The following is a 50083-nucleotide window of genomic DNA, read 5'->3' on the forward strand; positions in this document are numbered from 1 at the left end:
GTTATAGCGCCCCCGGGGGGCGCGCCCGGCGCGGGGGGGGGCGGGGGGGGCCCCCCCGGCGGGGGGGGGCGGGCCCACCCGGGCCGCGCGCCGCCACCGACGCGGTGCCGGCCGGCACGCGACCGGCCGCGTGCCCCGAGAGGTGCCCGGCGCAACCCGGATCACGCACCGCCACCCGATGCGTACCATTTCGATACCGAAGCCTGGGTGAGCTGCGAAGATGCTCGCTCCCCGGGGCCGGGCACGGGTAGCATCCGGCACATGCCATCCGGCCCGGTGCAGGCGGCTCAGCGCTGCCCTGCCGGCCTGCCGGGCGGCGGACTCGCGCGGGCCGGTCGGTGGTGCCCGCGTACTCGGTACGCGCGCCAGGGCAGTCGCGCGAACGGCGAAGGGCAGCGTCTTGGCGGATCGACTCACCGGTGGCGACTCCTCACTACTGCGGCGGATCAACGCCGCGGTGACCCTCCGGGCGCTACGCGCCGGCCACGCTGTGACCCTCACTCAGCTGGTCGGCGACACCGGACTCTCCCGGCCGACGGTCGAGGGCGTGATCGAGGGACTGGTGGAGACCGGCCTGGTCGCCGAGGTCGAGCAGCCGCAGAACGGCAGCCAGCCCGGCGGCGGCAGGCGCGGGCGGCCCGCCCGCTGGTTCAGGTTCCGCGCCGAGGCCGGGCACATCCTCGGCATCGAGATCGGCGTCCACGACATCCGGATCATCCTCGCCGACCTCACCGGCGAGGTGGTCGGCAGCCACTTCCGGCCGGTCGAGGAGACCCTCGACGCGGAGGAGCGGCTCACCGCCGTGCGGTCGGTGGTCGCCGAGGTGCTGCGCAAGGCCGGTGTCTCCCGGGACAACCTGTGGGCGGTCGGTGTCGGCACCCCCGGCATCGTCGACCGCGACGGCACCGTACAGCTCGGCACCGCCATGCCCGGCTGGACCGGCCTCGACCTCGGCGCCCGCCTCCGGCGCTCGTTCCGCTGCCCGGTCCTCATCGAGAACGACGCCAACCTCGCCGCCATCGCCGAGCACTGGCAGGGCGCCGCGGTCGGCGCCGACGACATGGTCTTCGTGATGGCCGGCCTCAGCCCCGGCGCCGGCTCCCTCATCAACGGCCGGCTGCACCGCGGCTTCGGAGGCGCGGCCGGCGAGATCGGCGCCCTGCACCTGCTGGGCCAGGAGGTCACTCCCGAGCGCCTCCTCTCCACCACCGGCAAGCCGCTCAACCCGCTCGACGAGGCGGCCGTCGCCCGGGTCCTCAAGCTCGCCCGCGAGGGCGACGAGGTCGCGCAGGTCGCCATGGACCGGTTCCTCACCCGGCTCGTCCAGAGCGTCGCCGCCCTCGTCCTCGCCATCGACCCCCAGCTGGTGGTGGTCGGGGGCTGGGCGGCCGGCCTCGACGGCGTCCTCGACCCGCTGCGCCAGCGCCTCGCCCAGTTCACGCTGCGCGCGCCCGAGGTCGCCCTCGCCGCCCTCGGCTCCGAGGTCGTCGCCATGGGCGCCCTCCGGGTGGCCCTCGACCAGGTCGAGGAACAGCTCTTCGCCGTCAACCCGCCGGCCACGGACCCGGCGGCCCCCGCCCGCGTGTGAACGGCGACGGCGTCGGCGGGGTGAGTCCCGCCGACGCCGATCCGTTCGCACCTCGGGGGTTCCCGGATTCAGACCTCCAGCCGCCGCTGCGCCTCGTCGAGCGCCCGGCGGACGAACGCCACGGGTAGCGGGCCCGCCTCGGGCGGAACACTCACGACGGTCTCCGCCCAGGTGCCGTGCTCCGGGCTGATCATCGCGAGCTCCGAACCCCGCTCGTCGAGCCGCCGGTCACGGAACTCAGTTCTCGGGCACCTGGGACAGGGCGACCGAGACGGTCCGCGCCACCACCTGGATGTACATCGGCCCCACGAGGGACAGCCACGCCGTCTCCCCGGGACCCGCCGGGGAGCGGGGGCCGAGCGGTGGCAGCCCCTCGGGCCACTCCGGCTGGTCCGAGGGGATGTGGGTCAGGGTGATCTCGTCGACGAAGGCGCCGGCGAGGTCGAGGAAGTTCCCGGCCGAGACGTACACGATGCCCGTCATCGACACGATGGCGTCGGGGCGTTCGGGGCCGTACCGGAGGAAGACGTCCACGCCGCCTCCCTCCCGTGAGCTGTCGACGAGGAACCTTTCGATGAAGTGCCCGTCCAGGGAACGGAGGATCTCCGAGACCCTCCCGCAATAGACCGCAAAGTCACTACTCGCAGGCAATGTTCTCTCCGTGATCGTGCAGCTGGGTCTTGTCCCCGTTCTGATCCCAGCGCTGCGGACGGTTCTTCATGCGGGGCCCGCGGTCGACGACCGTTGTCCGCGTCACCCGCCCGTCGCTCAGCCGAATGGTCAGCTTACTTCCGTTGCTGCCGTCGTAGGTGACGTATCCGCCAGGCGAGGTCGAGCGGTAGGTGAACCCGCCGGCGACCGCGAGGACGTCGGCCTCGGCCAGGGTCTTCCCGGAGAGATCGGGGAGGCGGGCGACATCGGGCAGATCGTCCTTGTCACCCGGTTCCCCCTCCGGGTACCCGTCGCAGGACGGGGCGTCGACCGTCGGCGGCTTCTTGCCGCCCCTGCCCGCGTCGTCGGTGCGCGGCGTCCCGTCGAGGGCGCCGAGCGGGAGACGGCCGGCGGCCTGGGAGTCGGCGCAGGCGTCGAGGGTCCCTCCGGTGCCGCAGCCCGCGCCGGGATCGGCGGGGTTGTCGATGTGCGGGTCGGGGCTGCCGCTGTCGAGCGGGGTGGGGAGCTGGACGGGGTCGGAGAAGTCGATCAGCAGCCGGCTGAGCGTCTCCCAGAGGTGCCGGATGCTGACCTGCGGCCCGCTCTTGGTCCAGGAGCCGTCGGAGTAGTGGGAGGTGATGAAGGTGGTGTCGGTGATCCAGGTGTCGGTGCGGGTGTAGAGGTAGGTGTCGTCCCACCAGTGGCTGACCTCGGTGCGGACGTCCTGGGTGACGGCCCGGGTGGTGCCGGTGAGGTACGGGGGCGGGGGCGGTGTGGGCCGGGGCTTGGGCGGCTGCGTTCCGGTGCCTGTGCCGGTGCCCTTGGCCGTGCCGGTGCCCTTACCCGTTCCGGTGCCCTTGCCGGTACCGGTGCCGGTGACCCCGACCGCCTTCGGCACGCCGCTGGTGCCCGGGTCGGTCGCGGCCTGCGGGCTCGCGCCGGTGCCGTTGGAGACCGGGGTCAGGCTGCCGTCGGCGTTGACCAGCTCGTAGATGAGGTAGCCGGCGACGGCCACCACGACGATGGTGCCGACGACGAGCGCGACAACGCAGCCGACGCTGCAGAGGGCGGCAGCGCCGGCCGCCTCGGCGACCGTGGCCCCGGCGGCGATGATCTCGCCGCCCGCGACGGCGACCGTCTCGGCGGCGACGGCGCCCGCGCTGAGCGCCGTCTCCACGACGGCCGCTCCCGCGCCGGCGAGGGCCCGGAGGCCGGACGTGATCGCGCCCGCACTGATGTTGAACCCGCCGATGCTGAAGTGGCCGCTCGGGTCCCAGTTGCCGACCGGGTCGGCGTTGCCGTACGCGTAGCGGTTGGTGGCGGCGGCGGAGCCGAGACCGGGCACGCGGTCGTCGGCGGAGGTGAAGGTACCGGTGCCCGGGTCGTACCAGCGGGCCTGGGCGTGGACCCGGCCGGTGGCGGGATCCGTCCAACCGCCCTGGTACCCGAGGTCGGGTGCGCTGCCGGTCGTGGCGGTGCGCTTGCCGAAGGCGCTGTAGGAGCGGCCGGCCGCGAGCGCGCCGCTGCCGGTGTCGGTGGTGCCGAGGACGTCGTGGTGGGCGTTGGTGAGCAGGGTGCGGGCGGCGCCGCCGCCCGCGGGGGCGGCCGCGAGCGGGGTGCCGTCGAGGGTCCGGGCATAGGCGTAACTGCCGTCGGAGTCGGGCTCCTTGGCGAGGCCGGGGTAGGTGAACGCGGCGGCAGCGGCGCCACCGGCGGTCGCGGCCGTGAGCCGGTCGAGGGCGTCGTAGGCGTAGGAGCGGCCGTCGACGCCGGTCAGCCGGCCGAGCGCGTCGTAGCGGTTGGTGGAGGAGCCGGTGACGGCGCCGGACGCGTTCTTCGTCGTGGCGGTGGCGAGGGTGCCGCGCGGGGTGAACGTGTAGGCGGTGGTGGAGCCGTCGGGCGCGGTGGTGCCGGTCAGGCGGTTGCGCGGGTCGTAGGCGGCCGTGGTGGTCCCGGTGGTGGTGTGCTGCGCGGGCGTGCCGGTCCAGTCGACGACGGAGGTGCGGTTGCCGACGGCGTCCCAGGTGTAGTCGGTGCCGGTGGCGGCGGTGGTGTTGTGCGTCCGGGTGAGGCGGCCCGCCGGGTCGTAGCCGTACTGCTCGCCGTGCGGGTCGGCGGTGCCGGTGGAACCGCTGGTGAGCATGCGGCCCGACGGGTCCCAGCTGTAGGTGAGCTGGGTGGAGACGTGGCCGGTCGGGTCGGTGACGGTGTCGGTGGTGATCCGGCCGAGCCCGTCGTGGCCGAGGGTGCGGGTGGGGCCGGGGGTCTGGCCCGAGCGGCGCTGTTCGGTGGTGACCTGGCCGGCCAGGTCGTGGGTCAGGGTGCGGGTGAGGCCGGAGAGGCTGTCGGTGACGGTGCCGAGGTCGTCGTTGCCGCTCCACGTGTAGGTGACGCGGGCGCCGCCGGGGGCGGTCTCGGTGAGCGGACGGGCCGCGGTGTCGTAGGTGTAGGCGCTGGTGCCGAGCGGGCCCTGGCTGCCCTTCAGCAGCCCGCGGTCGTCCCAGGCGAACGTCTGGGTGCCGCCGGGCGCGGAGGCGGAGGTGATGCGGCCGGCGAGGTCGTAGCCGAACGCGCGGGAGGCGTCGGCGTCGCCGCCGGTGCCGTTCTCGGCGACCGTCCGGCCGAGTCCGTCGTACGTGAACGCCCTGCGGACGCCGCCGGGTTCGGTGACGGTGACGGGCTGTCCGGCCGCGTCGTAGGCGCTGGTCGTGGTCCGGTCCGCGGCGGACTGGTCGGCGGGCACGGCCGGCAGGGACTGCGCCTCGGCCAGGCCGAGGGTGTTGTACCGCTGGTGGGTCGCGTTGCCGTTGGCGTCGGTGATCCGGGTGAGCCGGCCGAGCAGGTCGTGGCCGAGGCCGGTGACCGGGGCGGACGCGGCGTCGCCGGGGCGGACCTGCGGGTCCGTGAAGGAGGTGGCCTGGTTGCGGGCGTCGTACGCGGTGCGCCAGACCTGGCCGCCGGGGTCGGTGAGGGTGACGACGTTCCCGGCCGCGTCGTAGCCGTAGCCGGTCCGGGTGAGCACGGTGCCCGCCTGGTCGGCGGACGACGTGGCGGTGGCCCGGCCGGCCAGGTCGTACGTGGTGGTGGAGGTGCGGCCGAGCGGGTCGGTGACGGTCGAGACGCGGCCCGCCAGGTCGTAGGCGTAGCGGGTGGTGCCGCGGCCCGCCGGGGTGCTGGAGGTCAGCTCGCCGAGCTTGTCGTAGGTGTAGCCGGTGGAGGTGTCGCCGAGGGTCTCGGAGAGCACGTCGCCGAAGTCGTCGTAGGTGTAGGTGGTGGTGTACCGGTCCGGGGTGGCGGTGCCGTTGCGGACCACCGAGGTGGCGGAGAGCCGTCGGTCCATGCCGTCGTAGACGGCGAGGGACTGGGCGCCGGACGGGTCGATGACCGACAGGACGTTGCCGTTGTCGTCACGGGCGACGACGGTGACGCCCGGAGTGGCTCCCGGGGCGGCCGGCGGGAGGGTGGTGCGGACGAGCCGGTCCCGCAGGTCGTAGGTGAAGGTGGTGGTGCGGCCGAGCGCGTCGGTGGCCGAGGTGGTGTTGCCGTCCGCGTCGTACGTCCACTTCCGCACCGGGTTCAGCGCGGTGCCGGCGCCCGGCGGGGTGTAGGCCGGCAGCCTGGCCTCGGTCCGGTGGCCCTGCTTGTCGTAGAGGTAGCGGGTGACCAGGCCGATGGCGTCCCGGACGTCGGTCAGTTCGCCGAAGGTGTTGTAGCCGCGGGTGCCGGTGGCCTGCTGGGCGGCGGGGGCGGCGCCGGGGGTGCCGTCCTCGACCGGGGTCGCGGGGGTGCTCGTGGCGGAGAGCCGGCCGAGCAGGTCGTAGCCGTGCGTGGTGGTGTACGCCGGGTCGGCCTGGCCGGGGGCGCCGGGCTGCGGCATGCCGCGCGGGTCGGTGGTGGCGAGGACCCGGCCCTGGGTGTCCCGGCGGAAGCCGGTCACCAGGGCGGTGCCGGCGTCGGGCCGGACGAGCGTGCGGACGAGCTGGCCGGTGGTCTGGTCCCAGACGTTCTCGCGGGTCTCGGTGCGGGTGCCGTCGCTGATCGTGGTCGCGGTGACCAGCCCGGCCGTGTCGTAGGCGCTGGTGGCTGTCCGGCCGAGGCCGCCCGGGTCGGCGGTGGTGGTGGTGAGGCGGTTGGCGGCGTCGTAGGCGTAGGTCGTGGTGCGGGCGGTCGGACCGCTGCCTCGGACGTCCTTGACGACGTTGCCGGCCTTGTCGTACGTGAAGGTGTGGAGGGTGATCTCGCGGGTGCTCGTGCCCGCCTGGTTCACCAGGGAGTAGGTCTCGGTGAGCACCAGGTCGTCGGCCGTGTAGGTGTACGTGACCAGGTGCTGCATGGCGTCGGTGGCTGCGGCGAGACGGCCGCCGGCGTCGTAGGCGAAGGTCTGCAGCCGGACGCTGCGGGGCGGCGAGTTGGCGGCGGGGTCGTCGACGAAGTTCTTCAGGTCGACGGCGGTGAGTCGGCCGTTGGTGTCGTAGCCGTAGACGTAGTGCGCGCCGTTCGGGCTCCAGGTGTCGGTGACGTTGCCGAGCTGGTCGTACGTCACGCGCTTGGTGGTGACGCCGTCCTGGGTGACGGTGGTGAGCCGGTCCTGCGCGTCGTAGCCGTAGGTGGTGGTGCGCGGCGCGTCGCCGCCCTGGGCCTGCGCGGTGAGGTCGGTGACGGTGCGGCTCGCCAGGTTGTTGTCCGGGTCGTAGGCGTAGGTCGTGCGGGCCTGGTGGGTGACGCCGGTGACCGGGTTCGTCACGGCGGCGCCGGTCTCGGTGGCCAGGCGGCCGGCCTTGTCGTAGGTGTAGGCGGTGGCCACGCCGTCGGGGTGGGCGGCGTCGGCGACGGTGCGCCGGACCACCCGGCCGAGGTCGTCGAAGAAGGTGTTGAGGATCTGCCCGGCGGGGGTGGTGACCTGGGACTGGTCGCCGCGGTGGGTGTAGCCGTAGGTGGTGGCCCGGCCCGCCGGGTCGGTCACCGAGACGGGGACGTTGCAGGTCGAACCGTTGTACTGCGGGGTGGAGTTGACGTTGGGCGGGCTGAGCACCTCCTGGCAGGCCCAGGTGGTGGTGGTCACCCCGCCGGCCGGTCCGGTCTCGGTGCGCCGGCTGCCGGCCGTGTTGTAGGTCAGGGTGGTGGTGTGGCCGTTGGCGTCGGTGACCTCCAGCGGCACGCCGTTGCGCGGGTCACCGGCCCAGTCGCCGTTGCCGTAGTAGGTGGTCCGCTCGGTCAGCGGCTCCAGCGCGGTCCGGTACCGGGTGGTGGTGGTCAGCTGGTTGGTGCCGAAGTTCCAGCCGTACCGGACGACGTTGCCGTTCTCGTCGACGGCGGACGTGAGGTGCCCGAAGGCGTCGTACCCGAACATCCGGGTCCGGCCGGGTGGCGGCGTCGGCGTGCCGTACCAGCGGTAGGCCAACTGGCCTTCCTGGTTGTACTGGTAGTAGGTGTGGATGCCACGCGGGTCGGTGCGGTGGACGACCAGGTTGGGGGTCGGACCGCTGGTGTCGGTGGTGCGGTCGTACGTCCAGCCGTTGTCCACGCCGGTGGCGGCGTTGTCGGCCCTGCCCACGTGCTGGACCAGGTTGCCGTCGTAGGCGACCGTGGTGACGTTCTCCGCGCGGGCCTTCTGGACCTTGACCAGCCGGTTGGGGCCGCCGGACCGGGACGTCTCGTAGGTGTACGCGGTGCAGTTGCCGCCCGGGTCGCAGACCTTGGTCAGGTAGTCGCCGGTGTAGGTGTAGTACCAGGTGACGGCGCCGGTCTCGAAGTGCCGGGAGCTGGTGGAGACCGAGGTGACGTGGCCCCGGTTGTCCCAGTTGAGGAAGAGCCGGCGGTCGGACGACGCCAGGTTGAGCTGCGAGGTAGAGAGCTGCGAGCCCACGTAGTCGCGGTCCAGCCGCAGGTTTCCGGCCCCCTGCTGGCGGGTGATCTGGCGGACCCTGTCCCCCAGGTAGTAGTCCATGCCGCTCATCCGCAGGTGGCCGGCGTCCACCCACTCGCCGAACCCGCTGCCGCCGAACTCCGGGACGAGGGCGCCCCCGGGGTTCCGGCCGAAGTTGACCTTCCGGCCGTCCTCCAGGGCGAGGGTGGAGATGCCGTTCCCCGCGTCGGTGAGGCCCATGTCCCAGATCGACGTCCAGCCGATCCCGAACGAGCCGTTGGTGGAGCCGGCGCTGTTGTACGTCCGCTTGACCTGGAGTCCGATGCCCGGCTGCGGGAGGTCGAAGTCGGTTTCCTGGCGGGTGTAGTTGCCGAGGTAGAGGTTGACGCCGGTGTCGTCCAGGGCGCCCGGGTCGAGGCCCAGGTGGGCGGCGTCGTTCGGCGGCGGGACGACCACCGCGAACATGCTCATCTCGCTGAACGGCGAGGTGTAGCCGGCGTCCTGGACGCGGACCCGCCAGTAGTAGGCGGTGTTCCAGCGCAGCGCGTCGGCCGGCGGCGTGAAGCTCGCGATCGTCCCGAAGGCGCCGGGGTGTGCGGCGACGTTGACCATGCCGGAGCCCCAGCAGCCGCCCACCGCCGGGTCGCCGGTCGGGCAGATCTGGAACTCGGCCGAGGTCTGCGTCGTGCCGTCGTCACCGACGAAGGCGGAGACCGTCGGGGTGCGGGTGGAGACGGTCGCACCGACCGCGGGCCAGCCGTCGCTCGCGGTGGGCGCGTAGTGCGGCACGGTCAGCGCGGCGGCCTGGGAGGCCGGCACTCCGTGGGACGAGAAGAAGCCGGCGCCGTTGGTCCGGTCCGCCATGTCGTAGACCAGTAGGAAGTTCCCGGCCCCGAGGAAGGGGATGACGGCGCTGAGCGTGACGGACTGGCCCGGGGCGACGTCGAACGGCAGGGCGGTGAACGAGGCGGTGTAGTTCACCAGGGTCTGGTCGGACCGGTACAGGTGCAGGCCGAGGTGCTGGCCGGCGGGGGTCCAGGTGAAGTTCGAGGTGTTGGCGACGGTGAGCTGCAGGTACCCGATGGCGTCGTAGCGGGGGGCCAGTTGGAGCTGACCGACCTGGTAGGTGGCTCCGTAGGACTGGGCGGTGGTCTGCGCCGGCGCCTGCGGGGCCGCCTCCGCCTTCGGCGCGGCCAGTTGCTCCAGGGTCAGCGGGGCCGGGCCGGCGGGCGAGCGGCGCCGCTTGCCGGTGTCGTCCACCTCGGGCTGCGGGATGCGGTACTCGGGCAGCGCCTGCCGGGCCGCCAGCTCGTCGAGCTTCCTGCGGTGCTCCTCGGCGTCCGGCGCCGCGGCCGGCCCGGGGGCGGGCTTGCGGGGCGCGTCGGCCGCCTTGATCTCGGCGGCGATCCGGGCGCGCTCCTGCCCGAGCGGGCTGTCGTCGGCGGCCGGCACCTGCGTCGGCGGCGGCTCGGGGGTGCGCGGATCCGCGCTCACCCGGCCGGGCGGCAGCGGTGCGGAGACCACCGCGCGGTCCTTGGGCGCGGCCCAGGCGGCGGCCGGCGGGATGCCGAGACCGACGGCGACCAGCGCCAGGATGAGCAGTTGTGCGACACGACGCGCGGCCGGGCCGTCGCCGATCTTTCCGTACCAGTGCGAGTTCACGGCCCCACCCCAGGATCGCCGGACGCTTGGGTTGCCCGGAACGCTCGGGTCTCACGGAGCGCTCGGGTTGCACAGAGATCGTTCGGAACCTACCGATCCTTGTGCCACAAGCCCAGGGGCGCCCCCGAACGGTTCCCTCCCGTTCAGGAACCCGTGACAACTCCGCGACCGGCGGGGCGGGGGTCGGCGCGGCGGCCGGGCCGGGGCGGACCGCGGTGGTCGCCGCGGCACAAAACCGGCCCGGGCCAGGACGCCTGTGGGAGCGTCCGGGCCCGGGCCTGAGGGTTTTCCGGGAATGGTTCAGGAAGCGGCGGCACCGACCGGGGTCGCGCCGACCGGGGTGACCTCGACGAGTCCGGTCTCGCCGAAGGTGAGCTTGCAGGTGTCGGCCCGGTAGGTGGAGACCGCGAGGGCGACCAGGCGGCCGGCCGCCGCGTACTGGGTGGTCATCACCAGGACCGGGGAGCCGGGCGGGCGCTCCAGCAGCGCGGCCTCGCCGGCCTCGGCGACACCCAGCTCGACCGAGCGGGACTCGCCGTCGACCTCCAGCCGCTCCAGCTGGCGCAGCACCGAGCGGGCACGGTCGCTCTCGGCCCGGAAGCCGGGCAGGTGCGGCAGCGCGGCGGCGGGCACGTGCAGCGACTCGCTCGCCACGGTCTGCCCCTGGACGAGGCGGACCCGGCGGACGGTGTGGACGGTGGCGCCCTCCGGGACACCGAGCGCCACGGCCAGCCGGCCGGCGGCCGGGGCGGTGGTGCAGTCGACGGTGCGCCACGCCTGGCTGCGGGGGGCGCCGGGCCAGCCCTCCTCCTGCCGGTTGACAGGCACGCCGACCCGGGGGGCGGCTATCAGGGTGCCGATGCCGCGCCGGCGGACCAGGCGGCCCTCCAGCTCCAGCTGGTCGAGCGCCTGCCGCAGGGTGGCCCGGGCGACGCCGAAGCGGGCGGCGAGCTCGCGCTCGTTGGGGAGGATCTGACCGGTGGAGAACTCCGTGTCGATGGCGCGGAGCAGCACCGTGCGCAGGTGCCAGTACTTCGGTTCCGGTACGGCCGTGAGCTGCCCTGTCGTCCCCACCGCGTCCTCCACCCTGTTCTCTTCAGTCTGCGGAAAGAGGGCGGATCCGGCCCGCTGTCCGCTGTTGCGGCAGGTGGGAGAGCGGGCTTTTTCCGTCCTTCTTTATTAAAGGTCCTTGCAGTAAGTGACACTAGGGGCTGTGCCGGGAGATGGTCAAGACCAATGGCGGCGCTCGACGTGGTTGCCGCACAGTTTCATGGTGCGTTCACGACAGCTCCGCAAGCGGACGCGTCGGATGACACCCCCCGCCGGGCCTCTCGGTAGGCTGCTCGGGTGATCGTGGTGACGAGTGTGAACGTGAACGGAATCCGGGCTGCGGCCAAGAAGGGCTTCATCGAGTGGCTGGCCGCCACCGAGGCGGACGTGATCTGCCTGCAGGAGGTGCGCTCCGAGCCCGGGCAGCTGCCGGTCGAGCTGCGCGACCTGGACGGGTGGCACGCGGCCTGGGCCCCGGCCGCCACCAAGGGCCGGGCGGGCGTCGCGGTGCTCTCCCGCCGGGAGCCGAGCCGCACGGTGGTCGGCTTCGGCTCCGAGGAATTCGACAATTCGGGCAGATATCTCGAAATCGACCTCCCCGGCCTGACCGTGGCCAGCCTCTACCTCCCCTCCGGCGAAGTGGGTACCGAACGCCAGGAGGAGAAGGAACGCTTCATGGCGGAATTCCTCACCCACCTCGGCGCCCTCCGCACCCGGGCCGCCGCGGACGGCCGGGAGGTCGTGGTCTGCGGCGACTGGAACATCGCCCACCGCCCCGAGGACCTCAAGAACTGGAAGGCCAACCAGAAGTCCGCCGGATTCCTCCCCGAGGAGCGCGCCTGGCTCTCCCGCGTCTTCGACGAGGCCGGCTACGTGGACGTCGTCCGCCGCCTCCACCCCGACGGCACCGGCCCGTACACCTGGTGGTCCTACCGCGGCCGCGCCTTCGACAACGACACCGGCTGGAGGATCGACCTCCAGGTCGCCACCCCCGGTCTGGTCGCCAAGGCCACCGACGCCCGCGTCGAACGCGCCGACACCCACGCCGAACGCTGGTCCGACCACGCCCCGGTCACCGTGGCCTACGACCTCGAGTCCTGACCACCCGTTGACGGCCGCGACAGCGGTGTTCACCCACGGTGCACGCACGGCGACCCGGGAATCGGAGCACGGCATGAGCGGCCGTTCCCTGAATACTCCTCACCGGAGCCGATAGCCCTCAGCGCCGACGGGGAGTCGGTGGCCGAGGTCGTCCACCGCAGACCGGCCGACGCCCTCGGCCCCCGGCCGAGGATGCCGGTGAAGGCCGTGCCGTCCCGGCCGAAGTCGTCGCACGCGACGGCCCCGGGAGCCCGGCGTGGCGGGCGGTGCCGCCCGGGGCGGCCTCGGCGAGAGCCGGCGCCCGCACGGGCAGCGCCCTCGCCTGCGGGGCACGGAGCCCGACGGAAGGCAGGCTGCCCGGTCGGACCGCCGCATCACGGAGCGCGCGTGCGGCGGCAGGTTCCCGGTGCAGGGCCGCGGGCGGCCGGGCGGTCAGCCCCAGATCATGTTGTCCGCCGGGGTGGCGGTGGGCTGCGGGGTGGCGGTGGCGGTGACAGCGATCGGCGTGGCACCGTCGGTGCCGGAGGCCAGTGCCGGCGAGCAAGCCACCGCGGCGGCGGCGAGGGCGAGGGCGGAGACCGCGGCGGCCTTGGCGAGGGCGGTACGAAGCATGGCGGTGTCCTTCGGAAGAAAAGGGGCGGCGGCGGCGTGGATCCGGCTCACGTCCCGCGGTGACGCTTCGTCCGGCCCGCCGCCCGGAAGCGGTGCTCCCTGGCGGCAGTCACTAGCTTCGCCGCAGCTCAGGGCAGGTGGAAGGGCATTCAGGTGGACGGAATCGTCCCTGGACCGTTCCGGCCAGCGGGGCCGGGATCGGCCGGCAGCCGCTCGTGGAAGGCGGCGACCAGGGGCACCTGCCCACACTGCACCCGCCAGCCGGTGAGCCCCGGCGACACCGCCACCGCCCGCCGGCAGAACGCCTGGGCACGCTGCTCGGCGTCCTCCAGACGGTCGGCGAGCACGAACACCCCCAGCACGGGGTGCGGCACGGCACCGGCGTGGACGCTGACGTGCTCGATCCCCTCCTCGGCGGCGGCCAGCAGCAGCTCACGGGCGTCGTCGGGCAGCTCGGCGGGGCCTGCGGGGGCCTGCAGGGAGACATGAACCAGGTACATGGAACGAGGGTGCCGAATCGGGCAATTCCCATACAGGGGAAAAACCTGGACGGTTCGGGCCCCGGCCGGAACCGTCCAGCCTTCCCCCTGACCCGTCCATTCCAGGAGCACGCTGTGACATGATTCGCTGAACGCGTGTACGAAGAATCCCTGGGGGGACACGTGCTGACCGCACTGGGTTTGGACACCGCCGCCGAGGCCGTCTACCGCGTGATGCTCGCCCACCCCGACGACGGCGTCACCGCCATCGCGCACCGCCTCGGCCAGGACGAACACCACGTCAGGACCGCCCTCGACCGGCTCAGCGAACTCGCCCTGCTGCGCCCCTCCGCCGAACGCCACGGCCGACTGCGCGCCGTGTCCCCCGACATCGGCATGGAAATCCTGATGGCCCGCCAGCAGGCCGAACTCGCCGCCCAGCAGATGCGCGTCGAAGCCTCCCGCGCCGCCGCCGCCGAACTCATCGCCGAGTACGCGCAACTGCGCCCCGCCGCCGGCAACCCCGGGGTCGAGCAACTGGTGGGGCTCGACCAGATCCGCGACCGCCTCGCCACCCTGACCCGTGAGGTGCGCGAGGAGGTGATGACCTTCGCCCCGGACGGGGGCCAGCAGCCGGAGAACATCGAGGCTGCCAAGCCCCTGGACGCGGCTCTGCTGGACCGTGGGATCCGGATGCGCACCGTCTACCTGGACAGCGTGCGCAACAGCCCGCACACGGTGGAGTACGTGAACTGGCTCGCCGAACGCGGCGGCCGGGTACGCACCGCGCCCTCGCTGCCGACCCGGATGATCCTGGTCGACCGCGCCACCGCCGTCATCCCCGTGCGTGGTGACGACACCGCCGCCGGCGCCGTGGTCCTGACCGGCCACGGCACCCTCGTCGCCCTGTGTGCGCTGTTCGAGAACGTCTGGGCCGGCGCCCAGCCGCTCGGCGAGCAGGCCAGCCGCGACGAGCGCGGGCTCAACGCCCAGGAAGCGGCCTGCGTCCGCCTCCTCGCCGAAGGACACACCGACGACGCCATCGCCAAGCGTCTGGGCGTCTCCCCCCGCACCGCACGCCGCGTCGCCACCGACCTCATGGAACGCCTCGGCGCCCGCAGCCGTTTCGAAGCCGGCGTCCGCGCCGTCCAGAGCGGCTGGCTCCCCACCCGCCGCACCTGACCGATCACCCGCCACCGCCCGCCCCTCACCCGACGTACAACCGAGGGCGGCTGGACCTTCCTCGTGCTCCTCCCCTGCGGGCCGAAGCGGCGCGTCCCCGACGCGGGAACCCGCCGGGACCGGGGCCCGGCGGGTTCGCGCAGTTTCGGCGGGTGCCTCATCAGGATCTACCAGTCGGTGCCGATGGTGCTGCGGTTGCCGAAGGTGTTCTGGCCGGTGCCCGGGTAGAGGTACATGTCGCCGGTGGACCCCTGAGGCGCCTGGACGGCGGCGACGTCCGACCTGCCGTCGGCGTTGAAGTCACCGCCGACCAGGTCACGCATGATGTTCCAGCCCGTGCCGGCGCTGACCGGGGCGGCGAACCAACCGGTTCCGGTGCCCGGGAAGACGTACAGCCTCCCGTCGCCCTTGCCGACCGCCGCGATGTCCGCCCTCCCGTCGGCGTTGAAGTCACCACCGGTGAAGCGGTCCAGGTCGTTCCAGCCGTTGCCGGCGTTGATCGGAGCCGCGAAGTACCCGGTGCCGGTACCCGGATAGACGTACAGGTTCCCGTCAGCCTTGCCGACCGCCGCGATGTCCGCCCTCCCGTCGGCGTTGAAGTCACCGCCGACAAAGTGGTCCAGACTGTTCCAGCCCGTGCCCGCCGACCAGGACGCGCCGAACGCGCCGCTGCCGGTGCCCGGGTAGACGTACAGCTTCCCGTCGCCCTTGCCGACGGCGGCGATGTCCGCCTTCCCGTCACCGTTGAAGTCACCCGGCGTCATATTGGCCAGCGAGTCCCAGCTGGTACCGATCAGGCTCCGCTCACCGAAGGTACCGACACCGGTGCCCGGGTACAGGAACATCTTCCCCGTCGCCGCGTCCACCGCGGCCAGGTCGGTCCGCCCGTCACCGTTGTAGTCGGCCGGCGCGAAGCCCGTCATCCCCACCGGAGTGGCCGGCGGAGGGGTGCTGTTGTCCTCGACGACCTTGTTGTACCGCAGGGCCACGTAGCTGCTCGCCGGGTAGCTCGATATGTTTCCGCTGTAGACGTTCCCACTCCCATAGGTCATGTCGGTCCGCGAGTTCGACTGGTGGAGGTAGGTGAAGTCCCCGGTCGCCTGGTTGTTCCACCGCACGAAGAGCACGACATGGTCGCTGATGTTGTCCAGCGCGTCGCCGGGGCGCAGGTCGCTCTTGTTGATGCGCGCGGTCAGCGACCGGCTGTCGAGGGTCTGGGTGGTCGCCGAGCCGAGGCCGGTGGCCGACAGGTGCCAGGCCATCGCGATGAACCCCGAGCAGTCGGTGCGGTACGAGTGTCCGTCGCCGTCCCCGTACGTCGCACCCTGGTTGTACTGGACGTCCTGGGCGTCCCAGTACTGGGCGCGCGACAGGATTTCGGACCGGTTGACGGGGCCTCCGAGGGAGGAGCCGGCCTGGGCGGGCGGTGCGCTCAGGCCGGCGGCGGCCATGGCGGCGAGCAACGGGGCGAGCACTGACGGGCGGCGGAAGACGCTGGTCCTGGGCATGGCTGACTACCTCGATCTGCTGAAGGGTGGGTGTCGGAGACTGGTGCGGGGAGCCGGCTACCAGTCGGTGCCGATGGTGCTGCGATTGCCGAAGGTGTTCTGGCCGGTGCCCGGGTAGAGGTACATGTCGCCGGTGGACCCCTGAGGCGCCTGGACGGCGGCGACGTCCGACCTGCCGTCGGCGTTGAAGTCACCGCCGACCAGGTCACGCATGATGTTCCAGCCCGTGCCGGCGCTGACCGGGGCCGCGAACCAACCGGTTCCGGTACCCGGGAAGACGTACAGCCTCCCGTCGCCCTTGCCGACCGCCGCGATGTCCGCCCTCCCGTCGGCGTTGAAGTCACCACCGGTGAAGCGGTCCAGGTCGTTCCAACCGTTGCCGGCGTTGATCGGAGCCGCGAAGTACCCGGTCCCGGTACCCGGATACACGTACAGGTTCCCGTCAGCCTTGCCGACCGCCGCGATGTCCGCCCTCCCGTCGGCGTTGAAGTCACCGCCGACGAAGTGGTCCAGACTGTTCCAGCCGTTGCCGGCCGACCACGGGGTACCGAACGCTCCGGTGCCGGTGCCCGGGTAGACGTACAGCTTCCCGTCCCCCGCGCCGACCGCAGCCAGGTCGGACTTCCCGTCACCGTTGAAGTCACCCGGCGTCACGTTGCCGACCGAGTCCCACCCGGTGCCGATCAGACCCGGCCGACCGAAGGTGCCGACGCCCGTGCCCGGGTACAGGAGCATCGTCCCCGTGGCGGCCTCCATCGCGGCCAGGTCCGTCCGCCCGTCACCGTTGAAGTCGGCCGAGGCGAAGCTCGTCATGCCGACGTCCTCGGCGGGGGGCTGCGGTGTGGTCGGGCAGTTACGGCTCCTGAGCGTCGTGCCGTCGACGAACGCGGATCCGTTGAGCACGGACTGGGTCACCGTGCCGTTGAGCCTCTGCTCGTAGTGCAGATGCGGCCCCGTCGAGTTTCCGGTGCTGCCGACCGAACCGATCTTGTCACCGGCCTCCACCTGTGCGCCCTGGCCGACGTTGAAGCCGGCCAGGTGCGCGTACAGGGTCTGCCAACCGCCGCCGTGGTCGATGACGATGCGGTTGCCGTAGTTGCCGGCGCTGGAGACCAGGCTGACCGTGCCGCTCGCGCTCGCCACCACGGCCTGGTTGACCGTGGTGCCGGGGCCGCCACGCGTCCAGTCGATGGACAGCGGCGGATTGTGGTTGCTGCGTACGCTTCCGGTCCAGCTCTGGTCGCAGACGAAGGGAAGCTGAAAGCCTGGCGTGGCGGCGTGGGCCGGCTGCGGGGAGACACCGACGGCGGCGGCACTCGCCACGGCGATCGCGGAGACGGCGCGGCGCAGGCGGATGGCGGCGGGCATGAGGAAACTCCAGGTCCGAGGTCTTGGAAGCGGGGAGCTGTGCTGGGCGCGGGCCGGGCCCGGAACGGATCACGGGCCGGGCCGACGCCGTTGTCGGGACCGGGTCGGGCCGGCTACCAGCCGGTGCCGATGGTGCTGCGAGTGCCGAAGGTGTTCTGGCCGCTGCCGGGGTAGAGGTACATGGTGCCGGCGGCGCCTCGGGGGGCCTGGACGGCGGCGATGTCGGTCCTTCCGTCGGCGTTGAAGTCGCCGCCGACCAGGTCGCGGATGATGTTCCAACCGGTACCGGCGCTGACCGGGGCGGCGAACCAACCGGTTCCGGTGCCCGGGAAGACGTACAGGCTCCCGTCACCGATGCCGACCGCCGCGATGTCCGCCTTCCCGTCGGCGTTGAAGTCACCGCCGGTGAAACGGTCCAGGTTGTTCCAGCCGTTGCCGGCGTTGATCGGAGCCGCGAAGTACCCGGTCCCGGTACCCGGATACACGTACAGGTTCCCGTCACCCGTGCCGACCGCCGCGATGTCCGCCCTCCCGTCGGCGTTGAAGTCACCGGCGGAGAAGTTGTCCAGACTGTTCCAGCCGGTGCCGGCCGACCACGGGGTACCGAACGCGCCGGTACCGGTGCCCGGGTAGACGTACAGCTTCCCGTCCCCCGCGCCGACCGCAGCGATGTCCGCCTTCCCGTCACCGTTGAAGTCACCCGGCGTCACGTTGCCGACCGAGTCCCACCCGGTGCCGATCAGGCTCGGCTGAGCGAAGGTGCCGACCCCGGTGCCCGGGTACAGGAACATCTTCCCCGTGGCCGCCTCCACCGCGGCCAGGTCCGCCTTCCCGTCACCGTTGAAGTCGGCCGACGCAAAGCCCGTCATCCCCACCGGAGTTGCGGGGGCCTGGCCGATGGCGTCGACGATCCGCTGCGCGTCGGCCACCTGGTACTGGTAGCGGTCGGGATAGGCCGAGCGCTGGACGCCCTGGCAGACCTCGCCGATCGGCTTGGTCGTCCAGGAGTTGTTCGGATACGTCGAGAGCAGCGCGTTGATGAACTTGCGGGTGGTCGTCGCCGGATCGAGCCTCTGCGCGGTGCTGCCCCACGACGCCCGCTGCTGGAACAGACCGACGCTGTCGTGGTCCTCCATGTTCGGGTTGTTCCGCAGGGTGGATTCCACGATCGCCGTGGTGATCGCGATGACCTCGGCCTGCTGCGGCACGCCGATGGCCCGCACGGTGTTGACGATGGCCCGGGCACAGGACATCCGGTACGCGGTCATCGCGTTCCGCAGGGTGCCGGTGAGCTGCTGGTTCAGCTGGGCGGCGGCGGCGGTATCGGCGGAGGAGATCGTGCCGCAGGACACGTCGGGCAGGGCCGCGTACGCGGGGCTCGTCGCGGCGACGGTCCCGCCTGCCAGGACCGCGCTCACCGCGAGGAGTTGCAGGGCCTTGCGCAGAGTCTTCTTCATGGGAAAACGCTTCCTTCGTTCGCAAGCTTCGTTCGCTCGGTCGGATGTGCCGTCGCCGGGGAGTTGGGCCACGACAGGTTTCGAAGGTGCTGAGGGAATCGCCGTCGACCGTGCGCCGGGCAGGGCAAGGGCAGGCCCGACCGGACACGCGTGCGGTGCGGAGCGGAGAGTGGGAACGCCCCGGTTCGGTGACGTCCGGGTGGGGCCCGAAGCGGGCCGCTACTGCCGACCCGTGGCGTCGGTGCTCACCCGGGGCGGAAGCGGGGCGGTGACCGCGACGGCCTTCGTGCTGCGGGAGCGGATCACGGCGGGGCTCCTTCGGGACACACGCACGACACGGGTGTGGTCCGGATCCGGCGCGTCCCGCAGTGACGCTGTCCCGGCTCCTCTCGGCTGCTCGTCGCCGCCGTCGAGTAAGAGCCTGCCCGCCGGCCGGTGGCCGGACCAGGGGCCGGCGCTGGCCCGAACCGGCCTTGGCCGAGTCCGTCCACCGTGGTCGGCCGCGGACGCCGGCCGACGCCTCTCGCCGGGCGCATCCGGCTACCGGGCGGCCTCCGACCGATCGTCAGCGCTGGTCACCGCGAGGCAGATGTGGACGACGGCGCCGTACCCGTCGATCCGCCCCTCGCCAGCGAGGGCGCCGGGCAGTCGGGCGGCCCGGGATCGCCCGGGTCGGGCAGGGGGTGTGGCCCCGGGGGTGCACTTTCGGGGATGGGAGCGGCGGGTGCCGGCGGTGTAGGGAGAAGAGGCAAGGCAGCGGTAGGCGACCGGGAGGGCCAGTGCGCGCGAGGGCGGACGATCGCAGGGGGAGCGGCGGCGAGCGGGCCGGCGGAGGTGACCGCAAGGCCCGGGAGACGCGGGTGAGCGGGCCCGTGGCGGAGGCGATGTCCCCGGAGCAGGCTCGTGAGCTGCAGCGGAGCGTCGGCAACGCGGTCGTGGCCCGGATCGCGCGGGGCGGGCGGGGGGAACACGATTCGGACCCTGTCCAGCGGTCCGGTGTGCACGAGGTGCTGCGGGGGGCCGGGCGGCCGCTCCAAGGGCCGGTGCGCGAGGAGATGGAGGGGCGGCTAGGGGCGGACTTCTCCGATGTGCGGCTGCACACCGGCGCGGCCGCCCAGCGGTCCGCCGCCGAGATCGGTGCGCGGGCCTACACGTCCGGCAGGGACGTCGTCATCGGGCACGGGGGCGGCGACCGGCACACCCTCGCGCACGAGCTGACGCATGTGATCCAGCAGCGGAAGGGGGCCGTCGCCGGTACCGACCGGGGGGACGGGCTGCGGGTCAGCGATCCCGGTGACTCCTTCGAACGCGACGCCGAGGCCAACGCGCGACGCGTGATGGCGCGGCCGGCCGGTCGGCCGGATGCGGTCCGGCGGGCGGAGCCGGGCGGCGGCGGCGCAGGGGACGGCGGGCCCGCCGTGCAACGGAAGCTGGGGTTCGAGACGGAGATCGACATGCCCGTCGAGACGTCCGGCGGCGCGGCGTACGAGGGCGACACCGACCTGGCCCAGAGCACCGCGGGGGACTTCAAGCTGGTCTCCGACAAGCGGTCGTTGCGCAACGGGGCCGACTACTCGAACGTGGAGTTCGTGACCGGGGCCGTCCCGGTGGTCGGCACGGGGAGCGAGTCCGGGCCGGCGGCCCTCGATCGGCTGGTCGACGAGATCAGGACGGTGCGCGAGGCGTTCTACCGGGAGACCGAGAAGACCCCCTTGGCGGACCTGGGCCTGGAGCTGGAGATCCTGCCCGCAGGGCAGGACGCCCGGATCGCCCCGGATCTCGACTTCCCGAACTACGCCGGCGCCCAGGGCATGGGCGACGGGCTGTTCGTCCACTACTCGGTCGGTGTGCCACTGGCCGGGATGCCGATGTTCTTCGACCACCTCCGGGGTGCCGCTCCCCACGTCCAGGGGGCGCCGCTCCCCCGCGCCCGGTTCCGGCTCTCGCAGGCGAGGACGTTCGCCGGCCAGGTCGTGGCCCGGTACGAACAGGGCCGGGAGTCGGCGCGCAAGCGCAAGCGGCTGGAGACGGACGCCCTGGACGGCTACAGCCAGCTGTTCTTCACCCAGGTCGCGGCCATGGCCGACTACCTCGCGCAGGATCAGGACCAGGGCCAGATCAAGAACCTGACGGTCGTGCTGTCCCGGTCCCGGCTCACGGACGTCCGCGCGCTCCTCGACCCCGGGTTCCAGGACTTCCTGCGGGACGACAGCGAGGTGATCGTCGACCTGCTCGCACAGTTCCAGGAGGATCCCGGCGACGGCAGCGCGAACCTGGAGTTCCGCGACGAAGCCACCCGGGAGATCGACGGCCTCCCGGTGACCCTCCTCGAATTCGCCGAGTCGACGCTGAAGGGCGTCCCCCAGGTGCCCCAGCAGAGCGTGTTCGGCGGGATGAACCAGATCGACCCGCACGAGGAGGAGGGCGCCATGATGGTCCCCTTCGAGATCCGGACCATGGGCTCCCTGATGAAGACCTGGGACGAGCTCAAGGCCGAGCTGCGCGACCTGGCGGGCTGGGCGGAGGAGGCGTACCGGCACGACCGGACGCTGGCCGGCGACACGGCCCGCAGGCGCACCGGTTCGTGACGCGCACCGGCATCCGGCGAGGGCCGGCCCGTGACACGGGCCGGCCCTCGGTACTCCCCGACACGCCGGGGACGGCCGCTGCCCCTCCCGGCGCCCGAACGGTCGGACGGGCGCCGGGAGGGATCGGATTCAGCCGTATTTGAGTGACCGTCAGATTCACGTTCGAACGCCGGGCCGGAGCTTCCCAGGGCCGCCGAAATGAGAATGTACAGTCACGAGCAGGGTGCCTTCCCAGCCTCCGAACCGTCGGTTTTCGGCCGGAACGAGTGAGGCTCACCTTTTCTCACGGGACAACCTGACAGACCATGCGTGTGGCATCTGTTCACCTGAGGTCGCTCAACACGCCGCTCACGTTGAGGACCTCGTGGCACTCCTGGGCCTGCACGCCGGTGGCCGGAGTGCCCGGCTTCGCGCAGGTCACCTGGACCGTCACGGTCTGGTTCTCAGTGATCCTGATGGGGGTGACCCAGTGGTAGTCCTGGTTACGGAACGTCTCCAGCGCGATCGTCGTGATCTTGCGGTCGCCGAAACCGATCGTCACGACGCCCTCGTCGCCCTGGAAGTTGGCGACGACGATGTCCGTGATCCCGAACGTCTTGCCCACGGGCACGACGTAGGTGCCGACCTTGGTCTCCCCGGCGGCCGTCGTCAGGTCGATGGTGGCCGAACCCTGCTGTCCGCCGCCCGGTCCGGTCCCGGTGTCGCCGCCCGTTCCCGTTCCCGTTCCCGCTCCGGTACCGGTACCGCCCGCGCCCGCGCCGGGCAGGGCGCTCCCGGCCCCGGAGCCCGGCTGCCCGGGGCTCGCCACCGGGGTCCGGCCGCCGGCCGGCGCCTCGGTGGGGGTCGACTGCTGCTGGACCGCCTGGTCGGCGGCCTCCCTCGCGGTGCTGCGCACGGCGGGACGCACCAGCAGGAACCAGGCCAGCAGCAGCGCGAGGAGCGCCGTCAGGGCCGCCAGCAGCCAGGTCGGGAAGATCGGTATCTGGACGAACTCGGCCTCCGGCCGCGGTCGCTCCCGGTCGTCCTCGCCGGCGTCGTCGGCCCGGGCCCCGGCCTTCGCCTCGGTCTCCGCCACGGTGACGGTGAACGGCCAGGTGGCCGGCTTCCCGAACCACACGGGCTTCCCGGCGCGGACCCGCAGCGCCACCTCCACCGACTCACCCGGCTCCAGCTTCGGAGCCGCGGGGCGGACGTCGAACTTCAGGTCCTCGCCGGGCTGGGCCGGGGTGAATCCCACCTGGACGGGGCGGTTGCCCTCGTTGTGGACGGCGAGGCGGTAGCGTCCGCGCAGCCAGCCGCGGCGGCGCTTGGGAGCGCTCTCGGCCCGAAGCTGCCGGAATCCATCGACCCGCACGGTGGTCTCGGGGACCTTGACCGCCTCGGGGTGCTCGGTGGGCAGGACCCGCACGGCCAGGGGCACCTCGCCCGCCCGCACCCGCGGCGAACGCGGGGGCGCCAGGCGGATGGTCACCGTCTCCGAGGTGCCGGGGTAGAGGGAGACGCGGTCGGGCTCGACCGTCGTCCAGGCAGCGCAGTCACCGACGACTTCCAGGCGGTACGCCTCGACGATGTCGCCGTCGTTGCGAACGGTCAGGCTGGTGGTCGCGGTACCGCCCGGTGTCACCGTCACCGACGGGATGTCGAGGCCGGGCGCGCCGGGGCTGGGAGTGGCTGCTGGGGTCGTCACGCCGCGACGCTACGCCGCCGCCCCGCCCACCTCCACGGACGCGGGGGCAAGGCCCCGGGCAGCCGCGATGCCCCCGCGAACTCCGCCCAACTCCTGTGTCCAGGAGCTTTGTTGCCTTTGGACCCCGCAGTACTCCCCTCATACGCATCATGGAACAGGTACGCCTCATGCTCCACACCGACCTCATCGGCACCGTCCACCCGTCCGGCACCGGCACCACGCGGCCGACCGTCCCGCCCCAGGGCCGCGCCCCGGCCCACAGCCCGGCCCACAGCCCGGCCCACGCCCGGGCCGCGCACGACGCCGCGGCCGGCGAGCCCGGCGGACGGGTCACCGTGGCCGTGTACGCCTCGGACCCGGTCCTGTACGTCGGGATCGTCCAACAGCTGCGCCAGCGGCCCGAGGTAGAACTGGTCGACGACGCCGACGCGCACGAGGCGCGGGTCTCACTCGTCGCCGTGGACAGCGTGGACGACGAGACGGCCGCCCTGCTGTACCGGCTGCGCCACAACTCCGCCACCCGCACCGGACTCGTGGTCGGCACCTTCGAATCGGGTGACGCCTTGCAGCGCGCCATCGAGTGCGGAGTCACCGCGGTGCTGCGGCGCGCGGAGGCCGACCAGGACCGGCTGCTGCGGCTGGTCCTGGCGATGGCGAACGGTGAGGGCGTCCTACCCGGCGACCTGCTCGCGAAGCTCCTCGACCACGTCGGCAGCCTGCAGCGGTCGGCCCTCGACCCGCACGCCGCGTCCCTGTCCACGCTGACCCCGCGCGAGGCGGACATGCTGCGCCTGGTGTCGGAGGGCCTGGACACCGCGGAGATCGCGCGCAACACCTCGTACTCCGAACGGACCGTCAAGAACGTCCTGCACGAGGTCATCACCCGGCTCCAGTTGCGCAACCGCTCCCACGCCGTCGGCTACGCGCTGCGCAACGGGCTGATCTGACCGGATCGGCACCGGCTGCCCGAAAGCGCAGCCGGTGCTTCCCCCGAGCGCGGCCCCGGGGCCCTGCCGGTCCGCGGCCGCGGACCGGCAGGGTGGCACCGTCGGACATGGATGCTGGACCGGACTGTGAGGTGGAGCGTGATGGGCACGGGTGGCTCCGGCCGTCGGCGAGACCGCTGGGGCAGGGCCGGTGCGGCGCTGCTGCTGGTGCCTCTGCTCGCGGTGACGACGGCCGCCGGCCCGGGCGGCGCCGGGGACCGGCCCCCCGCGGACGGCACCGGGGCCCGGGCCGCGGCGGCCGATGCCGGGGAGAGCCGGATCGCGTACGCCGGTACCCGCCACCGGAGCCTCGGCCGGGTGGCGACGGACACGACGAGCCCCCCGCTGTTCGGCGAGGGCCCGGCGCACTTCGACGTCCAGCCCGCCGCCCTGGGCGACCGGCTGGTCTTCGCGAGCCGCCGCGACGAGCAGGCCCCGCAGGTCTACCTGCGCTCCGCCGACGGCTCGGTGCACCGCCTGACCAGCGGTCTGGACGCGGCGAACCCGCGGCTGACGCCGGACGGCCGGTCGGTCGTCTTCGACGCGGCCCGGCCCGCCGGGGCCGGTGGCACCCAGCGCGACCTGTGGCTGGTGCGCACCGACGGCAGCGGCCTCACCCGGCTGACCGACACCCCCGCGAACGAGGAGCACCCCACGGTCTCGCCCGACGGCGCGCGGCTGGCGTACTCCTCCGACGCCGATCGGGCCGCCGGCCGCCAGGTCTACGTCCGGCCGCTTCGGGGCGGGCCCGCCACCCGGGTCTCCGACCCCGCCGACGGCGCGGGCACCGAGCCGGTGTGGAACCCGGTGGACGGGCCGGCGACCCGGGACCGGATCGCCTACACCGCCACCGGACCGGACGGGCCCCGGCTGCGGTGGACCGACGGGCGCACCGGCGGGCCGCTGCTGGCGGGCCCGCGGGCCCAGTGGCGCACGCACGGGGCAGCCTGGCTGCCCGACGGGAACGACCTGCTCTTCCTCAGCCCGGACCGGACCTGTAGCTGTGAGGGCGACTGGGACCACGTCTTCCGGGTGGGAGCGCTCTCGGAGGACGAACCGAAGGTGGTGCTCAGCGAGGACCGCGAGGTCGGACCGGCCACCTGGCTCGGCCCGCTCCAGGGCGGTGGCGCGGTGGTCGAACGCGTCTCGGCGGACGGCCCGCACGTGGTGACCCTGCAGGACGTCCGGCCGGACGGCTCCGACCCCCGTGACCTCAACCGGACCGTCCTCAAGGAGGACCCGGCGGCCGACACCGAGACGGATCCGGCGAAGGACCCGCTGTTCCGGCCCGCCGCCGGGTACGACCCGTGGACCGAGCGGCAGAACTACACGCCCGACGGCCGCCGGATCGTGGTGACCCGCTTCGAGGACGCGCCGGCCGGACCGAACCTGCCGGCCGGGCGGATCGAACGGATCTGGATCGCGGACGCCGACGGCTCCGGCCCGACGGCGCTCCCGCTGGCGGGCCGCGGCCCCAGGGACTGGGACACCGATCCGACGTTCTCCCCGGACGGCCGGTACCTGGCCTTCACCCGGACCTCCCCCGGCGGGGTCGGCGGCGCCTCCGGTCCCGGACGGATCCTGATCGCGGACGCCGCCACCGGCGCGGTCCGGGGCGTGATCGTCCCGCCCGAGGGGCAGCTCCAGGGCGGCGACGCCCAGCCCACCTGGTCCTCCGACGGCTCGACCCTGGCGTTCACCCGCAACCAGGTGATCAACGGTGGCGGGGGCAACAAGCACGTGTGGACCGTGCCCGTGGACCGTCTGGACCGCCTGGACCGGCAGCGCGACCTGAGCGCCGCCCACTGCCCCGGCGCCTGCGAGGTCATCGACGACAGCCCGGCGTTCTCACCGGACGGCGCCACCATCGCCTTCAACCGCAAGAACGGCGCCGGCCGGGTCGACGAGCGCAACGGGATCCTGCTGGTCGCCGCGGCGGGCGGCGCCTGCCGGGTACTGCTGCCCGACGCGGCCCGCGACCGGCCGGGGGCCTGCGGCCGGGAGCTGCCCGACACCACCTCCACCGGGCCCTTCCAGCCCCGCGACGCCGCCTGGAGCTCCGACGGCAGGACGCTGGTGATCAGCTCCCGGGCCGCCCTCGCCGCCAACAGCCCGGAGAAGCTGTCCCTGGTGGACGCGGTCTCCGGGGCCCGCACCCCGCTCACCGCCGGGCTGCCGGGCCGCCAGAAGGAACCGGGCGTCCAGCAGTCCGTGGACCTCGCGGTCCAGGCACCCGGCACGGCCGCGCCGCTCACCGCGGGCGACTCCGGGACCGTCCGGGTGGACGTCGTCAACCACGGCCCGGCCGCCTCGCCCGGGACGAGGCTGACCGTCGCGCCCCCGGCCGGGGTGATCGTCACGGGCCTCGCCGCGCCCGGCGCCGTCTGCGACGCGGCGGCGCTGGTCTGCGCCCTGGGCGTGGTGCGCCCGGGCGACACCGTGCCGGTCACGGTCACCGTCACGGGGGTCGAGCCCGGCGACCAGCCCCTGGACTGGTCGGTCACCGGTGCCGTCCTCGACCCCCGTCCCAGCGACAACACCGGCCGGACCGTGGTGCCGGTGCGCCCGGCGCCGGCCCCGCCGACGCCCGGTCCGACCCCGACCCCGACCCCGACAGCGGCCCCGACAGCGGCCCCGACGCCGACCCCGGTCCCGACGCCGCCGGCGGATCCGACGCCGAACCCGGTGCCGCCGCCCCCGGTGCTGCCGCCGCCTCCGACACCCGCCCCCGCTCCGCCGGCCCCGCCGCCGATCCGCACGCCCCCGCCACTGCCGCCCGAGCCGCCGGCCGGCCCCGGGCTGAGCCTCACGGCGCAGCCGAACCCCGGGTACGTGGGTGGTCGCGTGGTCCTCACGTACACCGTTCGCAACGGCCGCGAAGGGCTGGCCACCGGTCTGCGGCTCCGCGTGGGCCTGCCCGGGGGCGTGCCCCACGACGGGCCGCCGCCGGGCTGCGACCGGGCCTGGGTGTGCGCGCTGCCCGACCTCGCCCCGGGCGCCCGGACCGTCGTCCAGGTCGTCCTCAGCCCCGATCAGGCCCTCACCGGCCTGGTGACCGGCTCCCTGACCACCACCGGCACGGACGCCGACCCCGGGGACAACGAAGCCCGTCAGCAGCTGCGGATCCTCCAGCCGCGCATCGTCGCGGTCCCGCCGATCGGCAAGCCCGGTTTCGTCACCTCGGTACGCGGTGAGGACTTCCCGCCCGGCGCGCCGGTGCGGTTCACCTGGCAGCCGGGCATCACGGCCGCGGCGGCGCCGACCGTCCCCGGCCCGGACGGCCGGTTCATCGGCCAGTTGCTGATCCTCGCCAAGGATCAGACCGGCCCCCGGGTCATCACCGCGAACGGCCCCGGCTTCTCCCCGGTGCGGACCGGCTTCCTGGTGGTCAGCGGCACGGTCCAGCCGCCCAACGAGATGATCCGCCGATGATCCACGAGGTCGACGAGGCGTTGCGCCGGCTGCTCGCGGAGTCCGGCCTGGACGCGTCGGGCGTCGACGTGGTGTTCGACGCGCCGACCCGCGACTGGGCGGCCCGCCGCAGCGCCCCGACGGTGTGCGTGTTCCTGTACGACGTCCGCGAGGACCACACCCGGCGCGCCAGCGGCGCGGGTGAGGTGTACGACGCGGACGGCTTCCTCGCCGCGCGCCGCGCCCCGGCCCGCTGGTTCGAGCTGACGTACCTCGTCACCGCGTGGGCGAGCCGGCCGCAGGACGAACACCGGCTGCTCTCCCAGGTGCTGACGTGTCTGGTGTCCACCGACGCGCTGCCACCGCGCCTGCTCACCGGCTCGCTCGCCGAACTCGGCCTCATCGTGGGCCTGGACGGCGGCGGCGCCGGGCTCGACGCGCCCGCCGCCTCCGACGTGTGGTCGGCGCTGGGCGGCGAGCTCAAGCCGTCGCTGGGGCTGCGGGTGAGGGCGCCGCTGGCCGGGGCCACCACTGCCGTCGCCCCACCGGTCACCGAGGGGCTCGTGGTCCGCGCCGCGGCCCGGACCGCGCCGGAGGAGGCGGGGGCCGCGCGGCGCCTGCGCTACACGGAGGTGGCCGAGCCCGGTCCGGAGGGCTTCGGCGGCTCCCGGGAGCGGGGGCCGGCCCCCGCCCGCCGCCGACGCGGGGAGCGGCAGCCGTGACGCGGACCCTGGAACCCGAGGCCGCGACGCCGACCCCGGTCCCGTATCTGTGGGCGCGGCTGCGGGTCGTCGAGGAGCGGGTGCGCGAGGCCGTCGCGATCCGGCGCGCGCTCGATCCCGATCCGGACGATCCGTACCGCGGCCAGTTCCTCACCCCCGAGGCGGTCGCCCGCGTCCTGGACGAGGGACACCGGCCCGCTCCGCCCGCCCTGCCCGGTCCGGACGCGCCGCCGCCCGGCTCGCCGCTGGCCGTGCTCGCCGCCCGCTTCGCCCTGGCGCCCCTGGACCTGGACCTGCTGCTGGTGGCCTTGGCCCCGGACCTCGACACCCGCTTCGAGCGGCTCTACGGCTACCTCAACGACGACCTGACGCGCCGCCGGCCCACCGTCGGACTCGCCCTCGAACTGTGCGGGCACCGCGGGGTGGCGGCGGCCCGGTTCCGGCTGGCTCCCTCCGCGCCGCTCGTCGCGGGCGGTCTGCTGGAGGTCACCGAACCCGAACGGCCGCCCCTGTCCCGGGTGCTGACCGTCCCGGACCGCGTCACCTCGCACCTGCTGGGCGACACCGCGCCCGACCCGCTGCTGACCGGAGTGCTCGGCCGTCCGGCCGGTGATCCGGCCGTCGACCCGGCCGAGCTGCGCCGGGCCGCCGCCGCGGCCGGGACCGGCAGCGGCCATGTCCACCTGCGCAGCCGGGGCGGCGATGCCGAGGGGCTGGCCGTCGCCGCGCTGCAGGCGGGCGGGCTGCCGCCGCTGGCCCTGGACCCGGCGGCGCTGTCCCATGACCCCCGGGGCGTGCCGGACGTCGCCCGGGCCGTCGCACGCGAGGCCCGGCTGCTGGGCGCGGGCGTCCTGCTGGGGCCGCTGGAGGAGCTCCCCGACCGGCCCGACGAGCGGGCCAGGGTCCTGCGCACGCTGTGCGACGCCCTGCGCGGCCTCCCCTTCCTCACCCACGGGACCGGAGGCTGGGAACCCGCCTGGGCCGCCGACACCCCCGTCACCCTGACGGTGGCGGCCCCCGCCCCCGACCGGCAGGTCGCACGCTGGCGGCACGCACTGGAGCGGGCCGGCGAGCAGCACGGCGCGGGGGGCGACGAGGGCGTCGGCGAGGACGGGGCCGAGGCGCTCGCCCGGTCCGTCGCCGCGCACCGCCTGGACGCCGGGCAGCTGCGGAGGGCCGCCGGCACCGCGGTGCGCACGGCCGCGCTCGACGGCCGCCCGGTCTCCCCCGACGACCTGCGCACGGCCGTCCGGGCCCAGAACGGCGCGGGGCTCGCCCGCCTCGCCCGCCGGGTCGAACCCGCGGTGGGCTGGGACGACCTGGTGCTCCCCGCCCCCACCCACCGCAGCCTGCGGGAGCTCGCGGTGCGCGCCCGCCACCGCGAACAGGTGCTCGGGCAGTGGGGCATGCGGCCCGGCGGCGGGCGGGGGCGCGGGGTGATCGCGCTGTTCGCGGGTTCGTCCGGTACCGGCAAGACGATGTCGGCCGAGGTGGTGGCGGCCGACCTGGGCATGGACCTGTACGTGGTGGACCTCTCCACGGTGGTCGACAAGTACGTCGGTGAGACCGAGAAGAACCTGGAGCGGATCTTCACCGAGGCCTCCGCCGTCAACGCGGTGCTGCTGTTCGACGAGGCGGACGCGATCTTCGGCAAGCGTTCGGAGGTCAAGGACGCCCACGACCGGCACGCCAACATGGAGTCGGCGTACCTGCTCCAGCGGATGGAGTCCTTCGACGGCATCGCCGTCCTGACCACCAACCTGCGCGCCAACCTGGACGAGGCCTTCACCCGCCGCCTGGACGTGGTCGCGGACTTCCCGGTGCCCGACGCCGACCAGCGCCTCGCCCTGTGGGACCGCTGCCTGGGCGACCGGGTGCCCCGGGGCGACGACCTCGACCTCCCCTTCTGCGCGGACCGGTTCGACCTGGCCGGAGGCTCCATCCGGGCCTGCGCGGTGAGCGCCGCGTACCTCGCCGCCGAGTCGGGTGGACCGCTGACGATGGCCCAGACGGTGGCGGCGGTCGCGCAGGAGTACCGCAAGCTCGGCCGGCTGGTGCTGGAGGGCGAGTTCGGACCGTACGTGGCCCAGGTCACGCGGGTCTGAACCGGGGCGGCCGGCGGGCCGTCGCGGCGGGCCGGGGAGGGCCGGGGAGGGCAGCGCCCTTGCCCCCGGGCAGGTCCCCCGGTCCCTCCCGCCGGCCGCGGCCCGCCGGAAAGGCTGGGGGCGGGGCGCGACGGCGCGCGACCGGGTCCGTCGACGGCGTTCAGCCGTCCGCCGTCCGCCGTCCGCCGTCCGCCGTCCGTAGAACCTGGCCGGAGATCCACCGAAGACCGTCCACCGAAGCTGTCCACCGAAGACCGGTGACACGAAGGAGCGAGCATGCCGACGTACCTCACCCCGGGGGTCTACGTGGAGGAGGTGCAGTCCGGTGCCCGCCCGATCGAAGGGGTCGGCACCGCCGTCGCCGCGTTCGTCGGGTTCGCCCGGACCGGCCCGTTCCACGAGCCGACGCTCGTCACCAGCTGGGACCAGTACTCCCAGCGCTTCGGCGGGTTCACCGAGGGCGCCTACCTGCCCCACGCGGTCTACGGGTACTTCGCCAACGGCGGCGGCGCCGCGTACGTCGTCCGGGTCGGCGGCTCCGACCGGGACAGCTCCGCGCCCGCCGCCGCGGGCCCCGAGCAGCCCGCGGCGGAGCCCGTCGCGCTCGGCGGGTTCCTGGTCGCGGCCCGGCCGGGCGTCACCGGCCTCTCGGTGGAGATCGCCGACGCGGACGGCGAGAACCCGCCCGAGGACCGGTTCAGGCTGCTGGTCCACCGCGACGGGGCGGTGGCCGAGACCTTCGAGGTGTCGGCCCGCCGGAACGTCAAGGGCTACCTCGTCACCCAGGCCCGCGGCTCGGCGCTGATCGAGGTCACCGAGCAGCGCGGCACCGCCCAGGGCCGGCCCGCGAACCAGACCGCGGCCCTGCCCGACGCCCCCACAGCCGTACCCGCCCCGGCCGCCGGCCAGGGCGCGGCGGCCCGGCTCGACCCGGCCGAGTACGTCGGCGACGCGGCGGCCCGCACCGGGCTCGGCGGCCTGGAGACCATCGACGAGATCACCATGGTCGCGGTGCCCGACCTGATGGGCTCCCACCAGCGCGGTGACATCGATGCCGAGGGCGTGCGCACCGTCCAGCTCGCCGTGATCTCGCACTGCGAGCAGATGGGCGACCGGGTCGCCGTCCTGGACGCCCCGCCCGGTCTCTCCGCACAGCAGGTCCGGATCTGGCGCAACGACGAGGCGGGCTACGACTCCCGCTACGCCACCCTCTACTACCCGTGGATCCGGGTCTTCGACCCGGCCGCCGGGCGCAACGCCACCGTCCCGCCGAGCGGCCACATCGCCGGCGTGTGGGCGCGCAGCGACGCCGAGCGCGGGGTGCACAAGGCCCCCGCCAACGAGGTGATCCGCGGCGCGGTCGACCTGGAACTGCGTCTGAGCAAGGGCGAGCAGGACCTCCTCAACCCGATCGGGGTGAACTGCGTCCGGGCCTTCCCCGGCCGGGGCATCCGGATCTGGGGCGCCCGCACCCTCTCCTCCGATCCGGCCTGGCGCTACCTGAACGTGCGCCGGCTCTTCAACTACCTGGAGGAGTCCATCCTCCTGGGCACCCAGTGGGTGGTGTTCGAGCCGAACGACGACCGGCTCTGGTCGAGCATCCGGCGCAACGCCACCGCGTTCCTCACCGAGGAGTGGCGGCGCGGCGCGCTGTTCGGGCGGACGGCCGCGGAGGCGTTCTACGTCAAGTGCGACCGGGACAACAACCCGCAGGAATCGATCGACCAGGGCCGCGTGATCTGCGAGATCGGCGTGGCACCGGTCAAGCCGGCCGAGTTCGTGGTGTTCCGGCTGGCGCAGTTCTCCGACAGCACCAGCCTCATCGACGAGTGACCCGCAGGTCCGGCGCTCCCGGGACCGCCGGGACGAGCAGCAAGGAAAGGTGACAGACAGTCATGGCAGAGGGCGATGCTCTTTCCACCCATATCTTCGGCGTTCAGCTCGGTGGCTACCTGGTCGAGTCGATCCAGGAGATCAGCGGCCTGACCGTCGAGGAGGAGGTCGTCGAGGTCCGGCAGGTCAGCAAGGACGGCAAGCAGATCATCCGCAAGCAGCCCGGCGCCCGTCAGGCCGGCGAGGTCACGATCACCCGGGGACTCGACAAGAGCAGCGAGTTCACCACGTGGATCAAGGAGACCCTGAACAACGGGGCCGTCGACACCGCTCGGCAGAACCTCACCATCGAGATCAAGGACTCCACGGGCGAGACCGTCCGGCGCATCCAGCTGATGAACGGCTGGGCCTCCAAATGGGAGGGCCCCTCCCTCAAAGCCGGCGAGTCCGCCGCGGCCACCGAGTCCGTGACCATCGTGTTCGAGGAGATCATCGTCGAATGAGGCGACGTACGGTGACGGCGGGCAGCCTGGAGGAGATCCTCCAGGCCACGGCGCCCGCCCCGGCCCCGGCACCGCCGACGGCACCCTCCGCCGGCGCTCCGGCGCGGCGCGAGGAGCACGCGCTGCGCACCGAGTTCGAGTTCGAACTGCCGCGCGGGTACGTGGACGAGGCGGGCACCCTGCACCGCCACGGCTCGATGCGCCTGGCCACCGCCCGCGACGAGCTACGGCCCCAGATCGACCTGCGGGTCAAGGAGAACCCGGCGTACCTGAGCGTGGTACTGCTCAGCCAGGTCATCACCCGGCTCGGCACCGTCACCGACGTGCACGCCGGGGTCGTGGAGCGGATGTACGCGACCGACGTCGCGTTCCTCCAGGACTTCTACCGGCGCGTCAACAGCGAGGGCCACACCCGCGCGGCGGTCACCTGCCCGCACTGCGACGGCGGCTTCGAGGTCGACCTCTCCGGTGGGCGCCTGGGGGAATCGTGACGTACGCGCTCCCCCGGCTCAGGGAGGAGATCGCGTACGTCGCCTACCACTTCCACTGGCAACGCGACGAGATCCTCGACCTGACCCATGCCGAACGCCGGCAGTGGGTCACCGAGATCGCTCAGATCAACTCCCGAATGAACGAAGGAGGTTGAGCAAATGGCGTGGCGGGACAGGGTGCGCCGGCGCGGCGCCGTGCCGGGCGGCGCGCCCTCGGACGGCGTGCGCACGGGTGCGGCGGGCGCGGCGGGTGCGGTCCGGGAGACTGCCGCCGGCCGGGGCCCCGGCGTGCCCGCGGACTGGGACGGCGGCTGGCGCCGCACCACGCCACCCCTCCTGACCGTGTCCCGGGCGCCGATGAGCGTCAGTGACGGACTCGCCTTCCGGGACGGGCTGGCCGCCTGGCGCGATCCGTCCTTCGACACCGGCCTCGCCCACGCCCTGCTGCCGACCGCCCCGACCGGCCTCGTCCGCGGCATCGCCCGCCCCGCCGTCGCGCACCCCACCCACAGCGGAGGCGGCCCGCTGCTGCTCAGAGCGCTGCGCCCGTCCGACGCGGGCGCCGCGCCGGACGCCGCGCCGGGGACGGGGACGGGGACGGGGACACCACAGCCGGAGGCACCTCCCGCACCGCGTGCGCAGGCCACCGGGCGGGCGCAGCCAGGTGGGTCGGGTGCGCGCGGGTCGGGTGCGCGCGGGTCGGCGAAGGGCGCTCCGCTGTCCGCACAGGCCGCGCCCGCGGTCAGCGCCGGCACCGGCCGCTCGCGGGCCGACGAGCGCCCGGGTCGGTCCGGGGGCGGGCGGGAGGCCCCCTCGGCGGCCGGTGGGGCGGCCGGTGCACCCGGCACCCGTGGCCGCCCGCCCGCGCAGTCCGCGGCGGTGCTCGGTCCGGACGCGCTCGGCGCGGACGCCGCTCCCGTCGTCCAGCGAGCCGAAGCGACCGCCGCAGCCCCGGGGGCCGGCCGTACGCCGGTGCCCGCGCGGCTCCCGCTGGTCCGCCGCATCGCGGTGGTTCGCGGCGTCTCCGGCGAGGGCACCCCGGGGGCCGCCCCCGCCGGCCGGCCCGTGCAACGGACCGCCACCGGAGCCGGGTCCCTCCCCGCCGCCGGCGGCACCCGTCCCGGCCCCCCTGGCGGAGAGGCTCCGGCGGACCGCGCCGAAGCGACGCGCGCCGTGGTGCGGACGCGCCCTGTCGGCCGGTCGCTGACCGTCGCCCGGGTGCCCGCCATACCCCGGCGCCGGGTGCCCGCCGTGCTCCCCGCCGTCCCCCCGGCACACACCGGCGGACCTTCCCCCGACGCACCCGTACAGCGGGCGGCCGACCACGCGCCCCCTCTCGGCACCCCGCCGACCGAAGTCCCGGCGCCCGGCGCGCCCTCGGACGTGGCCGGTCCCACCCCCGCCCCCGCCCCCACTCCGGCACCGGCACCGGCACCGGCACCGGCACCGGCCATGCCTGTCGTCCAGCGGCAGGCGGAGACCGTCCCCGACCGGCCCGGCGCACCCGCGCGGGGCGCGGACGCGGCTCCCGTGCAACGCGCCGCCGACCGTCCTGCCCCGGGCGCTTCGGCGTCCGAACTCCCACCTCCCAGCCGACCCTTGGCAACGGAAGCCGCCATCACCGCACCAGCCGCGCCCATGCTCCAGCACCAGGCGGAAGCCGGCTCCGACGCACCCCTGCAACGCGCGACCGACCACCCCACCCTCGGCACACCGACACCAGAACTCCCCGCCACCGCAACACCCTTGGGAGCAGATCCCGCCACCCCCACACCAACCATGCCGATCGTCCAGTACCAGGCGGAAACCGGCTCCGACGCACCCCTGCAACGCGCAGCCGACCACCCCACCCTCGGCACACCGACACCCGAACCCTCCACTCCCGCAACACCCTTGGGACCAGATCCCGCCACCCCCACACCAACCATGCCGATCGTCCAGCACCAGGCGGAAACCGGCTCCGACGCACCCGTGCAACGCGCGACCGGCCGGCCGACCCTCGGTCCGCCGCTGGCCGAACTCCCCGCCACCGCAGCACCCTTGGGTGCCGGCGCGACCTTCCGGCCGCAGGCCGGTGAAGCCCCCTCCGCGGCCGCGCCCCCTGGGCCGGCCCTACCGGTCGTGCAGCGGCAGCCGGAGGCTCCGGCTGCCGAGGGCGGCCCTGGGCGGACCGCGCGGCGTCCGCGCGCCGGGTTGGGGGCCCCGCTGCCCGTGATGCCACCGACCGCCAACCACCCCGCGGCCCCGTCCACCGTCCGGCGCGCGGCCGTGCCCGTGCCCGTGCCCGGGCCGGGAGCGGGACAGCACCCCGCGTCCCCGGCCACGTCACCGGCTCCCACGCCCCCGACCACCGCGTCCCGGCACGGCGGTCGCGCCGGAGTTCCCGCGCCACCCGCAGGGGCCCGGACGAGTGGGTCCGTCCCGCTCGTCCTCGCCGGTCGGCCCGGGGCCCCGGGCCGGGCACCGGCCGCTCCGCACCGCAGCGTCCAGCTGCTCGCGGCGCGGCCCCTGGCCCTCGGCAGCGGCCGGGACATGGGGAGCGCGACGGCCCCCGTCACTACCGCCCGCGCGGTGAGCCGCCCCGTGGTCGCGGCACGCTGGGCCGCCCCGCCCTCCGCCGCCGCGCCGCAGCACGTCCAGCGAGCGCCCGGCTCCCCCGGCCCGCACCCGGCGTCCGCGTCCGGCCCCCTTCGCCCGTCCGAACCCCTTCGTGGACCCGAAGCCCTCTACACCTCCGGCTCCGGGCACCCCCCCGGCCCGCTGCCCGTGACCGCCCCGGACGCGCCACCGCTGGTGGTCCAGCCTTCCCGGGCCACGTCCTCGGCGCGGCCCGTACCCGTGGTGCCGCTGGTGCGGTCCAGGACGCCGGACCCCGGCGGCACGCCGGGAGTACCCCCGGCCGCGCCCCCGCCCCCGCTCCCCGTGCAACGCGACACCGGCAGCATCCGGGGAACCGTCCCGGCCGCCACCGACCCCGCCCCGCGCGCCACCGCCCCCGGCACCACCACCCCGGCCACCACCACGGCCGCGGACCAGCGGGTCACCGCCTCCGACCGAACCGGCGGAAGTCCGCGTGACGCCGGACCACCGGGCGGCGATCTCGACCTGGACGACCTGGCGCGCCGCCTGCTCGACCCGGTCGCCCGCCTGCTGCGCGCCGAGCTGCGGCGCGGCCGGGACCGCGCGGGCAGGACCTTCGACGGCCGCCGCTGAGCACCCGCACGTACGAGAAACGGACGACGGACCGATGACGGACAACATCTTCGCGACCAGTGTGTTCTTCCGGCTGGCGATCGGCGGCAACGACCTGGGCGCCTTCCACACCTGCTCCGGCATGGGCGCCGAGGTCGAGATGGAGAGCTACGCCGAGGGCGGCAACAACGGCTTCACCTGGCAGCTCCCGGGTCGCGTGACCTGGTCGAACATCACCCTCACCCGGCCGGTCACCGCCGACACGGCGAAGATCGGCCGCTGGCTGGACGAGACGCTGCGGCGGGTCGAACCGAAGGACGGCGAGATCGTGGCCCTGCGGCCCGATCTGAGCCGGATCATCAGCTGGCAGGTCTTCGGGATCGTCCCGGTCCGCTGGCAGGGTCCGTCCTTCGACCCCGCCAACTCCGCGGCCGCGGTGGAGACCCTGGAGATCGCCCACGCGGGACTGCTCCCCGTCTGACCGTCCCACCACCGCCCCGTCCCACGACCGCCGTACTCCCGCTCCGGAAGGAAGCCACACCATGGCCTTCTCGGCACGCGCCAGCCGCGCCAGGGCCCAGCTCACCCTGAAAGAGCCCCCGGCCTCGGTCGGGGCCAAGCCCGGCGGGACGATCGCCCGGCTCGACCTCCAGTTCAACCCCTCGACCCTGCAACTGGGCAAGACCACCGAGTGGCGACGGTCCCCGTCCCGGATGGCGGGGCAGTCGGCGCTGCCCGAGTTCGTGGGCAGCGGCCCGCGCACCCTGAGCCTGGAGGTCTTCCTGGACGCCACCGCCACCCACGACGACTCGGTGGAGCGGGCCGTCGAGAAGCTGATGAAGGCGTGCGTGCCGACCCCGGCCAGTCTCGGCCGCAAGAAGCCGGCGAGCCCCTGGGTGCGCTTCGAGTGGGGCAGCGCGCGAACCACCTCGTTCGACGGGGTGCTGTCGAACCTGTCGGTCTCGTACACGCTCTTCGACGTGGACGGCACGCCGCTGCGGGCGACCTGCTCGCTGTCCATCGAGGAGGCGAGCGTCGAACCGCCCGGCCAGAACCCGACGTCGGGCGCGCGCACCGCGCGCAGCACGCACACCCTGGTGGCGGGCGACAGCCTGGCGATGCTGGCCTGGCGCGAGTACGGCGACGCGACGGCCTGGCGGGTCATCGCGGAGGCGAACGGCATCGACGACCCGATGGTGCTCGCCCCGGGCGCCGAGTTGGTGGTGCCGGCCCTGCGGGACGACGACCACGCCCTTGCGACCGGCGGCAGGCACGCCTTCGACAACGGACTCCACAACGGACTCGACAACGGACGAAGCAGCGGCAACGGGTTGGGCGACGGCAGCGGCGAGGGGGAACGGTGAGCGGGTTCGATTCCGGGGGCAGGTCCTTCGCGGCCGACCCGATCGTGGAGGCCCCCGGCGAGCTGCCGCAGATCTGGGCGGCGCAGCTGGTCAGCTGCGTGGTCGACGAGAACGTGGGCCTGCCGGACGCCGCCGTGCTCACCTACCGCGACCCCGACCACGAGTTCCTGCGCTCCACCGGCGTCACCGTCGGTTCCCCGCTGCGCGTGTCGGTGACGACGGCGAAGGGGCAGGCGCGGGAGCGGCTGTTCAACGGGGAGGTCACGGCCCTGGAGATCGACCGGGACGGCACCGGGTCGTTCACCGTCCTCCGCGCCTACTCCAGGGCCCACCGGCTCCAGCGCGGCCGCAAGGTCGTCGCGTACCGGAACATGACGGCCGCGGACATCGTCCGCAAGGTGGCTGCGGGCGCCGGCCTGGCCGTCGGGACGGTGGAGGCCGCGCCGGTGATGTACCGGCAGCTGTCCCAGGCGAACGTCTCCGACTGGGAGTTCCTGCAGTTCCTCGCGGGCGAGAGCGGTGCGCGGGTGCGCGTCGACGACAAGGGGCTGCTCCAGTTCACCAGGCCCGCGAAGGCGTCCGGGGCGCCCTCCCCCTCGACGTCGGCCGCGCTCGACCCGATGGTCCTGGAGTACGGGCGCAACCTGCTGGCGCTGCGGGCCGCGCTGTCGGCCGCCGACGGCGCCTCGAAGGTGCAGGTGCGCGGCTGGGACGTCGCCACGAAGCGGCCGTTGGTCGCCGAGCAGCCGTCCGTGGTCAGCGACACCGTGGTGCCGGGGCTCGCTCCCGGGACGGCCGCCCGGTTCGGGAAGTCGGCCGTGGCCGTCACCGACACCCCCTACCGGACGCAGGCGGAGACGGCGGCGGTCGCCCGCGCGGCGGCGGCCCGGGTGAGCGCCGGCTTCGGCGACCTGGAGGCGGTGGCCGAGGGCAATCCGCTGCTGCGGGCGGGCAAACCGGTGGCGCTGGGCAACGTGGGGCCGGCGTTCTCCGGCCGGTACACGGCCACGGCCGTGCAGCACGTGCTGGAGCCGCACGGCGGCTACCGCACCACCGTGTGGGTCGGCGCCGGCCCGGACCGCTCCCTGCCCGGTCTGATGACCGGCGCCGACGCTCCGGGGCGCGGCCCGCGCATCCCCGGTGTGGCGATCGGCGTGGTGACGGACGTGCGCGAGCCGAACGGCTCCGAACGCGGCGCGGTGCGTCTGACGTTCCCCTGGCTGGACGACACGTACGTCACCGACTGGGTGCGCACCGTCCAGTGGGGCGGCAAGGGCGGTGGCGGGGTGGTGAGTCCCGAGGTCAACGACGAGGTGCTGGTCGGGTTCGAGCAGGGCCTGTTGGACAGCCCGTACGTGATCGGCGGACTCTACAACGGGGTGGACCAGCCCTCGCCGCACGAGGTGCCGCTGGTCGACGCGACCAGCGGCAAGGTCAACCGCCTTTCGGTGGCCTCGCGTTCGGGTCACCGCGTGGAGCTGCTGGACGCGCCGGCGCCGGGCCCCTCCGGGCTGCGGCTGGTGACCGGGGACGAACGGCTGGAGGTCCGCCTGGACGACCGCCGGGACCGGATCGAGCTCACCGTGTACGCGGGACGGAACCGTCCGCTGACCACCGTCCTGCTGGACCGGGACGGCATCACGCTCGACGCCCGGCAGGGCACCGTGAAGGTGACCGGCCGGCAGGTGGACATCGACGGCACGGCCGGGGTCCGCATCGGCGGCCGCTCGGTCCGGGTGTCCGGGACGGCGGACGTCTCCGTCGACGGCGGCCTGCTCGCCGTCCTCAAGGCCCGCCTCATCCGGATCAACTGACCCCACGTGAGCAGTCCCCTCGCCCTCGACCGTTCTCCCCTCTCCCCCTTCTACCCGAGGAGCCCCCGATGCCGGCCGCAGCCCGTACCGGTGACCCCACCAACCACGGTGGCCGGATCGCGACCCCGCCGCCCGGCACCGCCGCGCGGGTGGCAACGGTGCTGATCGGCGGGCGGCCCGCCGCCGTGGTGGGCAGCCTGCACGTCTGCCCGGTACCGCCGCACGCGGCCCTGGGGCCGGGGAACGTGCTGGTACCCAACCCGGCCGCGGTCACCGGGGGTGTGGTGCTGATCGGCGGACTGCCCGCCGCGCGGGCCCGCGACCAGACGGCGTGCGGCGCGGCGGTCCTGACCGGTGCGCCCGACGTGCTGATCGGAGGTCCGTGATGGGCGATCAGTTCATCGGGCGCGGCTGGGCGTTCCCGCTGCGGGTCGGGCCGACCGGCGGGATCGCCATGGTCGAGCGGGAGCGGGAACTGGAGGAGGCCATCCGCCTCGTGCTGGGCACCGCGCCCGGCGAGCGACCGATGCGGCCCGACTTCGGCTGCGGCATCCACGAGTACGTCTTCGCCCCCGGCGACGGCGTCACCGCCGGGCGGATCGCCCAGCAGGTGCGCGAGGCGCTGGAGCGCTGGGAGCCGCGGATCGCGGTGGACGAGGTCGTCGTGGCCTTCGACGCGGTGGAGACGGCCACCCTCTACATCGACGTGCGCTACACGGTGCGCACCACCAACGACCGGCGCAACCTGGTCTTCCCCTTCTACACGATCCCCTCCGAGGAGGGGACCGAGGAAACGGTCGCGGACTGATGGCCCTGCCCTCCCCCAACCTGGACGACCGACGGTTCCAGCAGCTCGTCGACGAGGCGAAGCGGTACGTGCAGCAGCGCGCCCCGGAGTGGACCGACCACAACGTCTCCGATCCGGGCGTCACCCTGATCGAGACGTTCGCCTACCTCGTGGACCAGCTGCTGTACCGGCTGAACCGGGTCCCGGACAAGAACTACCTGGCCTTCCTGGACCTGTTGGGCATCCGGTTGTACCCGCCGTCGGCGGCCGTCGCCGAGGTCGACTTCTGGCTGTCGGCCCCCCAACCGGACACGGTGACGCTGCCCGCGGGCACCGAGGTGACGACCGCGGCCGGCGAGACCGAGGCGGCCGTGGTCTTCGCCACCACCGACGACCTGCGCATCGTGCCGAGCGAGCTGACCCGGCTGGTCACCGCGCCCCGCGCCGGTGAGCAGACCGACCGGACGGGTGCCCTGGCCGAGGGCCGGGACATCCCGTGCTTCCAGGCCGCGCCCGAGCCCGGCGACGCGCTGCTGTTCGGCCTGCCGACGGCGGTGCCGCGCTGCGTGGTCGCGGTCCGCCTCGACAGCCGCGTCGAGGGCGTCGGCGTCGACCCGCGCCAGCCCCCGCTGGTGTGGGAGGCGTGGGACGGCAGCCGGTGGCAGCGCTGCGAGACCGGCTCCGACAGCACCGGCGGGTTGAACCGGCCCGGTGAGGTCATCGTGTACGTTCCGGCCGGACACACGGCGTCGCTGGTCAGCGGGACCCGGGCGGGCTGGCTGCGCTGCCGGGTCACCGAGGCGGAGCCGGGGCAGCCGTTCTACTCCGAGTCGCCGACGGTGCGCGAGGCCGCCGTCTTCACCGTCGGCGGCACGACGGCCGTGGAGCACGCCGAGCGGGTGACCGACGTACCGCTCGGCGTGTCGGAGGGGGTGGCGGGGCAGTCCTTCCGGCTCGGCCGCCCGCCCGTGCTGCTCGACGGGGAACCCCCCGTGGTGGAGGTGTCCTCGCCGGACGGGTGGCAGCGCTGGGAGGTGGTGGAGCACTTCGGGCGCTCGGGGCCGGCCGACCGGCACGTCCGGGTGGACGCCACCACCGGCGAGTTCGCGTTCCCGCCGGTGCTGCGCGAGGCCGACGGCACCCTGCGTCCGTGCGGGGCCGTACCGGCCAAGGGCGCCCGGATCCGCGTGGCCCGCTACCGCACCGGCGGCGGCCCGGCGGGCAACGTCTCCCGCGGCGCGGTCTCCGTCCTGCGCAGCTCCGTCCCCTACGTCGCCCGGGTCGTCAACCGGGAGGCGGCGCGCGGCGGTGTCGCCGGGGAGACCATCGACAACGCCAAGCTGCGGGCACCGGAGACGCTGCGCGTGCAGGAGCGCGCGGTGACCGCCGAAGACCACGAGATCATCGCCCGGCAGGCGGCGCCCTCCGTACGCCGGGTCCGCTGCCTGCCCGACCGGGACGCGGGCGCGGGCGCGGTCCGGGTCCTGGTGGTGCCGGACGCGGTGGCCGACGAGGGCGGCCGGCTGCGCTTCGAGCAGCTGATCCCGTCCGACCAGGTCCTCGCCAGGATCACCACGGCCCTCGACGAGCGGCGCCTGATCGGCACCCGGCTCCTCGTCGAGCCGCCGTTCTACCAGGGCGTCACCGTCGTCGCCCGGCTCTCGGTACCGGCCGCGGACGCCGACCGGGTGCGCGACGCGGCGCTCGACGCGCTCTACCGGCACCTCGACCCCTTGCGCGGCGGACCCGACGGAACGGGCCGGCCGTTCGGGCGGCCCGTGCAGTACGGGGAGGTGTTCGGCGTGCTGCAACGCGCCGTCGGGGAGGCGGTGGTGGAGGAGATCCGGCTGTTCGCCGCCGACCCGGTCACGGGCCGGCGCGGCGCCCCGGTCGACCGGATCGACGTCGGCGCGGGCGCGCTGGTCTTCTCCTACCAGCACCAGGTGGTCGTGACCGCGCCGGAGCCGGAGGTGCGCGGATGAGCCGGGCCGCCGTCCCGGGCCTGCCCAGCCGGCACCCGATCGGCGAGCAGCTGCCCGCGCTGTACGCCGACGACGACTTCGCGCAACGGTTCACAGCGGGGCTGGACACGGTACTGGCCCCGGTGTTCACCACCCTCGACAACCTGCCCTCGTACTTCGATCCGCGACTGGCCCCGGCCGACTTCCTGGCCTGGCTGGCCACCTGGGTGGGCGGCACCGACGACCCGCGCTGGCCGCTGGCGCTGCGCCGCGAGGCGGTGGCCCGCGCGGCGGAACTGCACCGCTGGAGCGGCACCCGGCGCGGCCTGGTCGAGGCCCTGCGCCTGGTGCTGGGCGTGTCCGCCGAAATCACCGGGGACGGCGGGGCCGCCTGGTCCAGCACGGCCGGTGGCGCGCTGCCGCCCGCCCCGGCCGACGAGGTGGTCGTCCGGGTGTGGCCGCGGCACGGCGGAGCGGTGGATGCGGCGCACGAGGTGGACGCGGACCGGGTCCGGGCGCTGGTCCGGAGCCTGTGCCCGGTCCACACGGTCTGCCGGGTGGAGGTCCTCCCGGGACCGCCCACGAGCGAGGAGGAGCGACAGTGATGCGCGAGTGTCCCGCGTGCGGGGCGTCCAACGGCCCGACGGACGGCTTCTGCGGCAACTGCGGCTCGTACCTGGGCTGGTCGGACGCCCCGGCCACCCCGGCTGCCGGCCCCCCGGCTGCCCCGGTTGCCGACCCCCCGGCGGAAGCCGCCGCACCCCGGCGCGCCGACCCCTCACCTCCCGCCGTGCCCCGTCCCCCCGCCGCCGCCCGTCCCCCCGAGCCCTCGCCATCCGCCGAACCCCCTCGCCCCTCCGACCCTCCTCCCCCCGGCTCACCGCAGCCCGTGCGGCCGGCGAAGGCCGTCGCACCACGTCCGGTCGTCCGCCCGGTCCCGGTGGACGACGGCGCCGCCGGGACGCCCTGCCCCTCCTGCGGCACGCCCAACCCGCCCGAGCGCCGCTTCTGCCGCCGCTGCGCGACCCCGCTCACACCCGGTACGGCCCCACCGCCGCTCCCCTGGTGGCGGAGAATCTGGCGGTTGCGCCGCCGCACCCGGGCCGGCTCGGGCCGGACAACGCGCTTCCTGGTCATCCTGGCCGTGGTAATGGCCCTGTGCGCGGGCGGCTTCCTGCTGCTGCCGGCCGGCCGGAACCTGATCGAGGACACCCGGGACAAGCTGGGCAAGAGCAAGCCGGTGACCCCGGTCCGTGTGGAGGCGAGTGCCGAGGTGCCCGGCCGGCCGGCCGGCAACGCCACGGACGGTCTCAGCAACCGCTACTGGGGCGCACCGGGCCCTGGCGCCTCGGTCACCTGCACCTTCGCCAAACCCTTCCGCCTGGTGGCCGTGATCGTCACCAACGGCGCCTCGACCTCACCCGAGGACTACGCCCGCGAGGGTCGGGCACTGCGGATCGACCTGGAGGTGACGGCCTCGGACGGCCGGAAGTCGGTCAGGAAGCTGACCCTGATCGACAAGCCCGGCCCGCAGACCTTCCCCACCGGCATCAGCGACGCCATCACCGTCCGCCTGACCCTCGACGCCCCCGCAGGCCTGGACGGCGACCGCCATCTCGCCCTGGCCGAGCTGGAGTTCTTCCAGCGGAGCTGAGTCCCCGTGAGCGCCGCGCTCACGGGGACCCACCGGGATGTTCACGTGGAGGTGCTCGGTGTGGTGCTCGGCGTGGTGCTCGGTGCGATGCTCACCGGGGATGAACGTGCGAGCCGTCATCGCCGTGCCGGCCGGGCGGTCGACCGGTCCGGAAGGAGCTCGACGGAGTGGTCGGCTCAGTGGCGGGTGATCGCTGCCACTGCGCGGACGGCCCTGTCCACCTCCTGCGGGTCGGTCACCAGGCTGGGGCCGAGGCGGACCAGGGTGCCGCCGTACGGGGTGACGTCGGCGAGTACGCGGTGGTCGGACTCCAGGCGGTTGACCACCTGCCGGGGTGTCCGGTCGGCGACGGAGAAGCAGACGATGCCGCAGGAGAGTGCGTCGTCGTGGGGCGTGGCGACGCGGACGCCGGGGATCGCGGCCAGTCCTTCCTTGAGCTGCCGGGACTGGGTGCGGATGCGGTTCGCGATCCGGTCCCGGCCGACGGAGGCGTGGAAGGCGAACGCCTCCGGGAGGGCCCAGCGGTGCTCGAAGGTGTGGAAGCCGCCCGGGGTGGCCATCAGGCCGGGGTCGACGACCGGCGGCGGGTCCTCGCGTATCCAGCCGAAGCTCGGGATGATCGGCTGGACGAGGGGCCAGGCGTCCTCGCGCCCCCAGAGGATGCCCGTGCCGCGCGGCCCGTACAGCCACTTGTGGGTGCCGGTGGCGAAGAAGTCGCAGCCGAGGTCCGCCACGGCGGTGTCGTCCGCGCCGAAACCGTGGACGCCGTCGACGCAGACGACGATGCGGTCGGCCGCGTCCCGGCGCGCGTTGATCCCCGCCACCGCGTCGGTGATCATCCGGATCGGGAGCATGACGCCCGTGCCGGAGTGGACCCAGGTCAGCGCGAGGACCCTGGTGCGCGGGGTCACGGCCGCCAGCAGGCGTCCCGTCAACTGGTCGGACGAGACACCGGCCGGGTCGTCGTAGAGGCTCACCCGGCGCACTGCGGCGCCGGTCAGCAGGGCGCGCTGGCGCAGGGCCTCATAGGTGGAGTGGAAGTCGTGCCGGGTGGTGAGGATCTCGTCCCCGGGCCGGAGCCGCAGCCCCTGGTAGAGGATCGCCAGCCCCATGGTGGTGCTGTCGGTCAGCGCCACCTCCAGGGGGCGGACACCCAGGTAGTCGGCGGCGGCCACACGCGCGGCCAGTTCGCGGTCCGCGTTCTCCCGGTGGTAGCGGCTCGGGTCCTCGTCCAGCTTGGTCCGGTGCGTCGCGATGGCGGCGCGCACACCGGCCGGATGGGCGGCGAACGTGAAGGCCGCGAACTGCGCGTAGGCGCGGGAGAGCCGGAACTGGTCACGAACGGAGTTCCAGTCGCCCGGCGCGAAGCTGCGGGGCGGGGTCGAGACCTCGGGCGGTGCCGGGCTCGCGGCGGACGCCCGGACTCCGGCGAGCGGGGCCAGGGCCCCGCCCGCGAGCCCGGAGAGGACGAGCCGTCGGCGGTCGATGAGCGGTTTCATGTCTCCTGCGCCTGATCGCGTGGCCGGGGTGTGGGTGGTCGGGGCGTGTGGTCGGGGCGTGTGGTCGTGATGCGTCCGGGGCGCGTCGGCCGGCCGTGCCGACGCGCCCCGGACGACGATGTGTGCCGGGGACCGGGCCTGCACCACGGACCGTCCCGCTCGGTGGCGGCGCGGTCCGCTACGGTGCCGGGCGGCTCAGCAGAGCAGTGACTCGCGCCCGGTTGCCGCCGACCGAGCGGGCGTCAGGCCCGGCTGGGCCGAGCCCGTCGCGATCTCGGCGGGTGCGATGCAGCCCTGCTGGGCGGACCAGGCCCAGTAACCGTTGTAGAGGCCGCAGCGCCAGTCGTTGCCGTACTGGTCGCTGTAGGTCCGACCGTCCTTGGCCGGGGTGCACTCCGGCATGGAGGAGCACTCGTAGACCACCGAGCCGATCCGGCACCAGGACGTCCCGAGCAGGGCCGCGGTGCCTTCCTGGATCTGCGGACCGGCCACGGGAGCCTGTACGGCGACGGTCTTCGCCGATGGGGCCCCGGGGGCCGCGGCGGCGACCCCCTGGACGGCGAACAGGGTCACCACGGCCAGCGCGAAGGCCGTCAGAGCGGAGCGGATGGATCGAGATACTGACACGATTGTCCTTTCCCGATGAGCGGTTGACGTGCGTGAGGCGTTGCCGCACGCAGGCCCGGTGGTCGTGCCCGCCTTTTCACCGCCGGCTACTCGGGCGGGAACACCACGTTCCGGGTCGGCGTGTTGTAGCCGGGTGAGGACAGGAGGTCATGGAGGGCGGCCGTCACCTGCTCCGGGGGGACGAAATTCGTCAGGACCTGGGTGGGAACCGCCTGCGGGTCCGCCAGGATCGCCAGGAAGAGATGCTCGACTCCGACGTATCCGTGCCCGAGTTCGGACGCGATCCGGCCGGCTTCGTCGAGAATCGAGAGATAGCGCGGTGTAGCCGTTGGTACGTGGTCGTCCGCCATGGTGCCTCGATACCTCGTGCGTGGGCCCACCGGGATGGCGGGCGCGACTCAGCGCATCGTAGTAAGGAATCCGGAAAGCACGGAAGAGATCTCTTCTCGCCAGGCTGGCCGAATGCCCGTGCCCGCAGTGGCGGTCGCGCCGAGTCAGCATCGGCCCGGTCAAGAGCCCTGTGCAGGTTGATGGTTGGGAAAGTCCGGCAAGGCCGACCCGAGTGGCGCGCCGGGGAAGTGCACACATTCCGCCGAGCCGGTCGGCTACGCGACGACTTTCCACCTGTTCGTGGCGGAACCGTCCTGTTTGCCGGCGCGGAATCCCCGGGCGTCACTCGAACGGGCCCGCACCCAAAGGGATTCCCGCCCACTCCGACACGGCCCGGCTCCGGCCCACCGCAACCCCCGCCACCCCGCCTCGGCGAGCTTCTCCTCCGGAATTCCCACACCCGCACCGCCCTCGGCGACGCCGGCCACGCCGTCCGCCTTCCGGAAGCGGCCATCCCCCTGACCACCGCCGCCCCTTCGCACCCACGATGGTACGGATGTTGACAAAAGGCATCGTTCCGCCACCCGGCCTCCAGGTCGCCGCCTGGGCCCTGGCCGTCAAGGCCCGGGCCCAGGCAGCGACACCCACGCCGAACGCCGGTCCGACCACGCACCAGTGGCCCTGACCTACTGCCTGGAGAGCTGACGACTTCCTTGTATCCAGAGCCCCCCGGCCTGCGCCGGGGGGCTCTTCCCAGGGCGTCGTCACGCCCGACCCGGCACGGCGTCATCGCCACACCGGGCAGGCCCGCAGTCGGTAGTCCCCATCGCCCCTCCCGAAGTCGCCGGGATGCGCCGCGATGATGCTGCAGGCGGCTTCCCGGTCAGGCCGCTATGTCCGCCCGGAGCCGGGCGAGGGTGCCCGTCGCCTGATCGCGGACGTCCGGAAGTCCGTCGCTTGCGCGCATCACACGCTGAACCTGGTGGGGCAGGCGGTGGAGTTCCGCCCCCTGCAGGGCCGCGCGCATCTGCTCGCCCGCCGCCTCCCGGTCGCCCCGGCGCAGCAGGATCTCGCCGGCGGTGATCGCAGAGATGACGCGCCACTGCGGGCTGATCCCGAACCCCGGTGCGGGTGCGCGTTCCAGGAGCTCGACGGCGCCCGGAACGCGGCCGGTGGCGGCGAGCCCGCGCAGTCGCACCTCGTGGAGGGTGAACTCGGAGAACAGTGGGGTCACGCCTACGGTGTCCAGCAAACGGCAGCTCTCCGCGACGGCTTCGTCGAAGACCGTCATGGCGCCGACCGTTCCGGCCGCGCGGGCGAGGAGGATGACGGCGGCGGCACGGTCGTCGGGGGTGCGAGAGAGATCGCGGGCTCGGGTGAGACGCTCCAGTGCGGCGTGATGCAGGCCTGCCTTTCGCAGTTCGTTGCCGTGGTGGCGCAGGGCGTGGGCGTGCAGGGCTCGGTCATCGAGACGGCGGGCGATGGCAACGCCTTTGCCGGTCCAGCGTGCGGCGGTGGCGAGGCGTTCCTCGGGCAGGACGTGCCCGAGGGCGACGCCGAGTCCGACGCGGGCGCGGGCGAGCAGGCGCAGGACATCGGTGTCGGTGTGGCCGTCGGCGGCTCTGGCTTCGAGGCGGGAGACGAGGGGCCAGAGTTCGTCGACGGCTGCTGCGGCCTGACCGGTCTGGCGGGCGATCTCGGCCAGCCGCAGGACGCTCTCGCCGAACTGGATCATGGCGTGGTGGTCTCCGTCGGCGTCGTCGGTGATGCCGAGGACGTGGGGTGGCAGGCCGAGGCGTTCGGCGATGTGCCGTAGCGCGCCGATGTCGGTGATGGTGCGGCTTCCGGTCTCCACACGAGAAATGTAGGAGGTGGAGTAGCCGAGAAGCGTGCCGAGCTCCTCCTGCGGGAGCCGGTTCAGCTGTCGGTGGAAGGCAAGGATCTCGGGCAGCCTGCGGCGGCGCAGGATGTCCTGGGCCCGGGGGGTCGTCCAGTGCCAGCGGATGCCGCCGTGCGGGTCGGGACGGGCCACCGGTCAGGCCTGGCCCTGCAGTTCGTACCAACGCGCGATGGAGTCCTTGTAGCCCTGCGGCATGACCAGGTCGGGCACCTCGTCGCGGTGGAAGAGCGCGGCTTCCTTGTGCTCGTGGCTGACCACCGGCGGCCGGTGCGCGTCGGCGGCGGTGCAACCGTAGGTGACGATGAACACGAGCCGGCCGGGGATCGGCTCGTACATCCAGGTGTCCAGCAGCGTGCCCGCAGCGGCCCTCCAGCCGCTCTCCTCTCGGATCTCGGTCTCCACCCGGTCCTGGGGCGTCTCGTTGCCCTCCAGCTTTCCGCCGGGCAGTTCCCACTCGGCCCGCTCGTTCTTCAGAAGCAGCACCCGTCCCTGCGGGTCGAGGACGACGCCCTTGACCGAGATCGGGAAGGTCGCTGGCACATAGGGCTTGTCTGTCTGTCCGGTCATCTCTTCTTCCACGGCTTACGGAAGGGCACGGGCCTGTCGAACGTAGCAGCCGGCCACTGTCGAAGGCTTCCGACTCCCGGTGATGAGCCCTTTGACAATCCGTCACTTCACTCCGGGCCGGTGCGCCCGGGAGAGTGTGTCCTCTCCCATCCGCCGGTTCTCACGAGGGGGATCCTCCATGTCGCCTTCCCACACCGCCGTTCCTGGCGCGGACGAAGAGTTCACCCCCGCCTCCCTGAGCGACGGGGCACTGCACCGTGCTGCGGACGTGCTTCGCGAACACGGCCTCGTGCGGCTGGGACGGCTCGGCGGACGCGGCGATGTGCTCGACGCCGCTGCGCTGCTGATGTCCACACGGTGGCAGCACCGCGACGCCGATCCGGACGGTCTGACCGTGATCCGCGACACCGGCCGGCACGAGGGCATCGCCGGCTTCGGGGGCCTCGGGCGCGGTGACCTCGCGCTGCACACCGAGTGCGCCCAACTGCCGCACCCACCCAGGCTACTGCTGCTGGCCTGCGGTCGGTCGGCCGACTCGGGCGGCGAGAGCCTGGTGGTGGACGGCCGAGCCGTCATCGCCGAGCTGGGCGGCATCCACCCGTCCGCGCTGGAGGCCTTTTCGGCGCCGCGGGCCGCGTACTTCGGCGGGGCGGACGGCCACTTCGCCCCGGTGCTGGAACACCTGCCCGTCGGACGATGGCGCCTGCGGCTGCGCCGGGACACCCTCGCCCGATTCTCCCCGGAGGCCGAAGCACACCTGCCGGCCCTCGGCCGCGCCGTCGAGCGGAACACCACCCACCTGCGCCTTGCCTGCGGGCAGGGGCTCGTGCTGGACAATCACCGCGTTCTGCACGGACGCACCGCCTTCGCCGGGGAACGGTTGCTGCTTCGCGCGCTCGGGGAACCGCACCCCGATCTCGCCTTGGACGCCGGGTTCCCGGCCCCCTGCTCCGCCCCCGGCCCGGCCGGCCAGGAATCGCGGAGTACCGCGTCAGACGAAGACCGGGCCCTGCCGGCCGCGCCGGGTAGAGCCGAGGACCCGCGCTCGTAGCCCCGCCCCCCAGTGAAGTTGCCACGCACCCTGGCAGCCAACTGCCAGCGCCACCTTCCGCCGAGCGTCGCGGGCCCAGCCTCCCGACGACCGCAGGGCACCGTCCCCCGGCCCCGGCGCGTCCGGCCCCACCGGCTCCTGGTGACGCACCCCGCACCCCGCCACCACGTCCCGCAACGGAAACCCCACAGGAGGAACACACCATGGCTCAAAAGATCGCGGCCCAGAACCCGACCGTTCCGGTCATCGACGGCGACGAGTTCGACCTCGACGTCAGCACCGTCGAGACGACCGACGCGGCCGGCCTGCAGACCCTCACCGACGACGGCTGCGGAAGCACCTGCGGTGCCTGCACCACCGGCCTGCACTGACCCACCCGGCCGGGGGGCCCGCGGGGGCCCCCGCGCGCCCCCCCCCCCCCCCGCCCGGGGGGGGGGGGGCGCGGGGGGGGGGGGGGGCGGGGGCCCGCCCGGCCCCCCGCGGGGCG

At 74.0% G+C, this 50083-nt stretch carries 39 protein-coding genes and 1 pseudogene; 25 read left to right on the top strand and 15 right to left on the bottom strand.

Going from position 1 to position 50083, the window contains the following annotated elements:
* Window positions 1-400 precede the first annotated feature (400 nt).
* Window positions 401-1588, top strand: coding sequence for an ROK family protein (locus tag ACFWIC_RS01800; RefSeq protein ID WP_329884113.1), 1188 nt, complete (start codon window positions 401-403; stop codon window positions 1586-1588).
* A 68-nt stretch (window positions 1589-1656) separates the two neighbouring features.
* Here ACFWIC_RS01800 and ACFWIC_RS01805 read toward each other — a convergent pair whose 3' ends face one another.
* The 4 genes from ACFWIC_RS01805 to ACFWIC_RS01820 form a co-directional block, all read right to left on the bottom strand.
* A complete protein-coding gene (locus ACFWIC_RS01805) occupies window positions 1657-1782 on the bottom strand; it encodes a hypothetical protein (protein WP_329952892.1) in 126 nt (41 codons plus the stop codon).
* A 43-nt stretch (window positions 1783-1825) separates the two neighbouring features.
* Window positions 1826-2122, bottom strand: a complete 297-nt coding sequence (locus ACFWIC_RS01810; protein WP_329952891.1) for a hypothetical protein — start codon at window positions 2120-2122, stop codon at window positions 1826-1828.
* Between the two features lie 103 nt (window positions 2123-2225).
* Complete coding sequence (locus ACFWIC_RS01815; RefSeq protein WP_380514917.1) at window positions 2226-9767, bottom strand: RHS repeat-associated core domain-containing protein; 7542 nt, start codon at window positions 9765-9767, stop codon at window positions 2226-2228.
* A 300-nt stretch (window positions 9768-10067) separates the two neighbouring features.
* The gene (locus tag ACFWIC_RS01820) at window positions 10068-10841 is read right to left on the bottom strand and encodes a GntR family transcriptional regulator (RefSeq protein ID WP_329884152.1); all 774 of its coding nucleotides are present in this window, start codon (window positions 10839-10841) and stop codon (window positions 10068-10070) included.
* A gap of 282 nt (window positions 10842-11123) precedes the next feature.
* On the opposite strand from ACFWIC_RS01820, the gene ACFWIC_RS01825 reads away from it, so the two are divergent.
* Complete coding sequence (locus ACFWIC_RS01825) at window positions 11124-11918, top strand: exodeoxyribonuclease III (protein ID WP_380357144.1); 795 nt, start codon at window positions 11124-11126, stop codon at window positions 11916-11918.
* 432 nt (window positions 11919-12350) lie between these two features.
* Here the strand turns inward: ACFWIC_RS01825 and ACFWIC_RS01830 are convergent, their stop codons facing one another.
* Together ACFWIC_RS01830 and ACFWIC_RS01835 are read right to left on the bottom strand one after the other, a co-directional pair.
* On the bottom strand, window positions 12351-12530 hold the full coding sequence (locus tag ACFWIC_RS01830) for a hypothetical protein (RefSeq protein WP_380514920.1): 180 nt from the start codon (window positions 12528-12530) through the stop codon (window positions 12351-12353).
* A 149-nt stretch (window positions 12531-12679) separates the two neighbouring features.
* Window positions 12680-13030, bottom strand: coding sequence for a hypothetical protein (locus ACFWIC_RS01835; RefSeq protein ID WP_329884123.1), 351 nt, complete (start codon window positions 13028-13030; stop codon window positions 12680-12682).
* Between the two features lie 162 nt (window positions 13031-13192).
* Here ACFWIC_RS01835 and ACFWIC_RS01840 point away from each other — a divergent pair, with 162 nt between their 5' ends.
* Complete coding sequence (locus tag ACFWIC_RS01840) at window positions 13193-14191, top strand: helix-turn-helix domain-containing protein (protein WP_380515011.1); 999 nt, start codon at window positions 13193-13195, stop codon at window positions 14189-14191.
* Window positions 14192-14358: 167 nt separating this feature from the next.
* Here the strand turns inward: ACFWIC_RS01840 and ACFWIC_RS01845 are convergent, their stop codons facing one another.
* From ACFWIC_RS01845 to ACFWIC_RS01855, 3 genes are all read right to left on the bottom strand, one after another.
* A complete protein-coding gene (locus ACFWIC_RS01845; RefSeq protein WP_380514924.1) occupies window positions 14359-15699 on the bottom strand; it encodes an FG-GAP repeat domain-containing protein in 1341 nt (446 codons plus the stop codon).
* Between the two features lie 57 nt (window positions 15700-15756).
* Complete coding sequence (locus ACFWIC_RS01850) at window positions 15757-17067, bottom strand: FG-GAP-like repeat-containing protein (protein ID WP_380514927.1); 1311 nt, start codon at window positions 17065-17067, stop codon at window positions 15757-15759.
* 113 nt (window positions 17068-17180) lie between these two features.
* A complete protein-coding gene (locus ACFWIC_RS01855) occupies window positions 17181-18524 on the bottom strand; it encodes an FG-GAP repeat domain-containing protein (protein ID WP_380514930.1) in 1344 nt (447 codons plus the stop codon).
* Between the two features lie 860 nt (window positions 18525-19384).
* On the opposite strand from ACFWIC_RS01855, the gene ACFWIC_RS01860 reads away from it, so the two are divergent.
* On the top strand, window positions 19385-21112 hold the full coding sequence (locus ACFWIC_RS01860) for a DUF4157 domain-containing protein (RefSeq protein WP_380514933.1): 1728 nt from the start codon (window positions 19385-19387) through the stop codon (window positions 21110-21112).
* A 322-nt stretch (window positions 21113-21434) separates the two neighbouring features.
* Here ACFWIC_RS01860 and ACFWIC_RS01865 read toward each other — a convergent pair whose 3' ends face one another.
* Window positions 21435-22799, bottom strand: coding sequence for a hydrolytic protein (locus tag ACFWIC_RS01865; RefSeq protein WP_380514936.1), 1365 nt, complete (start codon window positions 22797-22799; stop codon window positions 21435-21437).
* Window positions 22800-22948: 149 nt separating this feature from the next.
* On the opposite strand from ACFWIC_RS01865, the gene ACFWIC_RS01870 reads away from it, so the two are divergent.
* From ACFWIC_RS01870 to ACFWIC_RS01955, 18 genes and pseudogenes are all read left to right on the top strand, one after another.
* Window positions 22949-23746, top strand: coding sequence for a LuxR C-terminal-related transcriptional regulator (locus ACFWIC_RS01870; protein WP_380514939.1), 798 nt, complete (start codon window positions 22949-22951; stop codon window positions 23744-23746).
* A gap of 141 nt (window positions 23747-23887) precedes the next feature.
* Window positions 23888-27217 carry a hypothetical protein gene (locus ACFWIC_RS01875; RefSeq protein ID WP_380514942.1) on the top strand — a complete coding sequence of 1110 codons (3330 nt, stop codon included), beginning with the start codon at window positions 23888-23890 and terminating at the stop codon, window positions 27215-27217.
* Window positions 27214-27918: a DUF4255 domain-containing protein gene (locus ACFWIC_RS01880; protein ID WP_380514944.1), complete on the top strand. Its 705-nt coding sequence runs from the start codon at window positions 27214-27216 to the stop codon at window positions 27916-27918. Before ACFWIC_RS01875 ends, ACFWIC_RS01880 begins: the two co-directional genes overlap by 4 nt.
* The gene (locus ACFWIC_RS01885; protein WP_380514947.1) at window positions 27915-30023 is read left to right on the top strand and encodes an AAA family ATPase; all 2109 of its coding nucleotides are present in this window, start codon (window positions 27915-27917) and stop codon (window positions 30021-30023) included. The genes ACFWIC_RS01880 and ACFWIC_RS01885 overlap by 4 nt, the downstream gene beginning before the upstream one ends.
* A 276-nt stretch (window positions 30024-30299) precedes the next feature.
* The gene (locus tag ACFWIC_RS01890) at window positions 30300-31856 is read left to right on the top strand and encodes a phage tail sheath family protein (RefSeq protein WP_380514950.1); all 1557 of its coding nucleotides are present in this window, start codon (window positions 30300-30302) and stop codon (window positions 31854-31856) included.
* Between the two features lie 62 nt (window positions 31857-31918).
* Window positions 31919-32359, top strand: a complete 441-nt coding sequence (locus tag ACFWIC_RS01895) for a phage tail protein (RefSeq protein ID WP_329884140.1) — start codon at window positions 31919-31921, stop codon at window positions 32357-32359.
* The gene (locus ACFWIC_RS01900) at window positions 32356-32850 is read left to right on the top strand and encodes a hypothetical protein (protein WP_380514953.1); all 495 of its coding nucleotides are present in this window, start codon (window positions 32356-32358) and stop codon (window positions 32848-32850) included. Before ACFWIC_RS01895 ends, ACFWIC_RS01900 begins: the two co-directional genes overlap by 4 nt.
* Window positions 32847-33005, top strand: coding sequence for a DUF6760 family protein (locus ACFWIC_RS01905; protein WP_355401189.1), 159 nt, complete (start codon window positions 32847-32849; stop codon window positions 33003-33005). The genes ACFWIC_RS01900 and ACFWIC_RS01905 overlap by 4 nt, the downstream gene beginning before the upstream one ends.
* A 2416-nt stretch (window positions 33006-35421) precedes the next feature.
* A complete protein-coding gene (locus ACFWIC_RS01910; RefSeq protein ID WP_380514956.1) occupies window positions 35422-36063 on the top strand; it encodes a hypothetical protein in 642 nt (213 codons plus the stop codon).
* Between the two features lie 34 nt (window positions 36064-36097).
* Window positions 36098-36523, top strand: a complete 426-nt coding sequence (locus ACFWIC_RS01915; protein ID WP_380357127.1) for a phage tail protein — start codon at window positions 36098-36100, stop codon at window positions 36521-36523.
* A 61-nt stretch (window positions 36524-36584) separates the two neighbouring features.
* Entirely contained in the window at window positions 36585-37406 is an 822-nt protein-coding gene (locus ACFWIC_RS01920) for a peptidase M23 (protein ID WP_380357130.1), read from the top strand.
* Window positions 37403-39220, top strand: a complete 1818-nt coding sequence (locus ACFWIC_RS01925) for a VgrG-related protein (protein ID WP_380514959.1) — start codon at window positions 37403-37405, stop codon at window positions 39218-39220. The genes ACFWIC_RS01920 and ACFWIC_RS01925 overlap by 4 nt, the downstream gene beginning before the upstream one ends.
* A gap of 68 nt (window positions 39221-39288) precedes the next feature.
* Entirely contained in the window at window positions 39289-39606 is a 318-nt protein-coding gene (locus tag ACFWIC_RS01930) for a PAAR domain-containing protein (protein ID WP_329881658.1), read from the top strand.
* Window positions 39606-40028 (top strand): GPW/gp25 family protein, encoded by a 423-nt coding sequence (locus tag ACFWIC_RS01935; protein ID WP_329881657.1) that lies wholly within the window; start codon window positions 39606-39608, stop codon window positions 40026-40028. The genes ACFWIC_RS01930 and ACFWIC_RS01935 overlap by 1 nt, the downstream gene beginning before the upstream one ends.
* A complete protein-coding gene (locus ACFWIC_RS01940) occupies window positions 40028-41989 on the top strand; it encodes a putative baseplate assembly protein (RefSeq protein ID WP_380514961.1) in 1962 nt (653 codons plus the stop codon). The genes ACFWIC_RS01935 and ACFWIC_RS01940 overlap by 1 nt, the downstream gene beginning before the upstream one ends.
* Window positions 41986-42573 (top strand): phage tail protein, encoded by a 588-nt coding sequence (locus ACFWIC_RS01945; RefSeq protein WP_329881655.1) that lies wholly within the window; start codon window positions 41986-41988, stop codon window positions 42571-42573. Before ACFWIC_RS01940 ends, ACFWIC_RS01945 begins: the two co-directional genes overlap by 4 nt.
* A pseudogene (locus tag ACFWIC_RS01950) lies at window positions 42573-42995 on the top strand (zinc ribbon domain-containing protein); the annotation flags it as partial. The gene ACFWIC_RS01945 and the pseudogene ACFWIC_RS01950, both read left to right, overlap by 1 nt.
* Window positions 42996-43052: 57 nt before the next feature.
* Entirely contained in the window at window positions 43053-43622 is a 570-nt protein-coding gene (locus ACFWIC_RS01955; RefSeq protein ID WP_380515014.1) for an NADase-type glycan-binding domain-containing protein, read from the top strand.
* Window positions 43623-43798: 176 nt separating this feature from the next.
* On the opposite strand, the gene ACFWIC_RS01960 is transcribed toward ACFWIC_RS01955, so the two are convergent.
* From ACFWIC_RS01960 to ACFWIC_RS01970, 3 genes are all read right to left on the bottom strand, one after another.
* Complete coding sequence (locus ACFWIC_RS01960) at window positions 43799-45121, bottom strand: aminotransferase class V-fold PLP-dependent enzyme (RefSeq protein ID WP_380514963.1); 1323 nt, start codon at window positions 45119-45121, stop codon at window positions 43799-43801.
* 195 nt (window positions 45122-45316) lie between these two features.
* Window positions 45317-45748, bottom strand: coding sequence for a hypothetical protein (locus ACFWIC_RS01965; RefSeq protein WP_380514966.1), 432 nt, complete (start codon window positions 45746-45748; stop codon window positions 45317-45319).
* An 86-nt stretch (window positions 45749-45834) separates the two neighbouring features.
* Window positions 45835-46098 (bottom strand): Clp protease N-terminal domain-containing protein, encoded by a 264-nt coding sequence (locus ACFWIC_RS01970; RefSeq protein ID WP_329881651.1) that lies wholly within the window; start codon window positions 46096-46098, stop codon window positions 45835-45837.
* 536 nt (window positions 46099-46634) lie between these two features.
* On the opposite strand from ACFWIC_RS01970, the gene ACFWIC_RS01975 reads away from it, so the two are divergent.
* Window positions 46635-46763, top strand: a complete 129-nt coding sequence (locus tag ACFWIC_RS01975) for a hypothetical protein (RefSeq protein WP_380514969.1) — start codon at window positions 46635-46637, stop codon at window positions 46761-46763.
* Between the two features lie 198 nt (window positions 46764-46961).
* Here the strand turns inward: ACFWIC_RS01975 and ACFWIC_RS01980 are convergent, their stop codons facing one another.
* Window positions 46962-48110 carry a helix-turn-helix domain-containing protein gene (locus ACFWIC_RS01980; RefSeq protein WP_380514972.1) on the bottom strand — a complete coding sequence of 383 codons (1149 nt, stop codon included), beginning with the start codon at window positions 48108-48110 and terminating at the stop codon, window positions 46962-46964.
* A gap of 3 nt (window positions 48111-48113) precedes the next feature.
* Window positions 48114-48545 (bottom strand): NUDIX domain-containing protein, encoded by a 432-nt coding sequence (locus ACFWIC_RS01985; protein WP_380514975.1) that lies wholly within the window; start codon window positions 48543-48545, stop codon window positions 48114-48116.
* 178 nt (window positions 48546-48723) lie between these two features.
* Here ACFWIC_RS01985 and ACFWIC_RS01990 point away from each other — a divergent pair, with 178 nt between their 5' ends.
* Both ACFWIC_RS01990 and ACFWIC_RS01995 read left to right on the top strand, forming a co-directional pair.
* Complete coding sequence (locus tag ACFWIC_RS01990) at window positions 48724-49596, top strand: TauD/TfdA family dioxygenase (protein ID WP_380514978.1); 873 nt, start codon at window positions 48724-48726, stop codon at window positions 49594-49596.
* Window positions 49597-49799: 203 nt separating this feature from the next.
* Window positions 49800-49967: an FxLD family lanthipeptide gene (locus ACFWIC_RS01995; RefSeq protein WP_380514980.1), complete on the top strand. Its 168-nt coding sequence runs from the start codon at window positions 49800-49802 to the stop codon at window positions 49965-49967.
* Window positions 49968-50083 lie beyond the last annotated feature (116 nt).

The organism is Kitasatospora sp. NPDC127035, from assembly GCF_042726075.1.
Classification (GTDB): domain Bacteria; phylum Actinomycetota; class Actinomycetes; order Streptomycetales; family Streptomycetaceae; genus Kitasatospora.

Coding starts and splice junctions, on each gene's coding strand:
- ACFWIC_RS01855 (WP_380514930.1), bottom strand. CDS start 18,524: ATGAAGAAGACTCTGCGCAAGGCCCTGCAACTCCTCGCGGTGAGCGCG.
- ACFWIC_RS01870 (WP_380514939.1), top strand. CDS start 22,949: ATGGAACAGGTACGCCTCATGCTCCACACCGACCTCATCGGCACCGTC.
- ACFWIC_RS01985 (WP_380514975.1), bottom strand. CDS start 48,545: ATGACCGGACAGACAGACAAGCCCTATGTGCCAGCGACCTTCCCGATC.
- ACFWIC_RS01915 (WP_380357127.1), top strand. CDS start 36,098: ATGACGGACAACATCTTCGCGACCAGTGTGTTCTTCCGGCTGGCGATC.
- ACFWIC_RS01940 (WP_380514961.1), top strand. CDS start 40,028: ATGGCCCTGCCCTCCCCCAACCTGGACGACCGACGGTTCCAGCAGCTC.
- ACFWIC_RS01935 (WP_329881657.1), top strand. CDS start 39,606: ATGGGCGATCAGTTCATCGGGCGCGGCTGGGCGTTCCCGCTGCGGGTC.
- ACFWIC_RS01875 (WP_380514942.1), top strand. CDS start 23,888: ATGGGCACGGGTGGCTCCGGCCGTCGGCGAGACCGCTGGGGCAGGGCC.
- ACFWIC_RS01845 (WP_380514924.1), bottom strand. CDS start 15,699: ATGCCCAGGACCAGCGTCTTCCGCCGCCCGTCAGTGCTCGCCCCGTTG.
- ACFWIC_RS01830 (WP_380514920.1), bottom strand. CDS start 12,530: ATGCTTCGTACCGCCCTCGCCAAGGCCGCCGCGGTCTCCGCCCTCGCC.
- ACFWIC_RS01960 (WP_380514963.1), bottom strand. CDS start 45,121: ATGAAACCGCTCATCGACCGCCGACGGCTCGTCCTCTCCGGGCTCGCG.
- ACFWIC_RS01975 (WP_380514969.1), top strand. CDS start 46,635: ATGTTGACAAAAGGCATCGTTCCGCCACCCGGCCTCCAGGTCGCCGCC.
- ACFWIC_RS01995 (WP_380514980.1), top strand. CDS start 49,800: ATGGCTCAAAAGATCGCGGCCCAGAACCCGACCGTTCCGGTCATCGAC.
- ACFWIC_RS01850 (WP_380514927.1), bottom strand. CDS start 17,067: ATGCCCGCCGCCATCCGCCTGCGCCGCGCCGTCTCCGCGATCGCCGTG.
- ACFWIC_RS01880 (WP_380514944.1), top strand. CDS start 27,214: ATGATCCACGAGGTCGACGAGGCGTTGCGCCGGCTGCTCGCGGAGTCC.
- ACFWIC_RS01835 (WP_329884123.1), bottom strand. CDS start 13,030: ATGTACCTGGTTCATGTCTCCCTGCAGGCCCCCGCAGGCCCCGCCGAG.
- ACFWIC_RS01945 (WP_329881655.1), top strand. CDS start 41,986: ATGAGCCGGGCCGCCGTCCCGGGCCTGCCCAGCCGGCACCCGATCGGC.
- ACFWIC_RS01970 (WP_329881651.1), bottom strand. CDS start 46,098: ATGGCGGACGACCACGTACCAACGGCTACACCGCGCTATCTCTCGATT.
- ACFWIC_RS01895 (WP_329884140.1), top strand. CDS start 31,919: ATGGCAGAGGGCGATGCTCTTTCCACCCATATCTTCGGCGTTCAGCTC.
- ACFWIC_RS01900 (WP_380514953.1), top strand. CDS start 32,356: ATGAGGCGACGTACGGTGACGGCGGGCAGCCTGGAGGAGATCCTCCAG.
- ACFWIC_RS01920 (WP_380357130.1), top strand. CDS start 36,585: ATGGCCTTCTCGGCACGCGCCAGCCGCGCCAGGGCCCAGCTCACCCTG.
- ACFWIC_RS01890 (WP_380514950.1), top strand. CDS start 30,300: ATGCCGACGTACCTCACCCCGGGGGTCTACGTGGAGGAGGTGCAGTCC.
- ACFWIC_RS01930 (WP_329881658.1), top strand. CDS start 39,289: ATGCCGGCCGCAGCCCGTACCGGTGACCCCACCAACCACGGTGGCCGG.
- ACFWIC_RS01805 (WP_329952892.1), bottom strand. CDS start 1,782: ATGATCAGCCCGGAGCACGGCACCTGGGCGGAGACCGTCGTGAGTGTT.
- ACFWIC_RS01990 (WP_380514978.1), top strand. CDS start 48,724: ATGTCGCCTTCCCACACCGCCGTTCCTGGCGCGGACGAAGAGTTCACC.